At 69.3% G+C, this 56,982-nt stretch carries 47 protein-coding genes (2 of these 47 only partly in view); 25 read left to right on the top strand and 22 right to left on the bottom strand.

The features are described 5' to 3' along the window. The 3 genes in view from ACOYR3_RS06980 to ACOYR3_RS06970 are tightly spaced (at most 5 nt apart) and all read left to right on the top strand, a layout consistent with a single transcriptional unit that may run on beyond the window. Window positions 1-724, top strand: the 3' portion of a protein-coding gene (locus ACOYR3_RS06980) for an ABC transporter permease (protein ID WP_422845738.1). It extends 92 nt beyond the left edge of the window; 724 of the gene's 816 nt are visible here — the last part of the coding sequence; the start codon falls outside the window, past its left edge; the stop codon is at window positions 722-724. Then, entirely contained in the window at window positions 721-1,299 is a 579-nt protein-coding gene (locus ACOYR3_RS06975; protein ID WP_422845737.1) for a nitrous oxide reductase accessory protein NosL, read from the top strand. The genes ACOYR3_RS06980 and ACOYR3_RS06975 overlap by 4 nt, the downstream gene beginning before the upstream one ends. Before the next feature lie 5 nt (window positions 1,300-1,304). Then, window positions 1,305-1,946: a nitrous oxide reductase accessory protein NosL gene (locus ACOYR3_RS06970; RefSeq protein WP_422845736.1), complete on the top strand. Its 642-nt coding sequence runs from the start codon at window positions 1,305-1,307 to the stop codon at window positions 1,944-1,946. A 144-nt stretch (window positions 1,947-2,090) separates the two neighbouring features. Here ACOYR3_RS06970 and ACOYR3_RS06965 read toward each other — a convergent pair whose 3' ends face one another. The 3 genes from ACOYR3_RS06965 to ypfJ all read right to left on the bottom strand — a co-directional run bounded on the left by ACOYR3_RS06965 (window position 2,091) and on the right by ypfJ (window position 6,866). Further along, on the bottom strand, window positions 2,091-3,575 hold the full coding sequence (locus tag ACOYR3_RS06965; RefSeq protein ID WP_422845735.1) for a DEAD/DEAH box helicase: 1,485 nt from the start codon (window positions 3,573-3,575) through the stop codon (window positions 2,091-2,093). A 165-nt stretch (window positions 3,576-3,740) separates the two neighbouring features. Then, window positions 3,741-5,927 carry a SulP family inorganic anion transporter gene (locus tag ACOYR3_RS06960; RefSeq protein WP_422845734.1) on the bottom strand — a complete coding sequence of 729 codons (2,187 nt, stop codon included), beginning with the start codon at window positions 5,925-5,927 and terminating at the stop codon, window positions 3,741-3,743. Between the two features lie 57 nt (window positions 5,928-5,984). Continuing rightward, window positions 5,985-6,866 (bottom strand): KPN_02809 family neutral zinc metallopeptidase, encoded by an 882-nt coding sequence (ypfJ, locus tag ACOYR3_RS06955; protein WP_422845733.1) that lies wholly within the window; start codon window positions 6,864-6,866, stop codon window positions 5,985-5,987. A gap of 140 nt (window positions 6,867-7,006) precedes the next feature. Here ypfJ and pcp point away from each other — a divergent pair, with 140 nt between their 5' ends. Together pcp and ACOYR3_RS06945 are read left to right on the top strand one after the other, a co-directional pair. Next, window positions 7,007-7,687 (top strand): pyroglutamyl-peptidase I, encoded by a 681-nt coding sequence (pcp, locus tag ACOYR3_RS06950; RefSeq protein WP_422845732.1) that lies wholly within the window; start codon window positions 7,007-7,009, stop codon window positions 7,685-7,687. A gap of 108 nt (window positions 7,688-7,795) precedes the next feature. Further along, the gene (locus tag ACOYR3_RS06945; protein WP_422845731.1) at window positions 7,796-9,487 is read left to right on the top strand and encodes a diguanylate cyclase; all 1,692 of its coding nucleotides are present in this window, start codon (window positions 7,796-7,798) and stop codon (window positions 9,485-9,487) included. Between the two features lie 22 nt (window positions 9,488-9,509). On the opposite strand, the gene ACOYR3_RS06940 is transcribed toward ACOYR3_RS06945, so the two are convergent. The 11 genes from ACOYR3_RS06940 to ACOYR3_RS06890 all read right to left on the bottom strand — a co-directional run bounded on the left by ACOYR3_RS06940 (window position 9,510) and on the right by ACOYR3_RS06890 (window position 21,994). After that, the gene (locus ACOYR3_RS06940) at window positions 9,510-9,962 is read right to left on the bottom strand and encodes a hypothetical protein (protein ID WP_422845730.1); all 453 of its coding nucleotides are present in this window, start codon (window positions 9,960-9,962) and stop codon (window positions 9,510-9,512) included. A gap of 161 nt (window positions 9,963-10,123) precedes the next feature. Continuing rightward, a complete protein-coding gene (gene dcd, locus ACOYR3_RS06935) occupies window positions 10,124-10,696 on the bottom strand; it encodes a dCTP deaminase (RefSeq protein ID WP_291485766.1) in 573 nt (190 codons plus the stop codon). Window positions 10,697-10,772: 76 nt separating this feature from the next. Beyond that, entirely contained in the window at window positions 10,773-12,071 is a 1,299-nt protein-coding gene (gene guaD, locus ACOYR3_RS06930) for a guanine deaminase (RefSeq protein WP_422845729.1), read from the bottom strand. Window positions 12,072-12,152: 81 nt separating this feature from the next. Beyond that, on the bottom strand, window positions 12,153-13,745 hold the full coding sequence (locus ACOYR3_RS06925; RefSeq protein ID WP_422845728.1) for a methyl-accepting chemotaxis protein: 1,593 nt from the start codon (window positions 13,743-13,745) through the stop codon (window positions 12,153-12,155). 194 nt (window positions 13,746-13,939) lie between these two features. Next, entirely contained in the window at window positions 13,940-14,992 is a 1,053-nt protein-coding gene (locus tag ACOYR3_RS06920; RefSeq protein ID WP_422845727.1) for an adenosine deaminase, read from the bottom strand. Then, window positions 14,992-15,975, bottom strand: a complete 984-nt coding sequence (locus ACOYR3_RS06915; protein ID WP_422846537.1) for a Rieske 2Fe-2S domain-containing protein — start codon at window positions 15,973-15,975, stop codon at window positions 14,992-14,994. Before ACOYR3_RS06915 ends, ACOYR3_RS06920 begins: the two co-directional genes overlap by 1 nt. Window positions 15,976-16,117: 142 nt before the next feature. Further along, entirely contained in the window at window positions 16,118-17,290 is a 1,173-nt protein-coding gene (locus tag ACOYR3_RS06910; protein WP_422845726.1) for a BMP family ABC transporter substrate-binding protein, read from the bottom strand. Between the two features lie 110 nt (window positions 17,291-17,400). After that, window positions 17,401-18,321: an ABC transporter permease gene (locus tag ACOYR3_RS06905; RefSeq protein WP_422845725.1), complete on the bottom strand. Its 921-nt coding sequence runs from the start codon at window positions 18,319-18,321 to the stop codon at window positions 17,401-17,403. Continuing rightward, complete coding sequence (locus ACOYR3_RS06900; RefSeq protein WP_422845724.1) at window positions 18,321-19,394, bottom strand: ABC transporter permease; 1,074 nt, start codon at window positions 19,392-19,394, stop codon at window positions 18,321-18,323. The genes ACOYR3_RS06905 and ACOYR3_RS06900 overlap by 1 nt, the downstream gene beginning before the upstream one ends. After that, entirely contained in the window at window positions 19,387-20,982 is a 1,596-nt protein-coding gene (locus tag ACOYR3_RS06895) for an ABC transporter ATP-binding protein (protein WP_422845723.1), read from the bottom strand. Before ACOYR3_RS06895 ends, ACOYR3_RS06900 begins: the two co-directional genes overlap by 8 nt. Window positions 20,983-21,061: 79 nt before the next feature. Beyond that, complete coding sequence (locus ACOYR3_RS06890; protein ID WP_422845722.1) at window positions 21,062-21,994, bottom strand: LysR family transcriptional regulator; 933 nt, start codon at window positions 21,992-21,994, stop codon at window positions 21,062-21,064. A gap of 102 nt (window positions 21,995-22,096) precedes the next feature. Here ACOYR3_RS06890 and xdhA point away from each other — a divergent pair, with 102 nt between their 5' ends. Continuing rightward, complete coding sequence (gene xdhA / locus ACOYR3_RS06885) at window positions 22,097-23,644, top strand: xanthine dehydrogenase small subunit (protein ID WP_422845721.1); 1,548 nt, start codon at window positions 22,097-22,099, stop codon at window positions 23,642-23,644. After that, the gene (gene xdhB, locus ACOYR3_RS06880; RefSeq protein WP_422845720.1) at window positions 23,641-26,076 is read left to right on the top strand and encodes a xanthine dehydrogenase molybdopterin binding subunit; all 2,436 of its coding nucleotides are present in this window, start codon (window positions 23,641-23,643) and stop codon (window positions 26,074-26,076) included. Before xdhA ends, xdhB begins: the two co-directional genes overlap by 4 nt. Window positions 26,077-26,120: 44 nt before the next feature. On the opposite strand, the gene ACOYR3_RS06875 is transcribed toward xdhB, so the two are convergent. Continuing rightward, window positions 26,121-28,226 carry a diguanylate cyclase gene (locus ACOYR3_RS06875; protein ID WP_422845719.1) on the bottom strand — a complete coding sequence of 702 codons (2,106 nt, stop codon included), beginning with the start codon at window positions 28,224-28,226 and terminating at the stop codon, window positions 26,121-26,123. 216 nt (window positions 28,227-28,442) lie between these two features. Next, the gene (locus ACOYR3_RS06870) at window positions 28,443-29,066 is read right to left on the bottom strand and encodes a Crp/Fnr family transcriptional regulator (protein WP_291483813.1); all 624 of its coding nucleotides are present in this window, start codon (window positions 29,064-29,066) and stop codon (window positions 28,443-28,445) included. Window positions 29,067-29,321: 255 nt separating this feature from the next. On the opposite strand from ACOYR3_RS06870, the gene ACOYR3_RS06865 reads away from it, so the two are divergent. Together ACOYR3_RS06865 and ACOYR3_RS06860 are read left to right on the top strand one after the other, a co-directional pair. Continuing rightward, window positions 29,322-30,362, top strand: a complete 1,041-nt coding sequence (locus ACOYR3_RS06865) for a porin (protein WP_422845718.1) — start codon at window positions 29,322-29,324, stop codon at window positions 30,360-30,362. Between the two features lie 86 nt (window positions 30,363-30,448). Further along, on the top strand, window positions 30,449-32,323 hold the full coding sequence (locus tag ACOYR3_RS06860) for an EAL domain-containing protein (RefSeq protein WP_422845717.1): 1,875 nt from the start codon (window positions 30,449-30,451) through the stop codon (window positions 32,321-32,323). A 20-nt stretch (window positions 32,324-32,343) separates the two neighbouring features. Here ACOYR3_RS06860 and ACOYR3_RS06855 read toward each other — a convergent pair whose 3' ends face one another. Together ACOYR3_RS06855 and xdhC are read right to left on the bottom strand one after the other, a co-directional pair. Beyond that, on the bottom strand, window positions 32,344-33,570 hold the full coding sequence (locus tag ACOYR3_RS06855; protein WP_422845716.1) for a urate hydroxylase PuuD: 1,227 nt from the start codon (window positions 33,568-33,570) through the stop codon (window positions 32,344-32,346). Window positions 33,571-33,827: 257 nt separating this feature from the next. Beyond that, window positions 33,828-34,652, bottom strand: coding sequence for a xanthine dehydrogenase accessory protein XdhC (xdhC, locus tag ACOYR3_RS06850; protein ID WP_422845715.1), 825 nt, complete (start codon window positions 34,650-34,652; stop codon window positions 33,828-33,830). A 163-nt stretch (window positions 34,653-34,815) separates the two neighbouring features. Here xdhC and ACOYR3_RS06845 point away from each other — a divergent pair, with 163 nt between their 5' ends. Next, window positions 34,816-35,301, top strand: a complete 486-nt coding sequence (locus ACOYR3_RS06845) for a hypothetical protein (protein ID WP_422846536.1) — start codon at window positions 34,816-34,818, stop codon at window positions 35,299-35,301. Window positions 35,302-35,422: 121 nt separating this feature from the next. Here the strand turns inward: ACOYR3_RS06845 and uraH are convergent, their stop codons facing one another. Then, entirely contained in the window at window positions 35,423-35,773 is a 351-nt protein-coding gene (gene uraH, locus ACOYR3_RS06840; RefSeq protein ID WP_422845714.1) for a hydroxyisourate hydrolase, read from the bottom strand. Between the two features lie 107 nt (window positions 35,774-35,880). Between uraH and ACOYR3_RS06835 the strand changes: the two genes are divergently transcribed. From ACOYR3_RS06835 to ACOYR3_RS06820, 4 genes are all read left to right on the top strand, one after another. After that, window positions 35,881-36,552 (top strand): GntR family transcriptional regulator, encoded by a 672-nt coding sequence (locus tag ACOYR3_RS06835; RefSeq protein ID WP_422845713.1) that lies wholly within the window; start codon window positions 35,881-35,883, stop codon window positions 36,550-36,552. An 18-nt stretch (window positions 36,553-36,570) separates the two neighbouring features. Further along, window positions 36,571-37,524: an allantoinase PuuE gene (gene puuE / locus ACOYR3_RS06830; protein WP_422845712.1), complete on the top strand. Its 954-nt coding sequence runs from the start codon at window positions 36,571-36,573 to the stop codon at window positions 37,522-37,524. A gap of 64 nt (window positions 37,525-37,588) precedes the next feature. Next, window positions 37,589-39,367 carry a 2-oxo-4-hydroxy-4-carboxy-5-ureidoimidazoline decarboxylase gene (gene uraD / locus ACOYR3_RS06825; protein WP_422845711.1) on the top strand — a complete coding sequence of 593 codons (1,779 nt, stop codon included), beginning with the start codon at window positions 37,589-37,591 and terminating at the stop codon, window positions 39,365-39,367. Beyond that, window positions 39,364-40,599, top strand: coding sequence for a M20 family metallopeptidase (locus ACOYR3_RS06820; RefSeq protein WP_422845710.1), 1,236 nt, complete (start codon window positions 39,364-39,366; stop codon window positions 40,597-40,599). Before uraD ends, ACOYR3_RS06820 begins: the two co-directional genes overlap by 4 nt. A gap of 86 nt (window positions 40,600-40,685) precedes the next feature. Here the strand turns inward: ACOYR3_RS06820 and ACOYR3_RS06815 are convergent, their stop codons facing one another. Then, on the bottom strand, window positions 40,686-42,017 hold the full coding sequence (locus ACOYR3_RS06815) for a glycerate kinase type-2 family protein (protein WP_422845709.1): 1,332 nt from the start codon (window positions 42,015-42,017) through the stop codon (window positions 40,686-40,688). Window positions 42,018-42,186: 169 nt separating this feature from the next. Here ACOYR3_RS06815 and ACOYR3_RS06810 point away from each other — a divergent pair, with 169 nt between their 5' ends. The 7 genes from ACOYR3_RS06810 to ACOYR3_RS06780 all read left to right on the top strand — a co-directional run bounded on the left by ACOYR3_RS06810 (window position 42,187) and on the right by ACOYR3_RS06780 (window position 51,391). Beyond that, window positions 42,187-43,467 (top strand): C4-dicarboxylate transporter DctA, encoded by a 1,281-nt coding sequence (locus ACOYR3_RS06810; protein WP_422845708.1) that lies wholly within the window; start codon window positions 42,187-42,189, stop codon window positions 43,465-43,467. 41 nt (window positions 43,468-43,508) lie between these two features. Then, on the top strand, window positions 43,509-44,210 hold the full coding sequence (locus tag ACOYR3_RS06805) for a GntR family transcriptional regulator (RefSeq protein WP_422845707.1): 702 nt from the start codon (window positions 43,509-43,511) through the stop codon (window positions 44,208-44,210). Window positions 44,211-44,470: 260 nt separating this feature from the next. After that, complete coding sequence (locus ACOYR3_RS06800) at window positions 44,471-45,958, top strand: nucleobase:cation symporter-2 family protein (protein ID WP_422845706.1); 1,488 nt, start codon at window positions 44,471-44,473, stop codon at window positions 45,956-45,958. Between the two features lie 149 nt (window positions 45,959-46,107). Next, entirely contained in the window at window positions 46,108-48,426 is a 2,319-nt protein-coding gene (locus ACOYR3_RS06795; protein WP_422845705.1) for an NADP-dependent malic enzyme, read from the top strand. A gap of 219 nt (window positions 48,427-48,645) precedes the next feature. Next, on the top strand, window positions 48,646-49,680 hold the full coding sequence (locus tag ACOYR3_RS06790) for an ABC transporter substrate-binding protein (RefSeq protein ID WP_422845704.1): 1,035 nt from the start codon (window positions 48,646-48,648) through the stop codon (window positions 49,678-49,680). Window positions 49,681-49,752: 72 nt separating this feature from the next. Further along, entirely contained in the window at window positions 49,753-50,589 is an 837-nt protein-coding gene (locus tag ACOYR3_RS06785) for an ABC transporter ATP-binding protein (RefSeq protein WP_422845703.1), read from the top strand. Between the two features lie 34 nt (window positions 50,590-50,623). Continuing rightward, window positions 50,624-51,391 (top strand): ABC transporter permease, encoded by a 768-nt coding sequence (locus ACOYR3_RS06780; RefSeq protein WP_422845702.1) that lies wholly within the window; start codon window positions 50,624-50,626, stop codon window positions 51,389-51,391. Between the two features lie 55 nt (window positions 51,392-51,446). Here the strand turns inward: ACOYR3_RS06780 and ACOYR3_RS06775 are convergent, their stop codons facing one another. Beyond that, window positions 51,447-52,430 (bottom strand): sugar kinase, encoded by a 984-nt coding sequence (locus ACOYR3_RS06775; protein ID WP_422845701.1) that lies wholly within the window; start codon window positions 52,428-52,430, stop codon window positions 51,447-51,449. A gap of 157 nt (window positions 52,431-52,587) precedes the next feature. On the opposite strand from ACOYR3_RS06775, the gene otnI reads away from it, so the two are divergent. The 4 genes from otnI to ACOYR3_RS06755 all read left to right on the top strand — a co-directional run bounded on the left by otnI (window position 52,588) and on the right by ACOYR3_RS06755 (window position 56,257). Further along, window positions 52,588-53,385, top strand: coding sequence for a 2-oxo-tetronate isomerase (gene otnI / locus ACOYR3_RS06770; protein WP_422845700.1), 798 nt, complete (start codon window positions 52,588-52,590; stop codon window positions 53,383-53,385). A gap of 370 nt (window positions 53,386-53,755) precedes the next feature. Then, a complete protein-coding gene (locus ACOYR3_RS06765) occupies window positions 53,756-54,784 on the top strand; it encodes an ABC transporter substrate-binding protein (RefSeq protein ID WP_422845699.1) in 1,029 nt (342 codons plus the stop codon). Between the two features lie 13 nt (window positions 54,785-54,797). Next, window positions 54,798-55,799: an isopenicillin N synthase family dioxygenase gene (locus ACOYR3_RS06760; protein WP_422845698.1), complete on the top strand. Its 1,002-nt coding sequence runs from the start codon at window positions 54,798-54,800 to the stop codon at window positions 55,797-55,799. After that, the gene (locus ACOYR3_RS06755; RefSeq protein ID WP_422845697.1) at window positions 55,796-56,257 is read left to right on the top strand and encodes a VOC family protein; all 462 of its coding nucleotides are present in this window, start codon (window positions 55,796-55,798) and stop codon (window positions 56,255-56,257) included. Before ACOYR3_RS06760 ends, ACOYR3_RS06755 begins: the two co-directional genes overlap by 4 nt. Here ACOYR3_RS06755 and ACOYR3_RS06750 read toward each other — a convergent pair. Continuing rightward, a protein-coding gene (locus tag ACOYR3_RS06750) for an isopenicillin N synthase family dioxygenase (RefSeq protein ID WP_422845696.1) crosses the window boundary here: on the bottom strand, window positions 56,244-56,982 show its 3' portion. 263 nt of this gene lie beyond the right edge of the window; the window shows 739 of its 1,002 coding nt (coding positions 264-1,002); its start codon lies off the right edge, out of view; it ends in the stop codon at window positions 56,244-56,246. The genes ACOYR3_RS06755 and ACOYR3_RS06750 overlap by 14 nt on opposite strands.

Raw genomic sequence — 56,982 nt, 5'->3', positions numbered from 1 at the left:
CGTGTTCTCGCTGGCGATTGCCTACTTTGGCGGCGCGCAGCAGGGCACGGTGGGCTTTCGCTCCATCGAGTTCACCATTGCCAGCCTGGTCAGCCTGGTGATCTACCTGATCCCGCTGATCGCCCTGCTGCTGGGCTTTGACGCCATCGTGGGCGAGCGCGAGCGCGGCTCGCTCGACCTGCTGCTGTCGCTGCCCCTCACGCGGCTGGAGCTGCTGCTGGGCAAATACCTGGGCCTGGCCGCGGCGCTCACGCTGTCCACGCTGGCGGGCTTTGGCCTGGTGGCGGTGCTGCTGGTGCGGCAGTTCAGCGCGGCCGCGCTGTTCCACTTTGGCGGCTTCATGCTCAGCTCGGTGCTGCTGGGCCTGGCGTTCCTGAGCCTGGCGGTGCTGCTGTCGGTGCTCACGCACGAGCGCACGCGCGCCTCGGGCCTGGCGATTGCCGCCTGGTTCTTCTTCGTGCTGGTGTTCGACCTGCTGCTGCTGGGCGCCCTGGTGGCCACGGGCGGCAGCGTGGGCGGCGAGGCCATGGCCTATCTGCTGCTGCTCAACCCCGCGGACGTGTTCCGCATCCTCAACGTGTTCTCGCTGGAAGACGTGCGCACCCTGTACGGCCTGACCAGCATCGTGCCCCCCGCCCTGGCCAAGCCATGGCTGATGGGTGCGGTGATGGCGGGCTGGATCGTGGTGCCCCTGGGTCTGGCGGGCTGGAGATTCAAACCATGACGACCCCTCTTTACCAACCCCGGTGCGGCTGCACCACCCGCCGCCAGCTGCTGGGCTGGGCCGCCCTCGCGTCGCTGGGCGCGCTCACGGGCCTGGGAAGCCTGGCCGGCTGCAGCCAGGCGGACCGCGGCGCGCAGTCGCTGCAGCCCGTGGAATTTGACCGCACCACCAGTTGCGAACTGGACGGCATGCTGCTGGCCGACTACCCCGGCCCCAAGGCCCAGGTGCGCTTTGCCGGGCAGGACAAGCCCTCGTTCTTCTGCGACACGGTGGAGCTGTTCGCCACGCTGCTGGCCGGCGAGCAGGTGCGCGCCGTGCAGGCCGTGTACGTGCAGGACATGGGCCAGGCCGACTGGGACGCGCCCCAAGGCCACTGGATCGACGCCAAGGGCGCCCTCTACGTGGTGGGCGGCAAGCGCCACGGCTCCATGGGCCCCACCATCGGCAGCTTTGCCCAAGAGGCCGATGCGAAAAAGTTTGCGGCCGAATACGGCGGCAAGGTGCTGCGCTTTGCCGAGATCACGCCCGCCATGGTGGACCTGAGCGGCGGCGCGCAGCACGACGCGCGCATGTGACCGCCATGCGCGCCTGTGCCCCCGCTGCACCCCCGCGCCGCCCCACCCGGCGGGCGGCTATCGCTGCGCTGCTGCTGGGCGGCAGCGCCGCCGTGGCGGCCTGGCGCTGGCCGCTGCGCGGCGCGGCCGGGGCGCCGGCGCCCATGGAGGACGACGTGTGCGTGGTCGCGCCGCCCACGCCGTACAACCCCGCCTCCGGACTCCCGCCCGAGGCGGCCCGCGAGGTGCCGGCCGACGCCCGCTGCCCGGTGTGCGGCATGTTCCCCGCACGCGCCCGCGCCTGGGCGGCGCAGGTGATCTTCGCGGACGGGGATGCGCATTTCTTCGATTCGCCGCTGAGCCTGATGCTGTACCTGCGCGACGTGGGGCACTACACGCGCGGGCGCACGGCCGAGGCCATCGTGGCGCGCTACGTGACGGACACGGGCACGGGCGCATGGGTGCCGGCCCTGGAGGCAACGTACGTCGCCGGCTCGTCGGCCCTGGGGCCGATGCGCGCAGGCAATCTGCCAGCGTTCGGGCACCCCGCCGAAGCGGCGCGGTTTGCCCAGGCCCGGGGCGGGCGGTTGTTGCGGTGGGATGGGGTGGATGCCGGCCTGCTGCGGGCGCTGGCCCCTGCGCGGCGGCCGGCCCACGCGGCGCACTGAGCCGATGCGGTGCGCACCCGTTGCGCAGACCGCTACCAAAAATATAGCTGCCCGCGCTTGCTGGACGGCCGCTGGGGGCCTTCAAGGCTCCAAAAAGCCCCGCAATTCCCCGAAAGCCACCCCCAGGCCCCGGGGCGTCTCACCTCACTGCGGAGGCGATTCCGGCTGCACGGCCTTGAACAGGGCCGCCACCTTGCGCTTGGGCTTGATGTTGGCCGAGATGCTGCTGCGCGCCGGGGACTTGGCGGCCGCTTCCCAGGCGGGGGCAGCTGCAGCGGTCGGTGCGGGCTCGTAGGGCTTTTCGAAGAAAGGGTCGCGCGAGGCGACGGCCGGGCGGAAGCCCCGGTGGGGTTCGCGGCCTTCACGGGCTTCGCGCCCTTCACGCCCCTCCCGCGGTTCGCGCTCACGTTCGCGGCGCGGCGCACCGGCGCCATCGCGCCACCCGCGGCTGATGCCCTCGCCACCGCGGGCCGCACCCCGGCGGTCGTCGTCGAGCGGCAGGGTTTCCAGGTCGATCTTCTTCTTGATGAGCTTTTCGATGTCGGCCACCAGCCGCGCATCGCTGCCCGACACCAGCGTGACCGCCAGGCCCGATGCCCCGGCGCGGCCCGTGCGGCCGATGCGGTGCACGTAGTCCTCGGCGTTGAACGGCACGTCGAAGTTGAACACGGCGGGCACGTCCTTGATGTCCAGGCCGCGCGCGGCCACATCGGTACACACCAGCAGGTCGACCTCGCCCTGCTTGAAGGCTTCCAGGGCCTTGAGGCGCTCGTCCTGGCTCTTGTCGCCGTGCAGCGCGGCCGTCTTCAGGCCCTCGCGCTCCAGACTGCGGGCCAGGCGCGCACAGCCGAGCTTGCTGTTCACGAACACGAAGGCCTGCTTGACACCCCGGTCGCGCAGCACCTGGTGGATGACCCGGCGCTTGTCGTCGTCCGAGGCGGAATAAAAGCGCTGCTCCACCGTGGAAGCCGTCTCGTTGGGACGGGCCACTTCGATGGTGATGGGGTTCTGCAGGTAGCTGCCGGCCAGGCGCTTGATCTCGGGCGAGAAGGTGGCGCTGAACAGCAGCGTGGTGCGCTGCTTGGGCAGGTAGCTCAGGATGCGCTGCAGGTCCGGCAGGAAGCCGATGTCCAGCATGCGGTCGGCCTCGTCCAGCACCACGTACTCCACCTGGTTGAGCACCGCGTTCTTGGCTTCGATGTGGTCCAGCAGCCGGCCGGGGGTGGCCACCAGCACCTCGACGCCTTTTTTCAGCTCCAGGGTCTGGGGCTTCATGTCCATGCCGCCGAACACGACGGTGCTGCGCAGCTTGGTGTATTTGGCGTACAGCGCAATCTGCTGAGCCACCTGGTCGGCCAGTTCGCGCGTGGGCAGCAGCACCAGGGCGCGCACGGGGTGCCGCGCGGGGGAGGTGGAGCTGTTCTCGTGCTTGAGCAGGCGCTGCAGCAGGGGCAGCGAGAACGCGGCCGTCTTGCCGGTGCCGGTCTGTGCGGCACCCATCACGTCCTGGCCGGTGAGCACCACCGGAATGGCCTGCGCCTGGATGGGCGTCATGGACTGGTAGCCCATCTCGACCACGGCACGCGCCAAGGGCTCTGCCAGCGATAAATTGGAAAAGGAACTTGTCATTTAGCCCGCTATTGTCGCACCGCCGCCTTGCAAGCGTGTTTCCGGCCGCTCGGCGGCGGGGTGGGCGCCCGCACCGCTGCGCCGGCGGAGCGCATGGAATGCTACTATTTTTATAGCTGCTTGCGCTTTATCCATAAGCGCCAGAGCACTTTTTGATCAAGAATCCTACTCCAGCACCGCGCGCAGCTGGCGTGTGGTGGCGCTCAGACGCCTCGCCCCGATCTGGGCGAGGTTATTCATCACCGTGAGCGCCGGGCCGGGGTAGTCGCGGGCCCAGGCGTCAAAGTCCGCCCGCGACAGGCGCACCAGGTGCGCGGGGCCGCGCTCGGCCCCTGCACAGGCGGTGCGGGCGGCGCCGCTCAGAAACGCCATCTCGCCAAACGCCATGCCCGGCCCCACGGTGGCCAGGCGCAGGCCCTTCTCGGGCGGCCATTGCGTCACCAGGGCGATGTGGCCCGACTTCACCACCAGCAGGTCGCGGTCGGTGTCGCCGTCCAGGAACACCAGCCCATGGGGCGGCACGGCCACGGTGCGCAGGCGCGCGATCAGCGCCTCGGCAGCGGCTTTGGGCAGCCCTTCGCCGGTCTCGCCCAGCGGGTCGCGCTCCGCGCGCACAGGGCGCTGCTCCAGGGGGCGCTGCGCCAGGATGCCCACCTCGGCCCACTCCAGGGCCCGGTCCAGGTCGGCAAAGGCCCGCACGTGCTCGCCCCCGATCTCCGCTGCCACCGGGTCCAGCGCCGCAACGGCGGCGGCAACGCCGCGCTGCTCCAGGTCGCGCACCAGCGCCCGCAGCTGCGCCAGGGCCGTGCTGTCCCAGCTGGGCACCCGGCTGGCGTCCAGAATCACCCAGCGGTGGCGCGGCTGCAGCAGCAGGCGCACCTGCTCGGCCAGGTGCGCCGCCACCCCGAAGGACATCACACCCTGCAGCTCGAACACCGCCACCTGGTTCATGCGCGCCGCGATCCAGCCGTCCGAGCCCGCCCGCCGCAGGCGCCGCGAGCGCAGCTCGCCGTCCAGCCGCACATGGCGCAGCACCTTGGAGGCCGACTCGTGCAGCAGCACAAAGGTGGCCACCACCAGCCCGGCCACCAGGGCGCCCACGCCGCCCGCCACCGCAAACACCAGCGCCACCAGCCAGCTCTGCGCCCACGTCACCCGGGAGCGGCGCGCATAGCGCAGCGACCACATGACGCGGGGCACCTGCATCAGCCCCGCCAGCACCAGCCCGCCCGCCAGGCAGGCCATGGGCACCCAGTGCAGCCACCAGGCGCCCGTGAGCGCCACCCCCAGCATCACACCGGCGTGCCAGCGCGGGGCCTCGCGCGAGGCTCCGGCCTGCGCCAGCACGATGCGCGAGCGCGACGCGCTGGTGGATGCGGGAATCAGCCCCGCCAGCCCGCACAGCGCGCCCACCAGGCTTTCGCGGCGCAGCGCGTGGTTGGCATCGCAGCGCAAGCCATGGTCCAGCTCCAGCTCCTGGTGGAAGACAAGGATTTCCAGGCTGTTGACCAGCGCCATGAGCAGGGCCAGCAGCACCAGGTCCGCGCCGTGCCGCTGCACGAGCACCATCCACGGGATGCCGGTCCAGTCCGGCCACAGCGGCCCGGCAAAGGTGCTGGGCGGCACGGCCGGCGTCAGCACGGCGCCTGCCGCGCTGCTCCAGGTCCCCACCAGCGCTGCGCCGGCCGCAACCACGGCCACGGCCGACAGCAGCCCCGGCATGCGCGGCCAGCGCCGCCGCAGCCCCCAGGCCAGCGCCACCACGGCCAGGGCGGCCAGCGCGTGCCAGCCGGTGCGCGCGTCCCACACGGCAGCGGCGCCGGCTCCGAACCCGTTGCGCGCCTGGCCCAGCACCATGGACAACCCGACCCCGGCGGCGAAGCCGTGGGTCACCGACACCGGCAGGAACCGGGCCATCGACGCCAGCCGCAGCACCCCCAGGAACCACTGGAACACAAAGGCCAGCGCCACCGTCGCGCCCGCCACGGCCAGCACCTGGCGGGCTGTCAGCCCCAGCGCCCCGGCGGCACCGTGCGCCGTGGCCAGCACGGCGGCAAACAGCAGCGCCACCACGGTGGTGGGCGCATACACCACCCCGGCGCGCGGAACCACCGCGGTGAGCACCAGCCCCGGCAAGGCTGCCGACCACAGCGCCAGCGCCGCCAGCGAGTGCTCGCCCGCCAGCGGTGCAAACGCCAGCAGGCCCAGGCCCACCGCGTGCGGCACGGTGACGGCCACGGCCGACCACGCGGCGGTGGCGGCCGAAGCGGGCGGCGCCGACGGCTGCGCCCCGCCGCGGGTCTGGGCCTCAGCCGGCGGCGCGGAAAGCGTGGAGACGGGTTGCCTGGACAAGGGCCTGAATCAAAGGACGGAGCGCCCCGCGCCGCAAGGCCCGGGAGGCGGCGCGTGCTACAGGCCGCGGGCCCCGAAGGTGTCGCAGGCCTTCACGCTGCCGTTCTCCAGGCCGTTGTGGAACCAGCGCTGGCGCTGCGCGCTGGTGCCATGGGTGAAGCTCTCGGGCACCACGGCACCGCCGTTGGCGCGCTGCAGCGCATCGTCGCCGATCTTGGCGGCAGCGTTCATGGCTTCCTCCACGTCGCCCTGCTCCAGAATCTGCCGCGCGTTCTGCGCATGGTGGGCCCACACGCCGGCAAAGCAGTCGGCCTGCAGCTCCAGGCGCACCGACAGCTGGTTGTATTCCGCCTGGCTGACCCGGCCGCGCATCTGGTCGACCTTGCGGCTGATGCCCAGCTGGTTCTGCACATGGTGGCCCACCTCGTGGGCAATCACGTAGGCCTGCGCGAAGTCGCCCGGGGCGCCCAGGCGGCTCTTCAATGTTTCATAGAAGCCCAGGTCGATGTACACCTTCTGGTCTGCCGGGCAGTAGAACGGCCCCATGGCCGCCTGCCCCGTCCCGCAGGCCGTGGGCGTGGCCCCCCGAAACAGCACCAGCCGCGGGTCCTGGTAGCTGCCGCCGCCCTGGCGGAACACGCCTTGCCACACGTCCTCCGTGTCGGCCAGCACGGTGGAGACAAAGCGCGCCATGTTGTCGTCCGCAGGCGGGCGGTGGGCCGGCCCTTGCGTTTGCACCTGGGGCGGCTGGCCGCCGCCGCTGAGCAGCCCGAGCAAGGTGAGCGGGTTGACGCCCAGCACCCAGCCCCCGATCAGCGCAATGACGATGGTGCCGATGCCGATGCTGCGCCCGCCGAAGACCGGCATGCCGCCCCCGCCGCCGCCTTCGTCCCGCCGGTCTTCCACATTGTCCGATTCGCGATTGCCTTCCCATTTCATGCTGCATCTCCAGTGCCGGCCCCGAGCGAGCGGCGTGGGCGCGATATTACGCGTCCCGCGCGCACCCCCGGGGCGGTTCACGATCTCTCACAATGGACGCCTTGGCACCGTCCGCCCCGCCCGCTCCGGCAACCCACCCCATGCCCCACGACCCTCCTTTTTCCACGCACCTGCCGGCCGAGCCGGTGATCCTGCTCACCGGCTTCGACCCCTTTGGCGGCGAGCAGCACAACCCCAGCCTGCTCATTGCGCAGGCCCTGGACGGGCAGCGCATCGCCGGCCACCGCGTGGTCGCGGCCCGGCTGCCCACGGTCTTTGGCGCATCGCTGCAGCAGCTGCAGGCGCTGCTCGCCGCCCACCGCCCGGCGCTGACCGTGTGCCTGGGCCAGGCCGGCGGGCGCGCAGCGCTGTCCCTGGAGCGCATTGGCATCAACCTCAACGACGCGCGCATCCCCGACAACCGGGGCCAGCAACCCATCGACACGGCGGTGGTGCCGGGCGGACCGGCGGCCTATTTCACCAACCTTCCCGTCAAGGCCATGTGGCGCGCGGTGCAGCGCGCGGGCGTGCCGTGCGAGGTGTCGCAGACGGCGGGCACCTTTGTCTGCAACCACGTCCTGTACGGCCTGATGCACCTGCTGAGTGCGCCCGGCAGCGGCCTTGAAGGCGCCCGCGGCGGCTTTGTCCACGTGCCCTGGCTGCCCGAGCAGGGCACGCCCCACCTGCCCTTGCGCAACATGGTCCGCGGCATCCACGCGGCCCTGTGGGCGGCCGTGCTGACTCCGGCGGACATCACCTTGGGGGCCGGCGCCACGCATTGAAGATTTCACGGCCGGGCAACAGGGACTTGCCCGGCCTCGCCGCACGGCATTGCAGGGTAGAGTTGACATTTTTTTGCAATCCCACCCCTTTCAGCCGCCCTCCGGACCATGAACTGGCCCCGCTTTTCGGACTACAGCCTGCGCACGCAGATGGCGCTGGTGTTTGCCGGCCTGGTGGTGGGTGTTTCCGTGGTGCTTTCCCTGGTCTTCGGCGAACTGCTCAAGCGCCGCATCGAGCAGGATGTCGGTGCAGCGCTGAAGGTGGTGGCCGAAAACGCCGCCCAGCTGCTGGCCACCGGACTGCTGGAGCGCAGCCGCGAGGCCGAAGTGCTGGCCGCCGCGGAGGTGGTGTGGAAACAGGGCCTGGACAGCCCTGAAGCGCACCACATGCTGGTGCGCAGCCAGGCCATGCAGCCCCACAGCGCCTGGATCGGCGTGGCGGATGCCCAAGGCGTGGTGCGGACCGCCACGGGCGGCCTGCTGGAGGGGAGCAACGTCGCCTCGCGCCCCTGGTTCCGCGAAGGGCTGCAAGGAACCTACGTTGGAGACGTGCACCCCGCCGTGCTGCTGGAGAGGCTGCTGGCGCCGCTGCCGTCCGGCGAGGGCCACCGCTTTGTCGATTTTGCGGCCCCGGTGCGCCTGGGGCCCACCACCGTCGGGGTGGTTGCCATCCATGGCAGCTGGGAATGGACGCGCGAAGTCATGGAAAGCATGACCCCCCCGCGCACCGACAGCCGCGCGGTGGAACTGTTCGTGTTCGACCGCCAGGGCCAGCTCATCTACGCACCCGGCGGCCGCACCCGGGCGCTGCAGGAAGCGGGGCAGCGCCTTCCGGTGGAGGCCCGCCCTCCGGCGGAAGCGGGGGCGCCCCGCCCCAGCGTTGCGCAGTGGCAGGACGGGCGCCAGTACCTCACCGCCACGGCGGCGCTCAAGCCGCGCAGCCGCGCGAGCGACCTGGGGTGGCGCGTCGTGGCACGCGAGCCGGTGGAGCTGGCTTTTGCCGAGGCGCGGCACACGGTGCGCAAGGCGCTGGCCCTGGGGCTGGCGGCGGCCTTGCTGGCCTCGGGGCTCGCGTGGGTGGTCGCGCGCCGGCTCAGCGAGGATCTGTACGCGCTCGCCGACGCCGCCAGTGCCATTGAAAGCGGCAAGCCCGGCGGGCACATTCCGCAGGCGCGCAGCAGCCGCGAAGTCCGCACCCTGGCCACCGCGCTGGACCGCATGACCAACCGGCTGCTGGCAGCTCGGGAGGCCATGGAAGAAAAAGTGCGCCTGCGCACGCTGGAGCTGGAGAGCGCCAACCGCGCCCTGGACCTGCAGGCCCGCACCGACGCCCTCACCGGCCTGCTCAACCGCCGGGGCTTTGAACCGCAAATGGCGTTTGCCCTGGCGTTGGCCCGCCGCACCCGGCGCCCGCTGAGCGTGGTGGCGGTGGACGTGGACCACTTCAAGCGCGTGAACGACACCTACGGGCACGAGGCCGGCGACGAAGTGCTGCGCCAGCTGGCACGGGCCCTGGAGTTGCGGCTGCGCCATTCGGACGTGGTCGCACGGCTGGGCGGCGAGGAGTTCGTGCTGTTGCTGCCCGACACCGGGCTGGACGGCGCACGGACCATTGCGCAGGCCGTGCTCACAGCCATGGCCGAGCGCGAAGACCCGGTGGTGGGCCGCATTACCGTGAGCGCCGGGGTCGCCACGATGCACGGCGCGGACGACACGGGCATGGACATGCTGCGGCGCAGCGACGCCGCCCTTTACGAGGCCAAGCGGCAGGGCCGCAACCGGGTCTGCACGGAAGCGTGAACCGTGCGCAACGCGACCGTCCTCACGACAGCCGGGTGCCCGCAGGAGCCGCCGCCTGCGCAGCGGCCGCCGCGGGCGGCGCATCAAAGTACGCCTGCAGCTGCGCGGCCAATGCGTTCAAGGCCGGGTCGGGCACCAGCTGCGCCTTGGCGAGCTGCATCTGCGCATAGGGCCGGTGGCCCAGCATCATTGCGGCATTCACGCAGTGGCCGTGGGCGGCCATTTGCAGGATAAAGGCGTCCAGGCGCTCGCAGGGCCAGTAGTGGCACGGCGGCGTGCCCGCAGGTTCAGCGGCATCCCAACGCGGCCCGCCCGGAGCGGCGACGCCTTCCGCCCCCGGGGCGACGCCCGGCGTCTGCTGCCCCGCGCCTGCGGGCTCCGCAGCAGGAGACCAGCGCGCCACCAGCGGACCGGCCAGCGCGCCCATCCAGGCGATAAGCGACGGGTTTCCTGAGGGAGGGGCAAAGGTCAGCATGGCAGGTCCTTCCGAACAATCATTGCCCGAGCATGTTGCCCGAGCGTGACACGGATGCTAAAAAACTTACCTGCGCTTGCACTTCAGCCAAGCGGCCATGGCGGTGTAGGACGCCGGCGCAGCGGGCCGCAGCCCGCACCGAAGCGCTTGCGAAGAGGCTTTCAAGCCTTGGGCAGCGTGACGCCGATCTGGCCCTGGTACTTGCCGCCGCGGTCGCGGTAGCTGACCTCGCAGACGTCGTCCTTGTCGCTCTCGAAGAACAGCACCTGCGCGCAGCCCTCGCCCGCGTAGATGCGCGCGGGCAGCGGCGTGGTGTTGCTGAATTCCAGCGTCACGTAGCCCTCCCATTCGGGCTCGAAGGGGGTCACGTTGACGATGATGCCGCAGCGGGCGTAGGTGCTCTTGCCCAGGCAGATGGTGAGCACGTTGCGCGGGATGCGGAAATACTCCACCGTGCGCGCCAGCGCAAAGCTGTTGGGCGGGATGATGCAGCTGTCGCCTTCAAAATCGACGAAGCTCTTTTCGTCGAAGTGCTTGGGGTCCACCACGGTGCTATGGATATTGGTGAAGACCTTGAATTCCGGAGCGCACCGGATGTCGTAGCCGTAGCTGCTGGTGCCGTAGCTGATGATCTTGCGACCCTCGACCTCGCGCACCTGGCCGGGCTCGAAGGGCTCGATCATGCCGTGCTCGGCCGCCATGCGGCGGATCCATTTGTCGCTCTTGATGCTCATCGGTGCACTCCTGCGCTGCCACCTGCGTCATTGCAGGCATGATGCTATTAAATACGTAGCTATTCGCGCTTGACCATCAAGCGCGGGAGCCGTATTTTGCTTGAGAAATCACCGTTTGTTCCACCACGCGGTCGTCGCCCAGTACGATCAGCGCAAACAACAGCTCCGCCAGGTTGCTTGCCTGGCTTGTCTTGCGCGCCAGCAGCGGCGTGGCCGCCGGGTTGAGCACGAGGAAGTCGGCCTCGCAGCCGGGCTGCAGGTTCCCCACCACCCCGCCCAGCCCCAGGGCCTGGGCGGCACCGGCCGTGTGCAGCCACCACAGGCGCTCGGGCGACAGGCTCAGCCCCTGCTTGGTCTGCCCTTCCCGGCCCACGTAGTAGGCGGCCAGCATGGTGTGGAAGGGGCTGAAGCTCGTGCCGCCGCCCACGTCGCTGGCCAGGCCGTGGCCGAAACCCACGCGGTCGGCGCCAGCGTAGTCGAAGAAGCCGCTGCCCAGGAAGAGATTGCTGGTCGGGCTGACGGCCGCCACCGCGCCGGTGGCGCGCATGAGGGCGCGGTCCTCATCGTCGAAATGGATGCAGTGCGCATACACGGCGCGTTCGCGCATCAGGCCGAAATCGTCGTACACGCCCAGGTAGCTGCGCGACCCGGGAAACAGCTCGCGGGCCCAGCGGATCTCGTCGCGGTTCTCGGCCACGTGGGACTGGATCCACACGTCCGGGTAGCGCGCGGCCAGTTCGCCGGCACCCCGCAGCTGCTCCGGCGTGCTGGTGGGTGCAAAGCGCGGCGTGATCGCATAGCCCAGGCGGTCCACGCCGTGCCAGCGCCGGATCAGGGCCTCCGTGTCGACCAGGCTTTCCTCGGTGCGGTCGCGCACGCCGTCGGGCGAATGGCGGTCCTGCAGTACCTTTCCGGTCACCAGCCGCAGCTGGCGTTGCTGCGCCGCGCCCATCAGCGCGTCCACCGACACCGGGTGCGAGGTGGCGAAGGCCAGGGCGGTCGTCACGCCATTGCGCAGCAGCTCGTCGATGAACACCTGGGCCACCTGCTGCGCGTACGCGGCGTCGGTGAAGCGGGCCTCGTGCGGAAAGGTGTAGTTCTCCAGCCAGGGCAGCAGGCCCTCGGCGGGCGAGCCGATCACATCGGTCTGCGGGAAGTGGACATGCATGTCCACGAAGCCGGGCGCCAGGATGCGGCCGGGCAGGTGCTGCACCGGCACCCCGGCGTACTGCGGCGCCAGCGCCCGCCACGCGCCCGCCGCCAGCACCCGCTGCCGGCCCGCGGCGTCGGGGCCTACGGCCAGCAGGCCGTCTTCGTCATACAGGGCCGTGCCGTCGTCGGCAAAGCGCAAAAGGGCGGAACGGTAGACATGCATGGGCGCTAGCTTAGCGGGCCGCCGCACCGGTGCGCATACCGCGCGGCCAATAGTGGCTATGCCCGCACGGCGCCCGGCCGGTTACCGCAGGCGCGGCACGGCGTGCGCAGCCGTGGCCGGCGCCGAGCCGCCCAGGCGGAACGCGCCCACCACCTCGGACAGGCGCACGGCCTGCTCCTTGAGGCTCTCTGCGGCCGCCGTGGACTCCTCCACCAGCGCGGCGTTCTGCTGCGTCATCTGGTCAAGCTGGCTCACCGCCACGTTCACCTGGCCGATGCCCTGGCTTTGCTCCGAGGCCGCGGCGCTGATCTCGCCGATGATGTCCGTCACGCGGCGCACGGAGCCCACGATCTCGGTCATGGTGGTGCCGGCGTTCTGCACCAGGGCTGCGCCCGTCTCCACCTTCTCCACCGACACGCCGATCAGCGTCTTGATCTCCTTGGCGGCCTCGGCGCTGCGCTGCGCCAGGCCGCGCACTTCGCTGGCCACCACGGCAAAGCCGCGGCCCTGCTCGCCCGCACGGGCGGCCTCCACGGCCGCGTTCAGCGCCAGGATGTTGGTCTGGAAGGCAATGCCGTCGATGGTGCCGATGATGTCGGCAATCTTCTTGCTGCTGGCGTTGATCTCGTCCATGGTGCTCACCACCTGCGCCACCACCTCGCCGCCGCGCTCGGCCACGGCGGCGGCCGACGCGGCCAGCTGGTTGGCCTGCACGGCGGAATCGGCGCTTTGGCGCACGGTGCTGGTCAGCTCCTCCATGGAGCTGGCGGTTTCCTCCAGGCTGCTGGCGGTCTGCTCGGTGCGGGCGCTCAGGTCCTGGTTGCCGGTTGCGATCTGCGTGCTGGCGGTGGAGATGCTGTCCACCACGCCCCGCACCTGCTGCAGCGAGCCCTGCAGCGCGCCGCGCATCAGGTCCAGCGCCCGCAGCAGGCGGCCGGTTTCATCGTTGGCGTAGCTGCTCTGCGGCTGGCCGGTCAGGTCCATGTCGGCAATGGCCTCCGCAATGGCTTCGGCATGGCGCAGCGGCCGGGTGATGCTGGTGGCCAGCAGCCAGGCCAGCAGCGCGCCCAGCAGCAGCGAGATGCCGGTGCACACCTCCAGCAGCAGCGTGGTCTGCGCACGCAGGTTCTCGCTGCGCTTGCCGGCCTCGTCCAGCTGTGCGCGCTGCATGTCCACCAGTTGCTGCACGCCCGCCAGGTAGTCGCGCGAGGTGGGCTCGAACCGCTCGTTGAACACCTTGTTGGCGCTTTCGGCGTCGCCCGCCTGCTTGTGCTTGCTCACTTCTTCGCGCGCGGCCAGGTAGTCCTTGCGCAGCTGGCCCACCTTGTCGAACAGCGCCTTTTCCTCGGGGGTGTCCATCTTGGACTCGATGAGCTTCTGCAGTTCGTTGGTCTGGCTGATGGCCGCCGCCGTCGCGGGCGCGAAGTAGGGAATCAGGCTCGCGTCCGTGCTCTTGGCGATGGCGGCAGCGCGCTGCACGCCGGACGTGGTGTGGCGCAGCCAGTCAGCCCCTGCGCGCTCCGCCCGGATGTTGTCGGCCACCATGGTGTCGATTTCGCGCCCCAGCTGGCCCAGCTTGAACACAGCCGCGACGCTGCTGGCGAAGAACAGGGCGAGAATCACGCCCAGCACCAGGGCCAGGCGTTTGCCGATGGACATTTGATTGAGAAACATGGGTGGAGCGCTCCGTGGTGGCGCAACAAGGCGCCGTGCCGGCCGACAAGCGGCGGCAAGGGTTGGAAATCCGGGGTGGAATGGGCCGGCCGGCCCCGTCGCCCTGCGTGGGGACGCGCCGTGCTTGCCAACAAAAGTTTACATTCTAGGGTTTCCCCGGATTTCGTGCTACCGACGGGTAGCCCCCCCCACGCTCAGTCGTCGTGCTCGACGCAGCGCTCGAAGGCTTCCTTGAGCTTGTGCTCCCACACACGCTTGTCGGCGTTGCTGGCAAAGCTGGCCTCGAAGCTGTTGAACGCCAGCTGGTAGGCGTGCCGGGCGGTGAGGCCGGTGGCCGCAAACACCTGCGTGAAGTTCTCGTTGATGTACCCGCCGAAGTAGGCCGGGTCGTCCGAGTTGACCGTGGCGGCCAGGCCCGCGTCCAGCAGTTGGCCCAGGTTGTGGTCCGCCAGGTTGGGGAAGACGCACAGCTTCTGGTTGGACAACGGGCACACCGTGAGCGCAATGCGCTCCTGCGCTAGGCGCTGCATCAGTGCCGCGTCGTGCACGGCCCGCACGCCGTGGTCGATGCGCTCGACCTTGAGCACATCAAGCGCACTCCAGATGTAGGCCGGCGGCCCCTCCTCGCCTGCATGGGCCACCAGGTGCAGGCCCAGCTCGCGGCAGCGGGCGAACACACGCGCGAACTTCTCGGGCGGGTGGCCGACCTCGCTCGAATCCAGGCCCACGCCCACGATCTTGTCCAGGAGGGGCTGCGCCTGCTCCAGCGTCTCGAAGGCGGACTCCTCGCTCAGGTGGCGCAGGAAGCACAGGATCAGCGTGGCGCTGACGCCCAGCTCGGTGCGTGCATCCGCGCAGGCACGGTGCAGGCCGTTGATCACGGTCTCGATGGGCGCGCCGCGCGCGGTGTGCGTCTGCGGGTCAAAAAAGATCTCGGCGTGCAGCACGTTGTCCTGCGCCGCGCGGCGCAGGTAGGCCTGGGCCATGTCGTAGAAGTCCTGCTCGTGCAGCAGCACGCTGGCGCCGGCGTAGTAGATGTCCAGAAAACTCTGCAGGTTGGTGAAGGCATAGGCGCTGCGCAGCGCTTCCACGCTGGCATAAGGCAGGCTCAGGCCGTTGCGCTGCGCCAGGGCAAAGATCAGCTCGGGCTCCAGCGAGCCTTCGATGTGGATGTGCAGCTCGGCCTTGGGCATGGCGCGCAGCAGCTGCGGCAGGCGCGCGGAGGAAATCGGTGGGACTTTGAACATCAGCAAACTCCAAAGGTGACGCCACGCTGGCGCAGGAAGCGGCGGTACGCCGATGATGCCTTGTCCGCCGCGGTATGCAACTCTGCCCGCAGGTCCAGCGGCAGGCGCTGGGGCGTTTGGGACTCCAGCACCGGTTGGTCCTGCGTGAAGATGGTGTGCTGGAAGGCCTGCAGCTTCTCGTCGGGCGACGTGAAATCGGCCACCGCCAGCCGGAACCACACCCGGCTCTGCACGGGTGTCACGGGGCAGATGTACAGCGCGATCGATTCGCGCCAGCCGTCCACGGCCGTGGTGCCAGCCTCGGGCACCTTGGTGAGCACGGCGGCATACGGCGCAGTGACCTCGTAGGTGTACTCGACCTGCGCAGGGGCGGTGGAATGCAGGTTGGATTGCGGCTGCCAGGCCTTGCAGCCCGTGGCCAGCAAGCCCGTGGGCGTGGGCTCGACACGGTAGTCGTCCACGCCGGGCGCTTCCCGGGTGCCCAGCCAGCCCTCGTGTACGTAGGCAAAGTGGGCCATGTCCAGAAAATTCTCCACAATGCGCGGCGCACTGGCCGCCACGTCGTAGGGCCCGCAAAGCAGCTTGCGCAGGCGCGGGTCGTCCTCGGCCGCAAAGCGCGGCAGGTCGGCCTCGCCCGGGGCCAGGCGCACCCACACCAGCCCGTAGGCCTCGCAGGCTGCGTGGCGGCGGGCACAGTGCGTGGCCGGCGGCGTGAACGCCGGCAGGGCCGGCACGTGCGTGCAGTGGCCGCTTTCCCCCTCGAACTGCCAGCCGTGGTAGGGGCACTCGAGCTGGCCGCCCGCCGTGACCCGCCCCAGTGACAGCTGCGCGCCGCGGTGCGGGCACTGGTCCGTCAGAGCCCGCGGATGCCCGGCGGCGTCGCGCCAGAGCACCAGGGGCTGTTCCAGCAGTTGCACCGGCAGGGGCACGCTGCCGACCTCGCCCGCCCGGGCCACCGGGTGCCAGTGGGTCCATTCCATGATCGTTGCCAGCGTCGACATGACTGCATGCTCCTTTCGCTCGCGGCGGCTCGGGCTGCCCGGCCGCCGCGGGCCATAAAAAAAGGGCCACCGCAGCAGCCCTTGGATTGTGGTGATCCGGCGGCGCCGCGCGCCGCCCGAAGGATCACTTCTTGTCGCCGCCGGGGATCTTGCCTTCCACGCCCTTGACGTAGAAGTTGATGCCGCCCAGGAATTTATCGTCGGCCACGGCGTCCTTCTCCAGCACGGGCTTGCCGTCCTGGCCCAGGATGGGGCCCTTCCAGATCACGAAGCTGCCGTCGGCCAGCCCCTTCTTCACGGCCTCGACCTTGGCCTTGGTTTCAGCCGGCACGTCTTCGGCGATGGAGACGAGGTCGATCGCGCCTTCCTTCACACCCCACCAGCTCTGGCCCGTGCTCCAGGTGCCTTCCAGGGCGTCCTTGGTGGCCTTGATGTAGTACGGCCCCCAGTTGATCACAGCCGAGGCCAGGTGGGCCTTGGGACCGTAGGCGGTCATGTCCGAATCCCAGCCGAAGGCGCGCTTGCCCTTCTCTTGCGCCGTCTTCAGCACGGCGGGGGAGTCGGTGTTCTGGAACAGCACGTCGGCACCTCCGTTGATCAGGCTGGTGGCGGCTTCGGTTTCCTTGGGCGGGCTGAACCATTCGTTCACCCAGACCACCTTGGTCTTGATCTTGGGATTGACCGACTGGGCACCCAGCGTGAAGCTGTTGATGTTGCGGATCACTTCAGGGATCGGCACCGAGCCCACCACGCCCAGAGTGTTGGACTTGGTCATGGCGCCCGCAATCACGCCGGCCATGTAGGCGCCTTCGTAGGTGCGGCTGTCGTAGGTGCGCAGGTTCTCGGCGGTCTTGTAGCCGGTGGCGTGCTCGAACTTCACGCCCTTGTTGTCCTCGGCCACCTTGAGCATGGATTCCATGTAGCCAAAGGTCGTGCCGAAGATCAGCTTGTTGCCCTGGCCGGCCAGGTCGCGCAGCACGCGCTCGGCATCGGCAGACTCGGGCACGCTTTCGACGAAGCTCGTCACGACCTTGTCGCCAAATTCCTTCTCAATGGCCTTGCGGCCGTTGTCGTGGGCAAACGACCAGCCGCCGTCGCCCACGGGGCCCACGTAGGCAAATGCGATCTTCAGCGGCTCGGGCTTGGGTGCGGGGGCCGACGCCACGGGCTCCGGAGCGGGCGCAGCAGGCGCGGCGGGCGCGGCTTCCTCCTTCTTGCCGCAACCCACCAGGGCGGCAGCTGCCACGGCGGAGAGCGCTGCCACCTTGAGCAGGGAGCGTTTCTGCAGATCGGTCATGTCAGTTTCCTTGTCGAAAAGTAAGACTTGCAAAGGTTGAGGGAACGAAAACAGCAATTATGGGGCGATTGACCAACTGGTAAACACCGGATTGGGGCGAACGGGCCGCCTCACGACCCGGGGTAGAACGGCTTGCCCAGCGACGCCGGCATGTTGATGCGGATCCACGCCGGGTTGCGCGAGATCAGCGCCAGCACCACGATGGTCGCCACATACGGCAACATGCTCAGCAACTGACTGGCCACCTGAACGCCGGTGGCCTGCAGGTGGAACTGCAGCATCGTCACGCCGCCGAACAGATAAGCCCCAAGCAACACCCGTGCCGGGCGCCAGGTGGCAAACGTGGTCAGGGCCAGCGCGATCCAGCCGCGCCCGGCCACCATGCCCTCCACCCACAACGGCGTGTACACGGTGGAGATGTAGGCGCCCGCCAGCCCGCACAGCGCGCCGCCCACCACCACCGCGGCCAGCCGGATGCGGCGCACGGGGTAGCCCAGGGCGTGGGCCGACTCGGGCGACTCGCCCACCGAGCGCAGCACCAGGCCCGCCCGCGAGCGGTAGAGAAACCAGATCAGCACGGCCGCCAGGGCCATGGTGAGGTACACCAAGGGGTGCTGGCGGAACAGCGCCGGCCCCACCAGCGGCAGGTCGGCCAGGCCGGGAATGGCGTACTTCGGGGTTTCGGGCAGCTTGGCCTGCACGTAGCTGATGCCTGCAAAGGCGGAGAACCCCACCCCGAACAGCGACAGCGCCAGCCCGGTGGCGTACTGGTTGGTGTTGAGCCAGATCACCAGCACGCCGAAAAGGGCGGCCAGCACGGCGCCCGCGGCCATGCCCGCGGCAAAGCCCAGCCAGGTGTTGCCCGTGTGCACCACGGTGGCAAAGCCCGCAATGGCGGCGCAGAGCATCATGCCCTCCGCCCCCAGGTTGACGATGCCCGCCTTCTCGTTGATGAGCAGGCCCAGGGCCGCAATGGCCAGCACGGTGCCCGCGCTCAACGTGGCGCCAATAAGAAGTGCGTACGATTCCATCACGCCAGTCCTTTGCGCGAGGCCACCCAGCGGATGCGGTAGGCGATCAGGGTGTCGCAGGCCAGCAGCGTGAACAGCAGCAGGCCCTGGAACACGCCGGTGAGCGACTTGGGCAAGCCCAGGCGCGATTGCGCCAGCTCGCCGCCGATGTAGAACATGCTCATCAGCAGGGCCGACAGGATCATGCCCACGGGGTGCAGTCGCCCCACGAAGGCCACGATGATGGCCGCAAAGCCGTAGCCCGCCGGCACGTAGGGCGTGAGCTGGCCGATGGGCCCGGCCACTTCCAGCGCCCCCGCCAGGCCCGCCGCGCCGCCCGAGATCAGCAGCGCCGTCCACAGCGCCCGCCGGGATGAAAAGCCCGCGTAGCGCGCCGCGGCGGGCGCAAGCCCGCCCACCTGCTGGGCAAAGCCCGCGCGGGTGCGGAACAGGAACACCCACAGCGCCCCCGCCCCGGCCAGCGCCAGCAGCAGGCCGATGGACACGCGCGAGCCCTGCATCAGGCGCGGGATCTGCGTGACCTTCTCGAACATCTTGGTTTGCGGGAAGTTGTAGCCCATGGGGTCCTTCCACGGGCCGTACACCAGGTAGCCCAGCACCAGCGTGGCCACGTAGACCAGCATCAGGCTCACCAGGATCTCGTTGGCGTTGAACTTGTCGCGCAGCAGGGCCGTGAGCCCCGCCCACACCATGCCGCCCAGCACGCCGGCCAGCAAAATGGCCGGCACGATCCAGGGGCCGGTGGTCTTGTCGGCCAGCAGCGCCACGCCGCCGGCCGCCACGGCGCCAAGGACGAACTGCCCTTCTGCGCCGATGTTCCACACATTGGAGCGGAAGCACACGGCCAGCCCCAGCGCGATCAGCAGGAGCGGCGTGGCCTTGACCATGAGTTCGCCAATGGCGTACTGCGACTTCACCGGCTCCCAGAAGAACACCTGCAGCCCGCGCACCGGGTCCTTGCCCAGGGCCGCAAACAGGGCAATGCCGATGAGCACCGTGACGGTCAACGCCAGCAGGGGCGATCCATAGGTCCAGAGCCTGGACGCCTGGGGACGGGGTTCGAGCTTAAGCATGCTGCGCCTCCCCGGCCGGTGTTGGTTGTTGCTGCTGGGCCAGGTGGGCTTGCACATCGGCATGCCACAGGCCGCTCATCCATTCGCCAATGCGTTCCACCGTGGCGTCGGCACGCGGCACGGAGGGCGACAGGTGGCCCTTGGCCACCACATGCAGCCGGTCGCAGATTTCAAACAATTCGTCCAGCTCCTCACTCACCACCAGCACGGCGCAGCCCGCATCGCGCAGCGCCAGGATCTCGCCGCGGATCTGCGCGGCGGCGCCCACGTCCACGCCCCAGGTGGGCTGGGAGACGATAAGCAGCTTCGGCGCGGCGTCAATCTCGCGCCCCACGATGAACTTCTGCAGGTTGCCGCCCGACAGCGACTTGGCCGCCGCGTTGGGGCCGCCAGCCTTCACATTGAAGCGGCGGATGATGTCCTCGGCATGCTTTTGCAGTGCGCCCACCTTGATCCACCCGCCGCCGCCCAGCGCGTTGGTGCGCGTGAGCAGCAGGTTGTGCGCCAGGCCCATGGTGGGCACGGCGCCCCGGCCCAGGCGCTCCTCGGGCACAAAGTGAAGGCCCAGCGCGCGCCGCTGGCCCGGCCCCATGCGGCCGGCGTTCTGCCCGGCCACCTGGATACAGGCCGCGTCGGCCCGCGGGTCCTCGCCCGACAGGGCGTACAGCAGCTCCTTTTGCCCGTTGCCCGAGACGCCGGCGATGCCGACCACCTCGCCGGCCCGGACCTCGAACTCCACGTCGATCAGGTCCACCCCGAACTGGTCGGCGCGCGGCAGCGACAGGCCCTGCACCCGCAGCACGGTGGCGCCGGTCTGCACGGCACGGTGTTCCAGCGCCGGCGGCTCGGCGCCGATCATCAGGCGCGAGAGCGAGGCATTGGATTCCTCGCGCGGGTCGCACACGCCGGTGACCTTGCCGCCGCGCATCACCGTGCAAGCGGTGCACAGCGCGCGGATCTCGTGCAGCTTGTGGCTGATGTAGAGGATGCTGCAGCCTTCGCTGGCCAGCTGGCGCAGCACCACGAAGAGCTTTTCCACCGCCTGGGGCGTGAGCACCGAGGTGGGCTCGTCCAGGATCAGCAGCTTGGGATTGGTCAGCAGCGCACGGATGATCTCCACCCGCTGCATCTCGCCCACCGAGAGGGTGTGCACCGGGCGCAGCGGGTCGATGTCCAGGCCATATTCGGCCGCCTTGGCGGTGATGCGCTGGGTGACCTCGGCCAGCTGAAGGCTCTTGTCCAGGCCCAGCCACACGTTCTCGGCCACCGTCAGGGTGTCGAACAGGCTGAAATGCTGGAACACCATGGCAATGCCCAGGGCCCGCGCCTCCTGCGGGTTGCGCACCTGCACGGGCTGGCCGTTGAAGTGCACGCTGCCCTCGTCAGGCTTGACCGAGCCGTAGATGATCTTCATCAGCGTGGACTTGCCCGCGCCGTTTTCGCCCAGCACGGCATGGATCTCGCCCGGCTGCACCGTGAGCGACACGCAGCTGTTGGCCACCACGGCCGGGTAGCGCTTGGTGATGCCCGCCAGCTGCAGCCGGGGAGGAGCCGCGCCCGGAACGGGAGGGGTTGGAGGTGAACTCATGCGGTGATTGTCTCTCAGTTTGCGCGCTTGTTATATGAATGAAAACACCTGTCTGCGCTTGTTCTATGGTCGTTGGTAGCTATTCTTTTCGTAGCGATGCAGCCACGGATTTCACCCCGTCGCGCAGCCAGGCGCCCGCCGCCGAATGGTGTGTGCGCGCATGCCACAGCTGGTAGTACATCAGCCGCGGAAACGGCACGGGGCACGGCAGGATCGCCACCGGCAGCTGCGCCAGGTAGCGTTCGCAGTACTGGCGGCCCGTGGTCAGCACAAGCAAGCTCGATGCCACGATACTGGGGATGAGGCTGAAATGCGCGCACCGCGCCGTGATGTGGCGCTGCATGCCCAGGCTGTCCAGGTGCGCGTCGATCACGCCCCGTGCGCCGGGGTGCGTGGGGGTGGGGGCGATGTGCTCCGCCGCCAGCCAGCTCTCCACGTCCCAGCCGCGGCGCACGGCCGGGTGGTCCTTGCCGACCAGGCACACCACCTCGTCGCCGAACAGGCGGCCCATGTGCAGGTCGTCGGGCGGCTGCGGCCAGTTGCCGATGACCACGTCCACCTCGCCCTGCGCCAGATGGGCGTGGTAGTGCGCATCGGCCGACAGCGGCAGGATCTCGATGGAGCACAGCGGCGCCTGCGCCTTGATGCGCGCGACCAGCTGGGGCAGAAAGAGCGGGTCCAGGTAATCGCTGGCCGCGACCCGGAAGGTGCGCGTGGCCGTGCGCGGGTCGAAGCCGCGCGCATCCGAGAACAGCGCTTCGGCCGCGCGCAGGATGTCGGCCGCGGGCTCCACCATGCGCAGGGCCGCGTCGGTGGGCATCATCGCCGCGCCCGAGCGCACCAGCAGCGGGTCGCCCGCCAGGTCGCGCAGCCGTTTCAGCGCGGCAGAGACGGCCGGCTGGTGCATGCCCAGCCGGACGGCGGCCCTCGATACGCTGCGTTCTGTGAGCACGGTGTGCAAGACCCTGATGAGATGGAGGTCTATCTTGTCGAAAAGCGCGTGGTCTCTCATAGCGGTGGGGGCATGGGTGCCATAAGCTTGCGGTTATGCCGGCTGCGCTGTGGCGCTCTACCCTCTGGCGAAACGACCTGACAAACGACGAGTGGCCCAGTCATGACAACCCGACCCTTGCAATTCCTGCGCCGAGGCCAGCCCGTGGCGCTGGGCAATGTACCACCCGACCGCACGCTGCTCTCGGTGCTGCGCGAAGACCTGGGCTGCACCGGCACCAAGGAAGGCTGCGGCGAAGGCGACTGCGGCGCCTGCACCGTGGTGCTGGGCGAAGCACGCGACGGCCAGCTGCACTACAGCGCCGTGAACAGCTGCATCCGCCTGGCGCATTCCATCGACGGCATGGCGCTGTGGACGGTGGAAGACTTGGCGGAAGACCCGCTGATCCAGCCGGTGGGCGATGCCCCCCCCGTTCTCGCGGCAGGTTTGCACCCCGCGCAAGAGGCGATGGTGCAGTGCCATGGCTCCCAGTGCGGCTTTTGCACGCCCGGCTTTGTGATGAGCCTGTTCGGCATGTACCAAAAGCACGTGGTGCCCGCACTGCCCAAGGCCGACGGCTTGCTGCCCACCGAAGGGGTGCTGGCGCCCATCACCCGCGAACTGGCGCAGGAAGAACTCTCGGGCAACCTGTGCCGCTGCACCGGCTACCGCCCCATCCTGGACGCCGCGCAGCAGATGGCCCAACTGCCGCCCCAGGCTGTCAACGAGGCCGAAGTGCTACAAAAACTAGAGCTGCTTGCGCAATCCAGGCAAGCGCTAGAGGCCAATTCTTCTTATATTGCCCCCATCACCCTGCCCGCCCTGCTGGCCGCGCGCGCCGCGCACCCCGAGGCGCAGGTGGTGGCCGGCTGCACCGATGTGGGTCTGTGGGTGACCAAGCAGCACAAGCAGTACGCCCGCATCCTGGACGTGACGCGCGCGGCCGAGCTGCGCGAGGTGCGGCAGGACGCGCAGCACATCGCCCTGGGCGCCGCCGTCTCGCTGACCGACGCCTTTGCCGCGCTGGTGGCCCAGTGGCCCCAGCTGCGCAGCTTTGCCAGCCGCTTTGCCGGGCTGCCGGTGCGCAACGCGGGCACGCTGGGCGGCAACGTGGCCAACGGCTCGCCCATTGGCGACTCGATGCCGCTGCTCATCGCCCTGCGCGCCCAGGTGGTGCTGGCCAGCAGCGCGCGCGGCGAGCGCACGCTGGCACTGGAAGACCTGTACACCGGCTACCGCCAGAACGTGATGGCGCCCGACGAGCTGCTGGTGCGCATCCTGGTGCCACGCCCGGGGGTGACCGAAGCGTTGCGCGCATACAAGATTTCCAAGCGGTTCGACGACGACATCTCCGCCGTCTGCCTGGCCGTCAACCTCGACATTGAAGGCGGCACCGTGCGCCGCGCCAGCATCGGCGCGGGCGGCGTAGCCGCCACCCCGGCCCGCGCGCGCCAGGCCGAGGCCGCGCTCACCGGCCAGCCCTGGACGGCCGACACCGTGGCCCGCGCCGCAGCGGCGCTGCAGGCCGAATTCAGCCCCATCTCCGACATGCGCGCCAGCGGCGCCTACCGCCGCGCCGTGCTGGCCAGCCTGCTGCAGCGCTTCTGGCTGGAAAGCCAGGGCGAAGCCGCCGTGAGCGTGGAGAACTTCCGCCTGGAGGCCCTGGCATGAACCAACATGACCCCTCCCTGCCCCTGAGCCGCGACGCGGTGGACGACCCCGTAGCCGTCGCGGCCGATGCCCACGCCGCCGATCCCGCCAGTCCTGCGGGCCCCGCCCATCCCAGCGCCCCCGCGGCCCTGCGCGCCATGGGCCAGTCGCACTTCCACGAAAGCGCCCGCGCCCAGGTGGCCGGTGCCGCCCACTACATCGACGACCTGCCCGAGGTGAAGGGCACGCTGTACGCGGCGCCCATCCTCTCCACCGTGGCCCACGGCACGCTGAACGGCGTGGATGCATCGGCCGCCCTGGCCCTGCCGGGCGTGCGCGGCGTGGTGCTGGCGCAGGACGTGCCCGGCGACAAGCTGCTGGCCGCCTTCGCGCACGACGAGCCCGTGTTTGCCACCGGCACCGTGCAGCACGTGGGCCAGGTCATCGGCCTGGTGGTGGCCGACTCGGTGATGCAGGCGCGCCGCGCCGCGCGCGCCGTGCAGCTCGACATCACCCCCCTGCCCGCCATCCTGAGCGTCCACGATGCGCTGAAGGCCCAGAGCTTTGTGCTGCCCCCCGTGTTCGTGCGCCGGGGCGACGCCGCCACCGGCCTCGCGCAATCGGCCCACCGCCTGCAGGGCGCGTTCGAGGTGGGCGGGCAGGAGCACTTCTACCTGGAAGGCCAGATCGCCTACGCGCTGCCGCTGGAGCAAAAGCAGTGGTGGATCTACTCCAGCACCCAGCACCCCGGCGAGGTGCAGCACTGGGTGGCGCACGCCTTGGGCATCGACAACCACGCGGTCAAGGTGGAATGCCGGCGCATGGGCGGCGGCTTTGGCGGCAAGGAGACGCAGGCCGGCCACCTGGCCGTGTGGGCCGCCGTGGCGGCGAACAAGCTGGGCCGCCCCGTCAAGCTGCGGCTGGACCGCGACGACGACTTCATGGTCACCGGCAAGCGCCACCCGTTTGCGTACGAATACGACGTGGGCTTTGACGGCACGGGCCGCATCACGGGCCTGAAGCTGCAGATGGCCGCCAACTGCGGCTTCTCTGCCGATCTGTCGGGCCCCGTGGCAGACCGCGCCGTGTTCCACGCCGACAACGCGTACTACCTGAGCGATGTGGAAATCGCCTCGTACCGCTGCAAGACCAACACCCAGAGCCACACGGCGTTCCGCGGCTTTGGCGGCCCGCAGGGCGTGATCGTGATCGAGGCCATCCTGGGCGACATTGCCCGCGCGCTGGGCCGGGACGCGCAGGACGTGCGCCTGGCCAACCTGTACGGCAAGGACGCCGCCGACGGCCGCAACGTGACGCACTACCAGATGACGGTGGAGGACAACATCCTGCACGCGCTGCTGCCCCAGCTGGAGCGCAATGCCGACTACCGCCGACGCCAGGCCGACATCGCCGCCTGGAACGCGCAGCAGCCCGTGCTCAAGCGCGGCCTGGCCATCACGCCGGTCAAGTTCGGCATCAGCTTCACGGCCACGCTGTTCAACCAGGCGGGCGCGCTGGTGCACGTGTACACCGACGGCAGCGTGCAGGTGAACCACGGCGGCACCGAGATGGGCCAGGGCCTCAACACCAAGGTGGCGCAGATCGTGGCCGACGAACTGGGCGTGCCGCTGCACCGCGTGCTGGTCACCGCCAGCGACACGAGCAAGGTGCCCAACGCCAGCGCCACCGCCGCCAGCAGCGGCACGGACCTGAACGGCCGCGCAGCCCAGTTTGCGGCGCGCAACGTGCGCGACAACCTGGCCTCGTTCGTGTGCGGGCTGGACGGCTGCGGCGCCGGCGCCATCCGCTTTGAAGGCGGTCAGGTGATCTCGCCCAAAACCGTGCGCCCCTTCGACGATGTGGTGAAAGAGGCGTACGCCAACCGCATCCAGCTGTGGAGCGACGGCTTCTACCGCACGCCCAAGATCCACTACGACAAGACCACGCTCACCGGCCGGCCGTTCTACTACTTCGCCTACGGCGCGGCCTGCTCCGAAGTGGTCATCGACACACTGACCGGCGAGAGCCGCGTGCTGCGCGTGGACATCCTGCACGACGTGGGCCACAGCATCAACCCGGCCATCGACATCGGCCAGATCGAGGGCGGCTTCGTGCAGGGCATGGGCTGGCTGACCACCGAGCAGCTGGTGTGGAACGACAAGGGCGGGCTCGCCACCCACGCGCCCAGCACTTACAAGATCCCGGCCACGGGCGACATCCCCGCCCACTTCCAGGTGGCGCTGTGGCCCGAGGCCAACCGCGAGGACAACGTGGGCGGCAGCAAGGCCGTGGGCGAGCCGCCGTTCATGCTGGCCATCAGCGTGTACGAGGCGCTGCGCAATGCCGTGGCGGCCGGGCGGCACCCCGGCGCACCGGGGGCAGCCACCGAACCCGTGGTGCTGACCGCGCCGGCCACGGCGGAGAACGTGCTGCGGGCGCTGGGCCGGCTGTAGTCCCGTTCGCGCCGGCCCGTTCGCACCGGCCCGGGCCGCGGCGCCTACGCCGGCCCGAGCGCCATCCGCCCGGACACCACGGCCTGGCTCGCGTACCGCGTTTCCACCCGGTTGCGCCCGGCCCGCTTGGCGTCGTAGCACGCCATGTCCGCGGCATACAGCACCGAGGGCACATCGTGCAGGCTGGTGTCCAGCACCACCAGGCCGATGCTCACGCCCAGCGTGAAGCTGCGCCCCTGGTACGAAGGCTCCCAGGCCTGCACCGATGCACGCAGCTGCTCCGCCACCGCCAGCCCGCGCGCCAGTGCGCAGCCGGGCAGCACCACCGCGAATTCATCGCCGCCCAGGCGCGCCGCCCAGCCGATCTGGCGCACCTGCGACTCCAGCAGGCGGGCCACGTGGCGCAGCACGTCGTCGCCCGCGTCGTGGCCGGCAATGTCATTGACCACGGTGAAATGGTCCAGATCCAGAAACAGCACCACCCCATCTCCCGGCACCTCGCCGCCTTCAACCTCCGGGGCGCGCGGCCGGGCGGAGCGCTCGGCCAGCAGCAGGCCCAGCCGCTGGTCAAAGGCGGTGCGGTTGTGCAGGTGGGTCAGCGCATCGTGGGTGCGCTCCCATTCCCGCTCCAGTTGCGCCTCGCGGGCCGCGGTGATGTCTTCCAGAATCCACACCGTCCCGCCCCCCGCTTCGTGGGGCCGCACGCTGCGCCCCTGCACGCGGGCCCAGACCGGCGAGCCGTCCTTGCGCGTGAAGCAGACGTCTCCGTCAAACGCGCCATGCGCCGCGAACTCGGCCTGCACCCGCTCGCCCATGCGCACATGCTCGGCGTCGTTGGCGTAGAGGATGCGCGCGGGGCGGCTGTACAACTCGCCTTCGGTGTAGCCCAGCATCTGGCAGGCCTGGCGGTTCACGGCCTCCAGCACGCCGCCGCGCGAGATCACGATGCCCACGGAGGCATGGTCCATCACGGCCCGGAACTGCCCGTCGAGCGTGGCCTGGTGCTGCTCCTGCACGCTGCCCTGCCGCGCCAGGCCCTGGAACGCCTGGACCAGTTCGCCCACCTCGCCGCCCGCGCGCGGCCACTCGACCGCCTGCGCGGGAGCGGTGCGCGGACCGCGGCGCAGCATCTGGCGGGCGCTGTGGGTGAGGTGCGCCAGCGGCTGCGCCAGCCAGGCCATGAGCCCCGCCGCCAGCAGCATGCACAGCGCCATGCCGCCGGCCGCCAGCCACCAAGCGTCGCGCTGGGCCCCGCGCAGCGGCGCCAGCAGGGCCTGCGACGGCGTGACCCGGGCCACGATCCACTGTGGCAGCGGCATGCCCGCCATGCTGACGATGTGCTGAGCCTCCACCTGCGTCGTCCCCCGCCCCACCACGGGCTGGCCCTGCGCCAGCCACCGGGCGTAGACGGGCCCCAGGCCCACTTCGTCGGCCACCTTGCCCAGAATGCGCGCCGGGTCGGAGTGCGAGAGGATGGTGCCGTCCCGCGTGAAGACGATCAGCCGGGAATCATCGCGCACCGGCAGCACCATAGACTGCGGCAGCAGCCCCTGGGACTGCAGCCGCAGCGCGCCCGCCACGGCCCCCTGCACCGAGCCGTCCTCGCGGTGCAGCGGCATCGTGAACATCACCCGCGCCTCGCTGGTGCGCCCCGCGATCAGTTCCGACACCAGGGGCTTGCCGTCGATCAGCGTGCGGCGCAGGGCGTCGCGCTCGGCCGGGTCCAGGTTGGAGGCCTTGTCCGGGCGGCCGGCGCGCAGGTTCAGCCGCAGCTCGCCATCGCCCCGGGCCACCTGCATCGCGTCGAAGAACTGCACCGCCGGCTGGCCCTGCTGCAATTGGCGCTCCAGCGCCGACGGAGTCTCCAGCAGCTCGGGCGTGATGCCTGCCGCCACGGTGCGCAGCACCTTCTGGCTTTGCTCGATCTTGCTGGCCAGCAGGCGGGCCACCACTTCCACCTCGTCGGTCTGCTGGCTCACCACGCGCCGCAGGGCTTCCTGCCCGGACGCACGCGTCACCAGCCATGCCGAGATGCCCCCCGACAGGCCCACCGCCAGCACGGCCACCAGCACCAGGCGCCCGACCAGCGCGCCGGGCGCAAACCAGGCTGGCGCGTCGTGCTGCGACTCGGGGAGAGCCGACGGCTTCATGGGCACTCCGCTGGCGGAGCGCCACGGCAACAGCAGGGCGTGGCGTGGTACATCGGAACGGGCTCACCAGACAGTCCCGATCAATATACGCAGCCACCCACCCCCGGCGCCTGGGTGGAACCCTCAGTAAACCACAAGGAAAAACCCTGAGCCGTGCCGCAGGCGGCCCTGCGCGGACGGGATCAGGGCGGTGCGGCGGAGGACAGAGTGGGAGCGTCAGCAGCCCGCCATGGACTGCAGTGCACGCGGTTGGGGCAGGTTCAGCACGTTCCCGGTGCCATGGATCAGCCCCAGCTCCCGCAGATGGCGCAAAACCCGCGAGAAGGTTTCGGGCGCGATGCCCAGCTGGGCCGCGATCAGGCGCTTGCGCTGGTGCAGGGTCACCTGCATGGTTCCGCTGTGGTCCGGCTCGGCGTGCTTGAGCAGCCACTGCGCGCAGCGCGACTCGGCGTCCTGGGCCAGGCGGCTCACCGCCAATTCCGACTGCTGGCGGTACCCCTGGGCCATGTCCAGCAGCAACCCCCGCGCACCCGCCGGCATTTCCGCCAGACTGCGCCGGAAGTCCTCGATGGGGATGCGCCGCACCTGCAGCCGGGTATCGGCCACCATGTCCACCGGCAGGGGCAGGCCCATCAGGGCGGACGCGGCGTCCAGCCAGAACGGCCCTTCCACCGCCCCCAGCTGGTGGCGCAGGTAGCCATCGTCCAGCACGCCGCGCAGCACGCGGCCGCTTTCCAGGTGCAGCACGGACGTCAGCACCTCGTTGCGCCTGCGCAGCACTTCACCGGCGGCGATGACCTCGGTTTCGGCGGGCAGAGAGAAATAGGTAGAGGGCAGCATGGATGGGACTTTGCCCGGCGGCGGCGACTCCGGCATTGAGCAAGATCAAACCTCAACCATGCGCCAGGCCGCGCCACGCCTCGCTTTGCGCGAAAACAGACGCCACAGCCCCCGGCCGGGCCACCACGGCTGGAGGCCCCGCTGTAAGCAACTGTTGCACGAAGGCATGGAAATTGCGGAGCGGCTGGACTGGTGCCGTAGCACCGGGCCGCCGGACCACCGGCGCATTCCTTTCCCCGAAAACCTGGAGTACCCATGAAGAAAAACCTGATGGCCCTTTCCCTCTCGCTGGGTGGTGCGCTGCTGTGCGCCACCACGGCACATGCCCAGAGCTCCGTCCAACTGATGGGCTTGACCGACGTGTACGTCGGCTCCCTGAAGAACGCTGGCGATGCCGGCCGCAGCACGGTGGTCGGCAGCGGGGGCATGACGACGTCGTGGTTCGGCTTCAAGGGCACGGAAGACCTGGGCGGCGGGCTGCGGGCCAATTTCGCGCTCACGTCCTTCATCAAGGTGGACAGCGGTGTCCAGGGCCGGTTTCCCAACGACACCTTTTTCTCGCGCGATGCGAATGTCGGCCTGTCGGGCAGCTTCGGCAGCGTGACGCTCGGACGGGGCATGGCGCCCAACTTCCTGCCCTCCATCGTGTCCAACCCTCTGGGCGACTCGTTCACCTTTGCCCCGCTGATCCTGCACATGAACGTGCCGCTGTTCAACGCCTCCAGCTGGGGTTCCACGACGCCGTCGGATACCGGCTGGTCCAATCAGATCACCTACAGCACGCCCAACATGGGCGGCCTGACGGCCAACCTGCACTACCAGTTCGGGGAGATCGCGGGCGACAGCGGCAAGAAGAACGTGGGCGTGAACGCCCTGTACTTCAGTGGCCCGGTCACCCTCACGGCCTTCTACGAGCGGGACCAGATGAGCAACCCCGCCGTGCCGAGCACCTACCTGGGCACCACCAAAACGGACTGGATGGTGGGCGGCGCCTACGACTTCGCCGTGGTGAAGGCTTTTGCCAGCTATGGCCAGGCCAAGGCGGACAACAGCCCCAACAAGGCCAAGACCACCCAGCTCGGCGTTTCCGTGCCGGCCGGCGCCACCGGCAAGGTCCTGGCGTCGTGGGCACAGACCAAGATGAGCGCCACGGACGTCTCGCGCAAGACGTTCACGGTCGGCTACGACTACTTCCTGTCCAAGCGGACCGATCTGTACGTGATGGCCATGAACGACCGCATCACGCACCAGACCACCGGCACCAGCTTCGGTGTCGGCGTGCGCCACCGCTTCTGACACCGCTGCCAGCCCGCCCGGTGTAACCGGGCTGTCACAGCGGCCGGGTATGGTCGGCGTCTCACCCAGGGGACCGAAGAGACGCCATGCACACCACCCGACGCAGCCGCCTGGAGGCGATGGCAGCCCTGCTGTCGCCCGCTGCGCGGGAGGGCTCGGGCCCGGTGGCGCGCCTGGTGCGCGGCGGCGGGCTGCATTGCGTCTTTCAGCCGCTGGCGGATCTGCGCGAGGGCTGCGTCTATGCCCACGAAGCCCTCATCCGCGGGCCGCAGGGCAGCGCGCTGCACGCGCCCGACGCGCTGCTGCAGCAGGCGCAGGAAGAGCACATCCTGCAGGACTTCGAACTGGCCTGCGTGCTCACCGCACTGGAGCAATGGGGCCGCCAGGATGCGCCCGGACGGCTGTTCGTGAACATCAGCGCCGACGCGCTGGTGCATGGCGTGGCGCTGGCGGGCGCCCAGCGGCTGGGCGAGATGGTGCGCGGCTTCGGCCTGAGCGCGCGCATGCTGGTGCTGGAGATCACCGAGCACGAGCGGGTCACGGACATGCCGCAGCTGCGCGAGGCCATCAAGTCCGTGCATGCCTGCGGCGCGCGCCTGGCGCTCGACGACTTTGGCGACGGCCGCTCCAGCCTGCGGCTGTGGTCGGAGGTCAAGCCCGACTTCGTCAAGATCGACAAGTACTTCATCCGCGACATCAGCGAACACCCCGAGAACCTGCAGATGGTGCAGGCCATCAAGGGCATTGCCGACGTGTTCGGCACCACGCTCATTGCCGAAGGCATCGAAACCCGGGACGACCTGCGGGCGCTGCGCGACCTGGGCATCCCCTACGGCCAGGGCTGGCTGCTGGGCCGCCCCGCCGCCCAGGCGTGCGAGGCCGTCGAAAGCGCGGCACGCGATGTGCTGCAGGACAGCCGCGTGGCCGTGCTGCCCCACCTGGGCCAGACCGCGCGCCCCGGCATCCTGCGCAGCCTGCTGGTGGTGCAGGCCCCCACGGCGGCGCCGGGCACCAGCAACGACGCGGTTGCGGCGATGTTCCACGAGCGGACCGACCTGCACGCGCTGGCGGTGGTGGACGGCACGCGCCCGGTGGCGCTCATCAACCGCCAGCAGTTCATGAACCACTACGCGACGCTGTATTTCCGGGAGGTGCACGGGCGCAAGCCCTGCATCGCCTTCGCAAACACGGCCCCGCGCGTGGTCGACCTGGACTGCGACGTGGACCAGCTCGTGGGCATCCTCACCTCGCAGGACCAGCGCTACCTGAACGACGGCTACATCGTGACCGACAACGGCCGCTACCTGGGCCTGGGCACGGGCGACCAGCTGGTGCGGGCGGTGACGGAAACGCGCATCGAGGCCGCCCGCCACGCCAACCCGCTGACCTTCCTGCCCGGCAACATCCCCATCAGCCTGCACATGCAGCGCCTGCTGGACCATGGCACCGAGTTCGTGGCCTGCTATGCGGATCTGAACAACTTCAAGCCCTTCAACGACCACTACGGCTACTGGCGGGGCGACCAGATGATCCGCCTGGTGGCCCGGCTGGCCACCGCGCACTGCGACACGCGGCGCGACTTCGTGGGGCATGTGGGGGGCGACGACTTCATGCTGCTGTTCCAGAGCGGCAACTGGCTGCAGCGCTGCAAGAACATCGTGGAAGCCTTCGCCCGCGAGGCGCTGGCCCTGTTCGACGACGCGGCGCGTCTGGCGGGCGGCATCTGCGCCGAAGACCGACACGGCGTGCAGCGGTTCTTTCCATGCACCACGCTGGCCATCGGCGCGGTGCGCATCGCACCGGGGCGCTTCCGCAACGCGGACGAGGTGGCCAACCTGGCCGCCGCCGCCAAGCGCGAGGCCAAGCAGGCCGCCTCGGGCGTGGTGCTGTACGGCGAACTGGCCGAGCCGGCCGGCCCCGACGTGCAGCCGCCGGCCCTGCGGCGCGTGCTGGCCGCCTGACGTGGCCCGCCCCCGCCCGGTCAGGGCGTGGGCGCGCCTGCCTCGAACCAGCGCCCGATGAGCGCCCGTTCGGCGTCCGTGATGCCGGTGGCGTTGTTCATGGGCATCAGCTTCTGCACCACGGCCTGCTGGTAGATGGCTTGGGCCATCTGCTTCACCTGCGCCGCAGAATCCAGCCGCAGGTTCTTCATCTGCACCTGCTCACCGTGGCACATGTAGCAACGCTGGGCCAGAACGGCCTGCAGCGATGCATAGTCAACTGGGCCCGCAGCACTTGCTGCACCTGCGCCAGCAGCTCCTGAAACAGGAGCAACCACCGGCGCCGGGCGCAGCCAGGCAATGACCCCCACGATCACGGCCACACCCACCAGTGCATAAGGCAGCGGGTTGCCATTGCGGCCCAGCTTGTACCCGTGCCGCATGACGAAGAACTGGCGGATGGCGGCGCCCGCGAACATCATGAGGATGAGCACCAGCCAGTTCTGCGGGTGGCTCCAGGTAAAGCTGTAGTGGTTGCTCAGCATGGCGAACAGCACGGGCAGCGTGAAGTAGGTGTTGTGCACGCTGCGCTGCTTGCCGCGCTTGCCATGGATGGGGTCCACGGGCTGGCCGGCCTTGATCTGGCCGATAACGGTGCGCTGGCCGGGGATGATCCAGAAGAACACGTTGGCGCTCATGGTGGTGGCGATCATCGCGCCCACCAGCAAGAAGGCGGCGCGCCCCGCGAACCAGTGGCAGGCCAGCCACGAGGCCACGCACACCAGCCCCAGCACCAGCGCGCCCACGATGGCGTCGCCGTTCTTGCGCTGGCCGAAGATGCGGCAGATGGCGTCGTACAGCAGCCAGAACACCACGAAGAACCCGAGCGCCACCGCAATGGCCGTGGCGGGCGCCCAGTCCATGCGGGACTTGTCGATGAGGTAGGTGCTGGCGCTGTACAGGTACGACACCGTGAACAGCGCAAAGCCGCTGAGCCAGGTGCTGTAGCTTTCCCAGAAGAACCAGTGCAGGTGGCCCGGCAGCTTGGGCGGCGAGACGGCGAACTTGACCGGGTGGTAGAACCCCCCGCCGTGCACGGCCCAGAGCTCGCCCGAGACACCCTGCTTCTTCAGGTCCTCGTCCTCGGGCGGCGTGAGGCTGCTGTCCAGGAAGACGAAGTAGAACGACGAGCCGATCCAGGCGATGGCGGTGATGACGTGGAGCCAGCGCAGCAGCAGGTTGGCCCAGTCGAGAACGTAGCTTTCCATATCTCAACCTTGGCGGCGTGCGGACGCCGCAAACCTGCTCACCACTGCGGGCGCTCTGAGCAGAAGAAAAGGGTCGCGCACCTTGGCAGGGCATCGCTGCTGCTGCCGGGGCACCGCTGCGACCGATGACAGCGAAAAGTGTATGCAGGAATTGTTCCCAACTCCACGCCCTCGCAGCGGGAAATCCCCGGGATTACCCTGAGGGGCCGTTCACAGCCCGATAGGCCCTGGTCCGCCGCGGCCCTGAACGGGTCCGCTCAGGCGCCCGCCCCCAGCGACTGCAGCAGCTGCGCCGCCACGGCTACCGCGATCACCTCGGGCTCCTTGCCCCGGATGCCGGGCACGCCGATAGGGCAGGTGATCCGCGCCAGTTCGTCCGGGGCGAAGCCGCGCTCCCGCAGGCGGTGCGAGAACGTGGCCCATTTGGTCTTGCTGCCGATGAGCCCGATGAACGGCAGGTCCCCCCGCTCGCGCTGGCGCCGCAGGCAGGCGGCCACCACGTCCAGGTCTTCCGCGTGGCTGAAGCTCATGACCAGCACGCGCGTGCCCGGCGCCAGGTCGGGCACGGCGTCCTGCACCGGGTCGGAATGCTCGCACTGCACGCCCTCGGGCACGCTGCTGGGGAAGATGCCGTCGCGGCTGTCCACCCAGGTGAGGGCGAACGGCAGCGGCGCCAGCACCCGAGCCAGCGCATGCCCCACATGCCCGCCGCCAAAAAGCGCCACCGGATGCCGCGGCGGCGCCAGCCGCGCGCGCAGCGCGCTGCCCACCGCCAGGTCGGTGCCGCCGACCACCTGAAAGCCCAGGAACACCACGCCGCCGCAGCACTGCCCCAGGCTGGGGCCCAGCGCATAGCGGCGCTGGGGCGGCCCGCCCGCCCCGCGCAGACGCTGCCGCGCCTCGTCAATGGCCTGCAGCTCCAGGTGCCCGCCGCCGATGGTGCCCACGGTCCGGTCGGCAAACACGGCCATCCACGCCCCGGGTTCCCGTGGCGCGGAGCCTTGGGTAGACTCCACGGTGACCAGGCACGCGGGCGCGGCCTCCAGGCCCTCCAGCAGCAGACGCAAGGGGGTCACGGCCATTCCTTCGCCACACCGGGTGTTTGGTGGTTCATTCAGCGCGTCTTTCGTTCGTTGATCATCTTTTGTCGCCTTCATTTTCTGCCGCCGGAGCCCTTGCCGCATGACGTCCCTGCCGCCCCCCCGCGCCACCGAAAAGCGCAGCCACTGGCTGCTGGCTGGCATCATGGCCATCGGCACTGCCCTGGTCTCGGCCTGCAAATCGCCCCCGGAGCCCGGGCTGGCATCGCCGCCCGACAGCGTGCCCTCCGCCGCCCCGGGCATCGATGGAGTCCGGGGCCCCGTGCCCGCCTCGGCCGGCTCGGCCCGCCCCTCGGCGGCCCCCACGGCCCTGGCGTACCGCAAGGATGCGGCCACGCACCTGTACGGACTGAACCGTGAACGCATCTTCCCGGGCAAGCTGCCGCCGCAGCTGTACGCCATCGGCGTCCTGCAGCTGGACATCGACCGCGGCGGCAAGATCACCCGGCTGCACTGGATGCGCGCCCCCAAGCATGCGCCCGAGGTGGTGGCCGAGATCGAACGCACCGTGCGCTCGGCAGCCCCGTTCCCGGCACCGTCCCGGATGGGGCGCGTCACCTACACCGAGACCTGGCTGTGGGACAAGAGCGGGCGCTTTCAACTGGATACCCTCACCGAAGGGCAGCTTTGAGCGCATCCCCCTTCTCTTGAAGTCGCTGCGCGACTTCGGAGGAGGATGATGCCCTCGCTGCAGGACAGTCCTTGCCTGGCGTCACTGGCCTGGGCCGCCCCCTCTTCGTCGGATGCGCCCCTCACGACCCGCGATAGGTCGAATAGCTCCAGGGGCTGACCAGCAGCGGCACGTGGTAGTGCTGGTCGGCATGGGCGATGCCGAAGTCCAGGCTCACCTGGTTCAAAAAATTGGGCTCGGGCAGCTGCACGCCCCGGGCCTTGAAGTAGCCTGCCACGTCAAAGCGCAGCCGGTAGGTGCCGGCGCGCAGGCTGGCGTTGTCGAACAACGGCGCGTCCGTGCGGCCGTCGTGGTTGAGCACCAGCCGCTTGATGAGCGTGGCGGTCTCGCCCTCGGTGGCATACAGGGCCACCTCCATGCCCGCAGCGGGGCAGCCGTGCATGGTGTCCAGAACATGGGTGCTGAGGCCCATAGGGAATCTCCTGAAGTGGGTAGGCGGGCTTTCGGCGAGGATGGCCGGGTCGCAACGTGTAGACCAAAAGTGTATACACTTTCCCCGTTCTCCAGTACCCTCCCGCCATGGAATCCTCGTCCACCAGCGCCATCGTCGAAGCGCTGACCCGCGCCATCGTAGAACACCGCCTGCAGCCCGGCACCAAGCTGGCCGAGCAGAAGCTGGCGGACCACTTTGGCGTGTCGCGCACGCTGGTGCGCCAGGCGCTGTTCCAGCTGGCGCAAAACCGCCTGGTGACGCTGGAGCCGGCGCGCGGTGCCTTTGTGGCCACCCCCTCGGCCCAGGAGGCCCGCCAGGTGTTTGCCGTGCGCCGCATGCTGGAGACCGAGATGACCCGCGCCTTCGTGCGCCAGGTGACGCCCGCCAAGATCCGGGCGCTGCGCGCCCACGTGGCCGCCGAGAAGGCCGCCGTGGGCAGTGACGACGCCAGCAGCCGCACCGAGCTGCTGGGCGACTTCCACGTGCGCATGGCCGAGCTGATGGGCAACGAGGTGCTGGCGCAGTTGCTGGGCGATCTGATCTCGCGCTGCGCCCTCATCACGCTGATGTACCAGTCGGCCAGCGCTGCCGAACACTCGCACGAAGAGCACGCCGGCATCGTGGCGGCCCTGGCCGCGCGCGACGAGGACCACGCCGTGCAACTGATGCAAAGCCACCTGGAACATGTGGAGGTCAGCCTGGCCTTCGACCGCAAGCGCCCGGCCAGCGACCTGGCCGCCGCGCTGCTCGCTTCCTGAAATCTCCCCCATTTCACCATGACGCTCTACGACGCCACCGCCCCCTACCCCCGCGACCTGATCGGCTACGGCCGCAATCCCCCGCATGCCCAGTGGCCCGGCGGCGCCCGCATTGCGGTGCAGTTCGTGCTGAACTACGAGGAAGGCGGCGAGAACGCCGTGCTGCACGGCGATGCGGGCAGCGAACAGTTCCTCTCGGAAATGTTCAACCCCGCCAGCTACCCCGAGCGGCACATGAGCATGGAGGGCATCTACGAGTACGGCTCGCGTGCGGGCGTGTGGCGCATCCTGCGCGAGTTTGAAAAGCGCGGGCTGCCGCTGACGGTGTTTGGCGTGTCCACCGCGCTGCAACGCCACCCCGAGCTCACGGCCGCCTTCGTGGAGCTGGGCCACGAGATCGCGTGCCATGGCCTCAAGTGGATCCACTACCAGAACGTGCCCGAAGACGTGGAGCGCGCCCACATGCGGGAGGCCATGGACATCCTCCAGCGCATGACGGGCCAAAGAGCCCTGGGCTGGTACACCGGCCGCGACAGCCCCAACACGCACCGGCTGGTGGCCGACTACGGCGGCTTTGAATACGACAGCGACTACTACGGCGACGACCTGCCCTTCTGGATGAAGGTGAAGAAGACCGACGGCAGCGTGGCGCCGCAGCTCATCGTGCCCTACACGCTGGACTGCAACGACATGCGCTTTGCGCTGCCCCAGGGCTACTCGCACGCCGACCCGTTCTTCCAGTACCTGAAGGACACGTTCGACGCGCTGTACGCCGAAGGCGACCCCGACGGCGACAACGCGCCCAAGATGATGAGCATCGGCATGCACTGCCGCCTGCTGGGCCGCCCGGGGCGTATCACGGCGCTGCAGCGCTTTCTGGACCACATCGCGCAACACGACAAGGTGTGGGTGGCCCGGCGCATCGACATTGCGCGCCACTGGGCGCAAGTGCACCCCGCACCGGCTTTATGAACCAAATCGGCCTCCAGCGCTTACCCAGAAAGCGCTGGCAGCTCACTTTTTTGAAGCACCCACCATGCCCCTGACCCTGGAACAACTCAACGCCGCCAGCCCCGGCGATGCACTGGCGCTGCTGGACGGGCTGTACGAGCACTCGCCCTGGATTGCCGAGCAGGCGCTGGCACAGCGGCCCTTCCGCTCGCTGGCGCACCTCAAGCACGCCTTGGCGCTGGCGGTGCGCACGGCCGGCCCCGAGGCGCAGCTCGGCCTGATCCGCGCCCACCCCGAGCTGGCCGGCAAGGCCATGGTGGCGAAAAGCCTCACCGCCGAATCCACCCACGAGCAGAACAAGGCGGGCCTGACCCATTGCACGCCAGAGGAATTCGAGCGCATCCAGCAGCTCAACGCCGCGTACAACGAGCGCTTTGGCTTCCCGTTCATCCTGGCGGTGCGCGGGCCGCGCGGCACGGGCCTGTCCAAGCGCGAGATCATCGACACCTTTGCCCGGCGGCTGGACAACCACCCCGAATTCGAGCGGGCCGAGGCGCTGCGCAACATCCACCGCATTGCCGAGATTCGGCTGGCCGACAAGTTTGCGGCCGAGCCCGCGCTGGGCAACGGCGTGTGGGATTGGCACGAGAAGCTGGCCGAGCACTCCGACCCCGGTTTTGCCGAGAAGGGCCAGCTCACCGTCACCTACCTCACCGACGCGCACCGCGCCTGCGCGCAGCGCATCAGCCACTGGATGCGCGACTGCGGCTTTGACAGCGTGGAGATCGACGCCGTGGGCAATGTGGTCGGCCGCTACCACCCTGCTGCCGAAGGCGCCCGCTACCTCCTCACCGGCTCCCACTACGACACCGTGCGCAACGGCGGCAAGTACGACGGGCGCCTGGGCATCTTCGTGCCCATGGCCTGCGTGCGCGAGCTGCACCGCGCCGGCCAGCGCCTGCCCTTCGGCATCGAGGTGGTGGCGTTTGCCGAAGAAGAGGGCCAGCGCTACAAGGCCACCTTCCTGGGGTCGGGCGCGCTCATCGGCCACTTCAACCCCGCATGGCTCGACCAGAAGGATGCCGACGGCGTGACCCTGCGCGCGGCCATGCAGCACGCGGGCCTGTGCATTGACGACATCGCCAAGCTGCAGCGCGACCCGGCGCAGTACCTGGGCTTCATCGAGGTGCACATCGAACAGGGCCCCGTGCTCAACGAGCTGGACCTGCCACTGGGCGTGGTCACCTCCATCAACGGCGGCGTGCGCTACGTCTGCGAGATGATCGGCACCGCCAGCCACGCGGGCACCACCCCCATGGACCGCCGCCGCGACGCCGCCGTGGCCGTGGCCGAGCTCGCGCTTTTCATTGAACAGCGCGCGGCGCAGGATGGCGACTCGGTGGGCACCATCGGCCTGCTCAACGTGCCCGGCGGCTCCATCAACGTGGTGCCCGGGCGCTGCCAGTTCAGCCTGGACCTGCGCGCCCCCACCGACCCCCAGCGCGACGCCCTGGTGCGCGACGTGCTCGATGCGCTGGACCGCATCGCCCAGCGCCGCGGCCTGCGCTACACGGTGGAGGAATCCATGCGCGCCGCCGCCGCGCCCAGCGCGCCCGCGCTGCAGCACCACTGGGAGCGCGCCGTGGACGCCCTGGGCGTGCCCGTGTTCCGCATGCCCAGCGGCGCCGGGCACGACGCCATGAAGCTGCACGAAATCATGCCCCAGGCCATGCTCTTCGTGCGGGGCCAGAACTCCGGCATCAGCCACAACCCGCTCGAATCCACCACCAACGACGACATGCAGCTGGCCATTGACGCCTTCACCCAGGTGCTGCACCAGCTTGCCGAGGAACAACAACCATGACCACCCACGACCACTACGCCGCGCTCGACGCCTGGATCGACCAGCACTTTGACGAGGAAGTGCGCTTTCTGCAGGCCCTGGTGCGCGTGCCCACCGACACGCCGCCGGGCAACAACGCGCCCCATGCCGAGCGCACGGCCGAGCTGCTGAAGGACTTTGGCTACACGGCCGAGAAGCATGCCGTGCCCGCCGCTCAAGTACAGGCCTACGGCATGGAGTCCATCACCAACCTCATCGTGCGCCGGCCGTATGGAAGCGGCGGCAAGACGATTGCGCTCAACGCCCATGGCGACGTGGTGCCGCCCGGCGAAGGCTGGACGCACGACCCCTACGGCGCCGAGATCGCAGACGGCAAGATGTACGGCCGCGCCACCGCCGTGAGCAAGAGCGACTTTGCATCGTTCACCTTTGCCGTGCGCGCGCTCGAAGCCGTGGCCCGGCCCGCGCAGGGCGCGGTGGAGCTGCACTTCACCTACGACGAAGAGTTTGGCGGCGAGCTCGGCCCCGGCTGGCTGCTGAAAAACGGCCTGACGAAGCCCGACCTCATGATGGCCGCCGGCTTCAGCTACGAGGTGGTCACCGCCCACAACGGCTGCCTGCAGATGGAAGTGACCGTGCACGGCAAGATGGCCCACGCGGCGGTGCCGCACACCGGCGTGGATGCCCTGCAGGGCGCGGTGCACATCCTGAACGCGCTGTACGCGCAGAATGCTGAATACCAGAAGGTCACGTCCAACGTTGCGGGCATCAAGCACCCCTACCTGAACGTGGGCCGCATCGAAGGCGGCACCAACACCAACGTGGTGCCCGGCAAGGTGGTGTTCAAGCTGGACCGCCGCATGATCCCCGAGGAGAACCCGGCCGAGGTGGAAGCCACCATCCGCCGCGTCATCGAGCAGGCGGCAGGCGAGCGCGCCAGCATCACGGTCGACATCAAGCGCCTGCTGCTGGCCAACGCCATGACGCCGCTGCCAGGCAACCGCCCTCTGGTGGAGGCCCTGCAAAAGCACGGCCGCGCCGTGATGGGCGAAGAGCTGCCCGCCGTGGGCACGCCGCTGTACACCGACGTGCGCCTGTACGTGGAGCGCGGTATCCCCGGCGTGATCTACGGCGCAGGGCCGCGCACCGTGCTCGAATCGCATGCCAAACGCGCCGACGAGCGCCTGGAGCTGGAAGACCTGCGCCGCGCCACCAAGGTGATCGCGCGCACGCTCAGCGACCTGCTGTCATAACCACGGCCGGGCCTGGCGGCCCGGACGGCGCCCGCAGAAATCCGGGCCAAAAAGAGCTCTAGCGCTTACTGGATAAGCGCCACCAGCTACAAAATTAGTAGCGCCCGAAAATCATTCACGTTGGTGTGGGTCGGGCCGGTCACCACCAAGTCGCCCAGGGCGGAAAAGAAGCCGTAGGCATCGTTGCGGTCCAGCGCGTCGGTGATGCGCAGCCCTGCCGCGCGGGCGCGCGCCAGGGTATCGGGCGCCACCACGGCGCCGGCGTTGTCTTCCACGCCGTCGATGCCGTCGGTATCCGCCGCCAGCGCCCACACGCCGGGCTGCCCTTGCAGGGCCTGCGCCAGGCCCAGGCAGAACTCCCCGGCACGGCCGCCGCGCCCGCGGGGGCCGTCCGCCGGTGGCCGGCGCACCGTCACCGTCGTCTCTCCGCCCGAGAGGATCACGCACGGCCGCGCAAACGGCTGGCCGTGGCGTGCCACCGCACGGGCCAGCGCCGCGTGCACCTTGCCGACCTCCCGCGATTCGCCCTCCATCTCGTCCGACAGGATATGGGCCTGCACACCCGCGGCGTGCGCCGCCTCGGCCGCGGCCTGCAGCGACTGCCGGGGCGCAGCCACCAAGTGCACGGCATGGCCGTGGAACGCCGCGTCGCCCGGCTTGGGCGTTTCCAGCGCACCGGCCTGGAGCGCGGCGCGCACGCCCTCGGGGACGGCGATGCGGTAGCGGTCCAGGATGCGCAGCGCGTCGGCGCAGGTGGTGGCATCGGGCACGGTGGGGCCGCTGGCGATCACCGACGGATCGTCGCCCGGCACATCGCTGATGGCCAGGGTCACCACCCGCGCCGGCCCGCAGGCGGCCGCCAGGCGCCCCCCCTTGATGCGCGAAAGGTGCTTGCGCACGCAGTTCATCTCATCGATGGCGGCGCCGCTGTCCAGCAGTTCCTGGCTGATGCGCTGCTTGCCGGCCAGCGTGAGCCCCTCGGCCGGCAGCGTCAGCAACGCCGAGCCGCCGCCCGACACCAGGCACAGCACCAGGTCGTTCGCGGTCAGCCCCTGGGTCAGGGCCAGCATGCGGCGTGCGGCTTCCAGGCCCGCCGCGTCGGGCACCGGGTGGGCCGCTTCCACCACCTCGATGCGCTGGGCCAGGCCCGCCGGCCGCGGCGGCGTGTGCCGGTAGCGCGTGACCACCAGCCCGGAAAGCGGCGCGTCCGCCGGCCACAGGGCCTCCACCGCCTGGGCCATTGCACCGGCGGCCTTGCCGGCGCCCAGCACCAGCGTGCGCCCCCCGCTCTCGCGGCGAGGCGGCGGCAGGAACGCCGCAGTGTTGTGCAGGGGCAGCGCACGGTGCACGGCGGCGTGGTACAGGGTTTCCAGGAACTCGCGCGGCTGGCGCTGGGGGTCGGGTGCTGGGGAAGTCATGGCGTGGCAGGGATGTGCCGGGATTGTGCGGCAACCCCCTGTCCGGCGCTGCACCGGAGCGGGCGGGCCGCTGGGGCGGGATAACCCGGTGTTCTGGTGCGCAGGCTTTGTCTACATTTCTTGTATGCAAGTTTGCCAACCCGGCTTCCGTCACACCTGAGGGCTTTCCATGCTTCGCTTTCTCAACTCCTTGTTCGGCCGGGTGCTCCTGGCCCTGGTGGCCGGCGTGGCCGTCGGGCTGCTGTGGCCCGACACGGCCGTGCAGCTCAAGCCGCTGGGCGATGGCTTCATCAAGCTCATCAAGATGCTCATCCCGCTCATCGTGTTCTGCGTGGTGGTGCACGGCATTGCGGGCACGGGCGACCTCCAGCGCGTGGGCCGGGTGGGCATCAAGTCGCTGGTGTACTTTGAAGTGGTCACTTCCATCGCCCTGGTGCTGGGCCTGGTGCTGGCCTTCTGGTTCCAGCCCGGCGTGGGCATGAACGTGGACCCCAGCGCACTGGACCCCAAGGCCATGGGCGCCTATGTAGAAAGCGCCAGCAAGCTCACGGGCGGAGGCCTAAGCGACTTTCTGCTCAAGCTGATCCCCACCACGGCGGTGAGTGCCTTTGCCAGCGGCGACGTGCTGCAGGTGCTGCTGTTCTCCATCGTGTTCGGCTGCGCGCTGGCCCTCATGGGCGAGCGCGGCGCGCGCGTCACCCTGCTCATCGACGACCTGTCGCAGGTGCTGTTCAAGACCATGGGCCTGATCATCAAGCTGGCGCCGCTGGGCGTGCTGGGCGCGATCGCCTTCACGGTGGGCAGATACGGCATCGGCTCGCTCAAACAGCTGGGCCTGCTGGTGGCCCTGTTCTACGCGGCCGTGGCGTTGTTCGTGGTGGTGGTGCTGGGCCTCATCCTGCGCGTGTCGGGCTTCAGCCTGTTCAAGCTGCTGCGCTACTTGCGCGAAGAGCTGGCCGTGGTGTTCGCCACCACGTCGTCGGACAGCGTGCTGCCGCAGATCATGGCCAAGCTCAAGCACCTGGGCATCCGCGAATCGACCGTCGGCCTGGTCATCCCCACGGGCTACTCCTTCAACCTGGACGCGTTCTCCATCTACATCACGCTGGCGGCCGTGTTCATCGCCCAGGCCACCAACACGCCCATCAGCATGGCCGACCTGCTGACCATCCTGGCGATCTCGCTGGTCACCTCCAAGGGGGCGCACGGCGTGCCGGGCTCGGCCATCGTGGTGCTGGCGGCCACGCTGCACGCCATCCCGGCCATTCCGGCCATCGGCCTGGTGCTGGTGCTGTCGGTGGACTGGTTCATGGGCATCGCCCGCGCCCTGGGCAACCTCATCGGCAACTGCGTGGCCACCGTGGTGATTGCCGCCTGGGAAGGCGACATCGACCGCGAACGCGCCCACGCCGTGCTGGACGGCCGCGAGCCGCCAGCGCAGCGCAGCTGACCGGCGCCCCGCCCCGCGGCACGCAGCGACAATCCCCCTCCATGCACAGCACCAACCCGACCCAGATCGCCCAGCAGGTGGTCGAATCCGTCCTGGCACAGAAGCTGGCGCCGGGCGAGCGCCTGGGCGAGCAGGAGCTGGCCGACCTGTTCGGCGTGAGCCGCACCCTGGTGCGCGAGGCGCTGATGCAGCTGCAGGCCCGCGGCTTCGTGGAAGTGCGCCCGCGCCGGGGCTGGTATGTGGTGGAGCCATCGGTGGAAGACGCGCGGGACGCGTTCTCGGCCCGCCGCATCATCGAGTCGGGCATCCTGGCGGACGCCGGCACGCCGCTGCAGGCCGTCACGCGCCGCCTGCGCACCCACATCGCGGACGAGCAGCAGGCCATCGAGGGCGCGGACGCCGCCACGCGGGCGTTCCTGCTGGCCGACTTCCACGTGTGCCTGGCGGAAGCCATGGGCCACCGCAGCCTGAGCGACATCCTGCGCGACCTCACCGCCCGCACCACGCTGGCGGCATCGCTCTACCAGTCGCAGCACGCGGCCAGCCAGTCCTGCGCCGAGCATGCCGCCATCGTCGAAGCCCTGGAGTCTGGCGACACCGCCCTGGCGCGCGAACGGATGCTGGCCCACATCGGCAATGTGGAAGGCGCGCTGAACCCCGCCCCGCCGCCCCTGCGCGACCGGCTGCGCGAATCCCTGGCGCCGCTGGCCGGCAGCCGCCACGCGGCCCCGGCGCAGGACTGATCCCGCAGGCGCCCCGCCCGCCACGCTGCACCGCGGCGGTGCAGCCGCACCACCAGGGCGCAAGCGACCGCGGTGGGCGCAGTCCCCGGAGCGACTCCGGCACGCACCCGGAGGGGCCTCATCGCCGGACCCTAGGGTTTACCGCCATCAACTGGCGCCGCGTTTTGTATACGATTTTTGTATGGATTCCTGTGCACGGAATGTGCATGCGCGTCCGCACACACCTTCGTAGACCCAACAACGCCCAGAGGAATCCTGCCATGCGCCCGCCCGTACACCCTGTCGATGAACACCTGCCGCTGGCCCGGCTCACGGCCCTGGGCCTGCAGCATGTGCTGGTGATGTATGCCGGCGCCGTGGCCGTGCCGCTCATCGTCGGCCGCGCGCTCAACCTCACGCCCGAGCAGGTGGCCAAGCTGATTTCGGCCGACCTGTTCGTCTGCGGCCTGGTCACGCTGATCCAGGCGCTGGGCGCCACGCAGTGGTTCGGCATCCGCCTGCCGGTGATGATGGGCGTGACGTTCGCCTCGGTGGCGCCCATGGTGTCCATGGCGCAGAGCACGGGCGGCACGGCCGGCGCCGGGCTGATCTTCGGCGCGGTGATCGGCGCGGGCGTGATCTCCATCGCCATCGCCCCGCTGGTCAGCCGCATGCTGCGCTTCTTCCCGCCCGTGGTCACCGGCACGATCATCGCGGTCATCGGCATCAGCCTGATGCGCGTGGGCATCAACTGGATCTTCGGCAACCCCGTGGGCCCCACCGCCCCGAACGTGGTGAACCCCGAGCACCTGAAGTGGCTCACCGAGATGCAGGCCGCCGCCGGCGCGCCGGGCTCGTCCCTGCCGCCGGTGCCCAAGGGTTTTGCGGTGGTGCCCACGGTGCCCAACCCCAAGTACGCCGACCTCACGGGCGTGGGCATCTCGGGGCTGGTGCTGCTGTCCATCCTGCTCATCGCCAAATTTGCGAAGGGCTTTGTGGCCAACATCTCCGTGCTGCTGGGCATCGTGATCGGCGCCGTCGCGGCGGTGGCCATGGGCCTCATGAACTTCGACAAGGTGGCCAAGGCCCAGTGGTTCGACCTGGTGCTGCCCTTCGAGATCGCCGCGCCCGTGTTCGACCCCATCCTGGTGCTGACCATGACGCTGGTGATGATCGTCGTGATGATCGAGTCCACGGGCATGTTCCTCGCGCTGGGCGAGATGACCGACCGCAAGGTGGACCAGGCGGCGCTGACCCGCGGGCTGCGCACCGACGGGCTGGGCACCCTGCTGGGCGGTCTCTTCAACACCTTTCCGTACACCAGCTTCTCGCAAAACGTGGGGCTGGTGGCCGTCACCGGCGTCAAGAGCCGCTTTGTCTGCGTGGCCGGCGGCGCCATCCTCATCGTGCTGGGCGTGCTGCCCAAGCTGGCGGCGCTGGTCGAGTCGCTGCCCACCGTGGTGCTGGGCGGCGCGGGGCTGGTGATGTTCGGCATGGTGGCGGCCACCGGCATCCGCATCCTGGGCGGTGTGGATTTCAAGACCAACCGCTTCAACGCGATGATCGTGGCCGTCTCCATCGGCGTGGGCATGATCCCGCTGATCGCCCCCAACTTCCGCCAATGGATGCCGCACGCCATCCACCCGCTCATCGAATCCGGTATCCTGCTGGCCTCGATCACGGCCGTGGCCCTGAACGTTTTCTTCAATGGCGCCAGCCGCGACACCTCCGCCGCTGTGAACGCCGCACGCCAGGCCGACGCCCACTAGCGTCGCGCCCGCGCTGCCGAAGAGCCCCAGCCCCACGACTGCGGGGTTTGCGCCCCATGCCGCATTCGCATAAACCGCCAGGCGCGCCCGCCTCACCATCGGGTACGCTTGTTGTTGGCTTTTTGCCAAGGATTTCCAGGATTCCCGTAATGACCCAGAAACTTTCCGCCGCCGAAGAATCGCTGCGCGACGCCGCACGCGAGTACCACCGCAACCCCAGCCGGGGCAAGATCGCGGTCACCGCGACCAAGCCCCTGTCCAACCAGCGCGACCTGTCGCTGGCCTACTCGCCGGGCGTGGCCTACCCTTGCCTGGACATCCAGGCCGACCCGTCCAAGGCGTTCGACTACACCTCGCGCGGCAACCTGGTGGGCGTGATCACCAACGGCACCGCGGTGCTGGGCCTGGGCGACATCGGCCCGCTGGCCGGCAAGCCGGTGATGGAAGGCAAGGGCTGCCTGTTCAAGAAGTTTGCGGGCGTGGACGTGTTCGACATCGAACTGGACGCGCGCGACCCCGACAAGATCATCGAGATCGTCGCGGCGCTGGAGCCCACGCTGGGCGGCATCAACCTCGAGGACATCAAGGCCCCCGAGTGCTTCTACATCGAGCGCGAACTCAGCAAGCGCATGAACATCCCCGTGTTCCATGACGACCAGCACGGCACGGCCATCATCAGCAGCGCCGCGCTGCTCAACGGCCTGGAGCTGGTGGGCAAGAAGATCAGCGACGTGAAGGTGGCGGTCTCGGGCGCGGGCGCCGCCGCCATTGCCTGCCTGAACGTGATGGTGGGCCTGGGGGTGAAGCGCGAGAACGTCTTCGTGTGCGACTCCAAGGGCGTCATCTACGAAGGCCGCCCCGGCGGCTTCGACGAGTCCAAGGCGCAGTACGCGCAGAAGACCGAGGCCCGCACCCTGGCCGACGCGGTGAACGGCGCCGACGTGTTCCTGGGCTGCTCGGCCCCCGGCGTGCTCACGGCCGAGATGGTCAAGACCATGGCGGCCAAGCCCATCATCCTGGCCCTGGCCAACCCCGAGCCCGAGATCCGCCCCGAGCTGGCCAAGGCCGTGCGGCCGGACTGCATCATCGCCACGGGCCGCTCGGACTACCCCAACCAGGTGAACAACGTCCTGTGCTTCCCGTACATCTTCCGCGGCGCACTGGACTGCGGCGCCACCAAGATCACCGAGGCCATGAAGCTGGCCTGCGTGCGCCAGATCGCCGACCTGGCCAAGGCCGACATCAGCGAGGAAGTTGCCAGCGCCTACGCGGGCAAGGAACTCACCTTCGGGCCCGACTACCTGATCCCCACGCCGTTTGACTCGCGCCTGATCCTCAAGATCGCGCCCGCCGTGGCCAAGGCCGCTGCCGAGTCGGGCGTGGCCACGCGCCCCATCGAGGACATGGAGGCCTACAAGGAATCCCTGTCGCGCTTTGTCTACCAGACCGGCATGCTGATGCGCCCCGTCATCAACGCTGCCAAGGCCCTGCCCGAAGCGCAAAAGCGCGTGGCCTATGCCGACGGCGAGGACGAACGCGCGCTGCGCGCGGCGCAGATGGCCATCGACGACAAGATCGCCCAGCCCATCCTGATCGGCCGCCCCGCGGTGATCGCCGCCCGCATCCAGAAAGCCGGCCTGCGCATGCAGCTGGGCAAGGACGTGGAAGTGTGCAACCCCGAGGACGATCCGCGCTTCCGCCAGTACTGGGAGCACTACCACCAGCTCATGAAGCGCAACGGCGCCACGCCCGAGGTGGCCAAGGCCGCCGTGCGCCGCTCCAACACCATCATCGCCTCGCTGATGGTCAAGCTGGGGGATGCCGACGCCATGATCTGCGGCCTGGTGGGCACCTACGAGACGCACCTGGAGCGCATCCACAACATCCTGGGCCACGCCCCCGGCGCCACCCATTACGCGGCGCTCAACGCGCTGATGACGGACCGCAACGGCACCCTGTTCATCGCGGACACCTACGTGAACGAGGACCCCACGGCGCAGCAGCTGGCCGACATCGCCTGGATGTCGGTGCAAGAGGTGCAGCGCTTCGGGCTGCCGGCCAAGGTGGCGTTCCTGTCGCACTCCAGCTACGGCTCGTCCAAGCGCGCATCGGCCCGCAAGATGCGCGAGGCGCGCGATCTGTTCGTGGCCGCCCACCCGGAGATCGAGTGCGATGGCGAACTGCACGGCGACGCCGCGCTGGAGCCGAACATCCGCAACGCCTACATGGCGGACTCCACGCTGTCCGACTCGGCCAACCTGCTGATCTGCCCGAACATCGACGCGGCCAACATCCTCTACAACGTGCTCAAGACCACGACCAGCGGCGGCGTGACCGTGGGCCCCATCCTGATGGGCGCTGCCGCCACGGCCTACATCCTGACCCCCGCCGCCACCGTGCGCCGGGTGCTCAACATGACGGCGCTGGCCGTCGCCAGCGCAGCGGCACGCCCCAAACAGGGGAACTGACCGCCCCACCGCCCGGGAACGCCCCCCCGGGCGGTGCAAAACCGGCAGGGTGCGCCCCCTTTCGGGAAACTCTGCATCCCCACGCGCACCACTTCAGGGAACAATGGCCCCGTGCCTGGTTCCGTTGCGGCGAAAGCAGGCACCGAATTTGCTGAGTCATGGCCATGTGGCCGTGCAGACGGCATCTCTCCCTTCAGCCTTTCCCCGACAGGAGCCCCCATGAAGAAACGATCGTTCCTGCGATCCACCGCCGTGCTGGCTGCTGCCAGCGCGTTTTCGCTGGCGCAGGCACAGACGCTCACCCCCATCAAGTTCCAGCTGGACTGGCGTTTTGAGGGGCCCTCGGCCCTGTTCCTGCAGCCGGTCGCCAAGGGCACGTTCAAGGCCGCGGGCCTGGACGTGGCCGTGGACGCGGGCAACGGCTCGGGCGGTGCGGTGCAGCGGGTGGCCTCCGGCACGTATGACATGGGCTTTGCCGACCTGGCCGCGGTGATGGAATTCCACGCCAACAACCCCGACGCGCAGAACAAGCCCGTGGCGGTGATGATGGTCTACAACAACACGCCCGCCTCGGTCATGGCGCTCAAGAAGAGCGGCATCACCAAGCCCGCGGACCTGGCGGGCAAGAAGATGGGCGCCCCGGTGTTCGACGCCGGCCGCCGCGCGTTCCCCATCTTCCAGAAGGCCAATGGCATCGGCACCGTGCAGTGGACCGCCATGGACCCGCCGCTGCGCGAGACCATGCTGGTGCGGGGCGATGTGGACGCCATCACGGGCTTCACCTTCACCTCGCTGCTGAACCTGGAGGCCCGCGGCGCCAAGGCCGCCGACGTGGTGGTGCTGCCCTACGCGGACTTCGGCGTGAAGCTCTATGGCAACGTGATCATCGCCAGCCCCAAGCTCATCAAGGAGAACCCGGCGGCCATCAAGGCCTTCCTGTCGGCCTTCGCCAAGGGCGCCAAGGAAGTCATGGCCAACCCCGCCGCGGCCATCGACCATGTGAAGGCCCGCGACGGCATCGTGAACGTGCCGCTGGAAACCCGCCGCCTGCAACTGGCCATCGACACCGTCATCAACAGCCCCGATGCGCGCGCCGAAGGCTTCGGCCAGGCCAAGCCGGGGCGCCTGGCGCTGATGGCCTCGCAGGTGTCCGACGCGTTCAACACCAAGACCCGCGTCAACGCCGACGACGTGTGGAACGGCAGCTTCCTGCCGCCCGCCGCCGAGCTGAACGCGGTGCTGCCCAAGAAATAATTGCTACGTTATTGATAGCTGCTTGCGCTTGTCCATCAAGCGCTGCAGGCCTTTTTTACCCAAAATCTTCCCATGCAGGCTGCCGGCAACTATTTTGTGGATTTCCGCGACGTCTGGCTCGCCTACAACGACGAGCTGCGCGCCAAGAACCAGTTTGCGGTGGAAGCCATCGACCTGAAGGTACACCAGGGCGCCTTCATCGCCATCGTGGGCCCTTCGGGTTGCGGCAAGTCCACCTTCATGAAGCTGGCCACGGGCCTGAAGATGCCGTCGATGGGCAAGATCCTCATCGACGGCCAGCCGGTCACCGGGCCGCTGAAGGTCTCGGGCATGGCCTTCCAGGCCCCGTCGCTGCTGCCCTGGCGCACCACCGTGGACAACGTGCTGCTGCCGCTGGAGATCGTGGAGCCCCACCGCAGCCAGTTCAAGGCCAAGCGCAAGGAGTACGAGGCCCGCGCACGCGCCCTGCTGCAGAAGGTGGGCCTGGCCGGCTACGAGGACAAGTTTCCCTGGCAGCTGTCGGGAGGCATGCAGCAGCGCGCCAGCATCTGCCGCGCCCTGATCCACGAGCCCAAGATGCTGCTGCTGGACGAACCCTTCGGCGCGCTGGACGCCTTCACGCGCGAAGAGCTGTGGTGCATCCTGCGCGACCTGCAGGCCGAGCAGAAATTCAACGTCATCCTCGTCACGCACGACCTGCGCGAGAGCGTGTTCCTGGCCGACACGGTGTACGTGATGAGCAAGAGCCCCGGCCGCTTTGTGGTGCAGCGCCAGATCGACCTGCCCCGCCCGCGCGACCTGGAGATCACCTACACCCGCGAATTCACCGACATCGTGCACGAACTGCGCGGCCACATCGGCGCGCTGCGCCAGGGCGCAGGCCAGGCCGGCGCCCCCCTTCCGCAATAAAACCATCAGCAAACGCCCGCCGGAGTCCTCACCCATGCACAAGAAAACCGTGGAGCGCTGGTCGCCCTGGATCCTGCTGGTGGCCATCGTGCTGCTGTGGCAGATCATTTGCTCGGCGTTCAACGTGTCCGAGTTCATCTTCCCCAGCCCTGCGGCCATCGGCCGGCAGCTGGTCGAATTCGGCGGCGTCATCGCCGGCCACGCCTGGCGCACCTTCTGGGTCACCATGGCGGGCTTTGGCATCGCCATCGCCGTGGGCGTGCTGCTGGGGTTCGTGATCGGCAGCTCGCGCGTGGCCTATGCAGCGGTCTACCCGCTGATGACCGCCTTCAACGCCCTGCCCAAGGCCGCCTTCGTGCCCATCCTGGTGGTGTGGTTCGGCATTGGCGTGGGGCCGGCCATTCTCACGGCGTTTCTCATCAGCTTCTTCCCCATCATGGTCAACATTGCCACGGGCCTGGCGACGCTGGAGCCCGAGCTGGAAGACGTGCTGCGCGTGCTGGGCGCCAAGCGCTGGGACGTGCTGACCAAGGTGGGCCTGCCGCGCTCCATGCCGTACTTCTATGGCTCGCTCAAGGTGGCCATCACGCTGGCCTTCGTGGGCACCACGGTGTCGGAGATGACCGCCGCGAACGAAGGCATCGGCTACCTGCTGATCAGCGCCGGCTCCTCCATGCAGATGGGCCTGGCCTTCGCCGGCCTGATGGTGGTGGGCGCCATGGCCATGGTGATGTACGAGCTGTTCAGCTGGATAGAAAAGCGCACGACCGGGTGGGCGCACCGGGGTTCGCAAGGGGAGTGAGCGCAGCCTGCTGCGGACTGGCCACCGCCCCGCCGCACGGCGCGATCGGCGCCGGTCACGCACTGCAGGACCGCAGTTCCGCCCGCGTAGGCAACCCCTCCGCATCCCCCGGAAACTGCACCACACGCGCCCCGATGGCATTGCCGCGCGCAGCCGCCTGGGCCAATGCCAGACCTTCGAGCAGGCCGCTGACGACGCCCACGGCGAAGCCATCGCCCGCGCCCACGGTGTCCACCACGCGGTCCACACGCAGGCCCGGCGCAATGCCGCAGGTGCCGCCCTGCCGGGCGTAGTACGCACCTTCGGGCCCGAGCTTGACGACCACCTGCTGTGCGCCGCGCTCCAGGTAGAAGGCGGCGATGTCTTCGGCCGAATGCCGCCCCGTGAGCTGGCGGCCCTCGGCCAGACCGGGCAGCACGGTGTCGCTCAGCGCAGCCAGGGCGTTGATGCATTCGGCCATGGCTTCGGGCGAAGGCCACAGGCGCGGGCGCAGGTTGGGGTCGAACGAGACGGAGGCACCGGCCGCGCGCGCCTGCCGGGCCAGGTGGAACACCAGCTCGCGGGCGCTGGGCGACAGCGCGGGGGTAATGCCGGTCAAATGCAGGTGGCGTGCCGGGAACGCGCCCTCAGGTGCATCGGCCAGGCCCAGGTGGCTGGCGGCCGATCCCTGGCGGAAGTATTCGATCTGGGGGTCGCTGCCGTCGTCGGAGCGGGTCTTGAGCATGAAGCCCGTGGGGCGGGCGGCGTCGGCCTGCACGTAGCGCGCATCGATGCCTTCGTGCGCAAGCACGCCCCGCAAGAAGCGGCCAAACGAGTCATTGCCCAGCCGCGTGATGTAGCCGGTGCGCAGGCCCAGGCGGGCCAGGCCCGTGGCCACATTGAGTTCCGCACCGGCGGGCACGCGCCGGAAATCCGCCACCGCGTGCAGTTCTCCCGGCCCAAGCGCCATGAACAGGGCCATGGGCTCCCCCACGGTAAGGACGTCCAAGACGTCCAGGGGCGAAACCGGCGGGGTGGTGGGTGCAAGGGGGGTGTGCATGGCTTTTCTTGAAAGGGGCGCCCGCCGCGGCCGGGCGGCCGCGGCAGCTCTGGCGCCCCGCGCATTGTGCGTGCCCGCGGGGCCGGCTGCACGCACCGCGTGCGATACAGTCGCCGGTACCCGCGGGACGGCCTGCCCTGCGGACCGAAAGCCCGCCATGCCCCGCTTTGCCGCCAACCTGTCCCTGCTCTACAACGACCTGGACTTTCTCGACCGCTTTGCCGCTGCCGCCCGTGACGGTTTCCAGGCGGTGGAGTACCTTTTTCCCTACGCGTACCCGGCCGCCGAACTGGCCGCGCGCCTGCAAGCCAGCGGCCTGCAGCAGGTGCTGTTCAACGCCCCGCCCGGCGACTGGGACGCGGGCGAGCGCGGCCTGGCTTGCCTGCCCGGGCGCGAGGCCGAATTCCGTGACGGCATGGCCAAGGCCATCGGGTACGCCAAGGCGCTGCAATGCCCCCGCATCCACGTGATGGCCGGGCTGGTGCCCCAGGGGGCAGATGCCGCCAGCGTGCGCGCCACCTACCTCGCCAACGTGCGCCACGCCGCCGGGCAGGCGGCGCCGCACGGCATCCAGATCCTGCTGGAGCCCATCAACGGCCGCGACATGCCCGGCTTCTTCTTGAACCGGCAGGACCAGGCCCATGCGCTGGTCGCCGAGATCGGCGCGGCCAACGTGAAGGTGCAGATGGACCTGTACCACTGCCAGATCGTCGAAGGCGACCTGGCCATGAAGATCCGCCAGTACCTGCCCACCGGCCGTGTCGGGCACCTCCAGATCGCGGGCGTGCCGGAGCGGCACGAACCCGATGTGGGCGAGGTGAACTACCCCTACCTCTTCCAGCTGCTGGATGCGCTGGGCTACGACGGCTGGATTGGCTGCGAGTACCGCCCGGCCCGCGGCGCCGCAGCGCACGCCACATCCGACGGGCTGGGCTGGCTCAAACCCTGGCTGTGAGCCCGGCGCGCCGGGAGATGCACCAAGGTCGACAGGACGCTCCTGCCCCTGGTGCGGCACGCACCAGCACACGGCGCACGGCGCGCAGCCGTGCGCTCGCAGCCCCCCTGAGGCGGCCACCCGGCGTGGCACAGATCCTGCACAGAACCGGGCACCAAGAGTAGAAGCGTTCAGCGGCCACCGCCCGGAAATTGCTCTTGAAGCATGCAATGGACACACGCTCATGAGAGCGCGGATTCGCGTGTCTTCACGGTGCCGGCTTTTCGCCGCGCCCGCCTGAGCGCTCGGCCCGCCTGTACGTTGCATGCCCGTTCGGCCGGGCTCGCAGCAACCTGGCCGTGGTTGACCCCATTGCCCAGGAGTGCCCACCATGCAACGCCGTTCCCTTCTCCGCGCCACTGGCGCTGCCGCCCTGCTGTCCGCCACGCCCTTTGTGCGCGCGCAAGGCAATCTGCAGAAATTCAAGTTCAACCTGGGCTGGAAAGTCGAGGCATCGGGTGCAGGCTTTTTGCTGGCCCAGCAGCGCGGCTATTACAAGGATGCAGGGCTCGACGTAGCCATCGACACCGGCAACGGCTCCGCCTCGGCCATCAGCCTGGTGGCGGGCGGCGCTTACGACGTGGCCTCGGCCGACCTGTCGAGCATGATCGAATTCAACACCGCCAACCCGCAGGCCAAGCTCGCCGCCGTCGCCATCCAGTACGACCTGAACCCCAACTCCGTCATGGTGCGCAAGGACGGGGCCATCAAGAAGCCCGCGGATCTGGCGGGCAAGACCATTCTGGGCCAGCCCTTCAACGCATCCCGCAAGCTGTTTCCGGCCTTCGCCAAGGCGCAGGGTTTTGATGGCAGTACGGTGAAATGGGAGAACGTGGCCCCCGACATTGGCGACACGCGATTCGTCAAAGGCGACTTTGACGCGGCGGCGTATTTCTTCTTCACCGGCCTGCTCAACCTGAAGGCGCGGGGCCTGGGGCCTGATCAGATCACCGTGTTCCGTTTCTCGGACTACGGACTCAAGTCGTACGGCAACGGCCTGATCGCCAACGCCAAGAGCATGCACGACAACCCCGAGGCCATGAAGGCGTTCGTAAAAGCCACGACCCGCGGCTGGATCGACGCGATGGCCGACCCCCGCGCCGGGGCCGCCGCCATCAAGGCGCGCGAGCCGCTCGCCAACGAAGAGATCGAATTCGAGCGCCTGCAGCTCATCGTGGACGGCACCATGAGGACCGCGGAGACCCGTGCCAACGGCTGGGGTGCCGCCACCCCCGCGCGGCTGCAAGCAACGATCGATGAAACGGTGTCGGCCTTCGGCCTCAAGTCCAGCCTGGCGGTGGCCGACATCTGGACCGACCGCTTCCTGCCTCCGGCGGCCGAGCGCAAGCTCAAGGCCTGAGGAGGGGGACGCCATGGGCATTCCCCTCATCGACCTTTCCGGGGTCTTGCACGCCAGCTCGCCACGCACCCCACGCGTGGCCGCGGTGGTCTCCCAACTGCGGCAGGCCTGCACGGAGACGGGATTCTTCTACGTGCTGAACCACGGTGTGCCGCAGGAGCTCATCGCGCGGCAATTCACCCTGGCACAGCAGTTCTTCGACCTGCCGCTGGCGGACAAGGAAGCCATCTCGCTGCACCGCTCGCCTTCGATGCGCGGGTACGAGCGCCTGGGCGGGCAGACGCTGGACGCCAACGCCCGCCCCGACCTCAAGGAGAGCTTCTACTGCGGGCTGGACTATGCGGCCGACCATCCGTATGTGCTGCGCGGCTACCACTCGTACGGCAGCAACCAGTGGCCCGCGGGGTTGCCCGAGCTGGCGGCGTACAGCCGCCTGTACATCGCCGCCATGCAACAGCTCGCCCTGCGGCTGATGCAGTTGCTGGCGTTGTCGCTGCAGCTGCGCGAGGACTACTTCGACTCCATGCATGCCAATCCCATGCTCACCCTGCGGATGCTGCGCTACCCGCCGCACCCGGAGGGCGCCGACGCGTCAACCTTCGGCGCGGGCGAGCACACGGACTGGGGCGCCATCACCCTGCTGGCGCAGGATCGCCATGGCGGGCTGGAAGTCAAGCTGCCGGGCGGTGCCTGGGTGGACGCCACGCCTGTGGAGGGTGCGCTGGTCGTGAACCTGGGCGACATGGTTCCGCGCTGGACGAACGGCCTGTACCGCTCCAACCCCCACCGCGTGCGCAACGTGCACAGCGGCGGCGCGCCACGCCACTCGCTGCCGTTCTTCTACACGCCCGACTACGAAGCCCAGGTGGCGCCGGTAGCGACCTGTGTGCCCGCGGGGGAGTCCCCGCGCTTTGAACCCTGCACCGTGGGCGAGCACTTGCAGGCGATGTACCGCAAGACCTATGGCTTGGCTCCTCGTGCGGCCGCGTCCACCACGGCGGCGGTGATGGCATGAGGCTCTGGTTCAACCTGCTGTGCCAGGACATCGATGCCCAGCTGCAGTTCTACCAGGCCCTGCTGGGGTTGCCGGAGGCGCCGGGCACGCGCTCACCCCTGTACCGCGCGGTGGAGACGGAGCACTTCCAGCTCGGCTTCAATGCACCCGGCGCCTATGCCCTGCTGGGCCTGGCAGACCGGCGGCCCGCATCGGCCCGGCAAGGGCCGCGCGACGTCACGGCCTACGCCACCTTCATGCTGGACACGCCCGCCGCCGTGGAGGCGGCCAGCCTGCAAGCGCCCCACCTGGGCGGCAAGATCGTCAAGCCGCCCTATGCCACCTACTACGGGCAATGGCAGGCCGTGCTGGCCGACCCGGAAGACAACGTGTTCCGGGTCAGCGCCCTGGGGCTGCCGGGCCTGACAGCCCCGGCGCCCGGCCCTCATGGCCCACCGGCGCGCGTCAATACGCCTTGAAGTTTGCCGCCACCCGCTGGTTCAGGTAGTCGCCGGCGGCAATCGCCGGGTACTTCCTGCCGGGCCCCTCGATGAGGGCGTCGCGGTTGGCCTGCGCGAAAAAGGCGATGCTGTAGCGCGGCCCCATGTACTCGCCCGGCGCCGGGTTCTTCACGCGGTGGAAGTTGCTGGGGAGCTGGTCGTCGCTCCAGCGCATCAGCATGTCGCCGATGTTGCAGGTGATGGCCTGCTCGTCAGGCTCCACCGGCGTCCAGGCCTGGCTATCCATCTCCTTGCCGGGGCACACCTGCAGCCCGCCCTGGCCGGGCCGCTGAAAGAGCAGCGTGAGGCAGTCAAAGTCGGTATGGGCGCCGGCGCGCCACAGGCCCAGCCCGGCCTGTTGCTCGGGCGGGATGGCGAAGTAGTGCAGCAGGCGCAGGGTGCTCTGGTAGCTGGGCTGTGCAGGGTCGTGCGCGCGGGCAAAAAAACCGTCGTCAAAACCCAGCTTCCAGGCAAAGCACGACAGCACCTGCATGGCCACCTGCCAGCACTGCTGCTCAAAGGCGAGCAGCGTGGACTGAAAGCCCGCCAGCTCGGCCTCGGTGGGCCACAACCCCTGCATGTGGGGACGGGTGATCTGGTAGGACTCTTTCTGGTCGGGCGTGCCGGTGGAGGGCCGCACCTGCGCGCGGCTTTCCCACCCCACGTTGAGCGCCTTCTTGAGCGGGTACTGGGCCTTCACTGCG

This window comes from Acidovorax sp. M2(2025) (assembly GCF_049330835.1).
Taxonomy (GTDB): domain Bacteria; phylum Pseudomonadota; class Gammaproteobacteria; order Burkholderiales; family Burkholderiaceae_C; genus Acidovorax.
Note: the sequence above shows the minus strand (reverse complement) of the source record. Positions and strands in the feature narration are given on the sequence as shown.

Bases quoted from the DNA above. Each gene is read 5' to 3' on its own strand.
- ACOYR3_RS06975 (WP_422845737.1), top strand. From the start codon at position 721: ATGACGACCCCTCTTTACCAACCCCGGTGCGGCTGCACCACCCGCCGC.
- ACOYR3_RS06970 (WP_422845736.1), top strand. From the start codon at position 1,305: ATGCGCGCCTGTGCCCCCGCTGCACCCCCGCGCCGCCCCACCCGGCGG.
- ACOYR3_RS06965 (WP_422845735.1), bottom strand. From the start codon at position 3,575: ATGACAAGTTCCTTTTCCAATTTATCGCTGGCAGAGCCCTTGGCGCGT.
- ypfJ (WP_422845733.1), bottom strand. From the start codon at position 6,866: ATGAAATGGGAAGGCAATCGCGAATCGGACAATGTGGAAGACCGGCGG.
- pcp (WP_422845732.1), top strand. From the start codon at position 7,007: ATGCCCCACGACCCTCCTTTTTCCACGCACCTGCCGGCCGAGCCGGTG.
- ACOYR3_RS06945 (WP_422845731.1), top strand. From the start codon at position 7,796: ATGAACTGGCCCCGCTTTTCGGACTACAGCCTGCGCACGCAGATGGCG.
- ACOYR3_RS06940 (WP_422845730.1), bottom strand. From the start codon at position 9,962: ATGCTGACCTTTGCCCCTCCCTCAGGAAACCCGTCGCTTATCGCCTGG.
- dcd (WP_291485766.1), bottom strand. From the start codon at position 10,696: ATGAGCATCAAGAGCGACAAATGGATCCGCCGCATGGCGGCCGAGCAC.
- guaD (WP_422845729.1), bottom strand. From the start codon at position 12,071: ATGCATGTCTACCGTTCCGCCCTTTTGCGCTTTGCCGACGACGGCACG.
- ACOYR3_RS06925 (WP_422845728.1), bottom strand. From the start codon at position 13,745: ATGTTTCTCAATCAAATGTCCATCGGCAAACGCCTGGCCCTGGTGCTG.
- ACOYR3_RS06920 (WP_422845727.1), bottom strand. From the start codon at position 14,992: ATGTTCAAAGTCCCACCGATTTCCTCCGCGCGCCTGCCGCAGCTGCTG.
- ACOYR3_RS06910 (WP_422845726.1), bottom strand. From the start codon at position 17,290: ATGACCGATCTGCAGAAACGCTCCCTGCTCAAGGTGGCAGCGCTCTCC.
- ACOYR3_RS06905 (WP_422845725.1), bottom strand. From the start codon at position 18,321: ATGGAATCGTACGCACTTCTTATTGGCGCCACGTTGAGCGCGGGCACC.
- ACOYR3_RS06900 (WP_422845724.1), bottom strand. From the start codon at position 19,394: ATGCTTAAGCTCGAACCCCGTCCCCAGGCGTCCAGGCTCTGGACCTAT.
- ACOYR3_RS06895 (WP_422845723.1), bottom strand. From the start codon at position 20,982: ATGAGTTCACCTCCAACCCCTCCCGTTCCGGGCGCGGCTCCTCCCCGG.
- ACOYR3_RS06890 (WP_422845722.1), bottom strand. From the start codon at position 21,994: ATGAGAGACCACGCGCTTTTCGACAAGATAGACCTCCATCTCATCAGG.
- xdhA (WP_422845721.1), top strand. From the start codon at position 22,097: ATGACAACCCGACCCTTGCAATTCCTGCGCCGAGGCCAGCCCGTGGCG.
- xdhB (WP_422845720.1), top strand. From the start codon at position 23,641: ATGAACCAACATGACCCCTCCCTGCCCCTGAGCCGCGACGCGGTGGAC.
- ACOYR3_RS06875 (WP_422845719.1), bottom strand. From the start codon at position 28,226: ATGAAGCCGTCGGCTCTCCCCGAGTCGCAGCACGACGCGCCAGCCTGG.
- ACOYR3_RS06870 (WP_291483813.1), bottom strand. From the start codon at position 29,066: ATGCTGCCCTCTACCTATTTCTCTCTGCCCGCCGAAACCGAGGTCATC.
- ACOYR3_RS06865 (WP_422845718.1), top strand. From the start codon at position 29,322: ATGAAGAAAAACCTGATGGCCCTTTCCCTCTCGCTGGGTGGTGCGCTG.
- ACOYR3_RS06860 (WP_422845717.1), top strand. From the start codon at position 30,449: ATGCACACCACCCGACGCAGCCGCCTGGAGGCGATGGCAGCCCTGCTG.
- ACOYR3_RS06855 (WP_422845716.1), bottom strand. From the start codon at position 33,570: ATGGAAAGCTACGTTCTCGACTGGGCCAACCTGCTGCTGCGCTGGCTC.
- xdhC (WP_422845715.1), bottom strand. From the start codon at position 34,652: ATGGCCGTGACCCCCTTGCGTCTGCTGCTGGAGGGCCTGGAGGCCGCG.
- ACOYR3_RS06845 (WP_422846536.1), top strand. From the start codon at position 34,816: ATGGCCATCGGCACTGCCCTGGTCTCGGCCTGCAAATCGCCCCCGGAG.
- uraH (WP_422845714.1), bottom strand. From the start codon at position 35,773: ATGGGCCTCAGCACCCATGTTCTGGACACCATGCACGGCTGCCCCGCT.
- ACOYR3_RS06835 (WP_422845713.1), top strand. From the start codon at position 35,881: ATGGAATCCTCGTCCACCAGCGCCATCGTCGAAGCGCTGACCCGCGCC.
- puuE (WP_422845712.1), top strand. From the start codon at position 36,571: ATGACGCTCTACGACGCCACCGCCCCCTACCCCCGCGACCTGATCGGC.
- uraD (WP_422845711.1), top strand. From the start codon at position 37,589: ATGCCCCTGACCCTGGAACAACTCAACGCCGCCAGCCCCGGCGATGCA.
- ACOYR3_RS06820 (WP_422845710.1), top strand. From the start codon at position 39,364: ATGACCACCCACGACCACTACGCCGCGCTCGACGCCTGGATCGACCAG.
- ACOYR3_RS06815 (WP_422845709.1), bottom strand. From the start codon at position 42,017: ATGACTTCCCCAGCACCCGACCCCCAGCGCCAGCCGCGCGAGTTCCTG.
- ACOYR3_RS06810 (WP_422845708.1), top strand. From the start codon at position 42,187: ATGCTTCGCTTTCTCAACTCCTTGTTCGGCCGGGTGCTCCTGGCCCTG.
- ACOYR3_RS06805 (WP_422845707.1), top strand. From the start codon at position 43,509: ATGCACAGCACCAACCCGACCCAGATCGCCCAGCAGGTGGTCGAATCC.
- ACOYR3_RS06800 (WP_422845706.1), top strand. From the start codon at position 44,471: ATGCGCCCGCCCGTACACCCTGTCGATGAACACCTGCCGCTGGCCCGG.
- ACOYR3_RS06795 (WP_422845705.1), top strand. From the start codon at position 46,108: ATGACCCAGAAACTTTCCGCCGCCGAAGAATCGCTGCGCGACGCCGCA.
- ACOYR3_RS06790 (WP_422845704.1), top strand. From the start codon at position 48,646: ATGAAGAAACGATCGTTCCTGCGATCCACCGCCGTGCTGGCTGCTGCC.
- ACOYR3_RS06785 (WP_422845703.1), top strand. From the start codon at position 49,753: ATGCAGGCTGCCGGCAACTATTTTGTGGATTTCCGCGACGTCTGGCTC.
- ACOYR3_RS06780 (WP_422845702.1), top strand. From the start codon at position 50,624: ATGCACAAGAAAACCGTGGAGCGCTGGTCGCCCTGGATCCTGCTGGTG.
- ACOYR3_RS06775 (WP_422845701.1), bottom strand. From the start codon at position 52,430: ATGCACACCCCCCTTGCACCCACCACCCCGCCGGTTTCGCCCCTGGAC.
- otnI (WP_422845700.1), top strand. From the start codon at position 52,588: ATGCCCCGCTTTGCCGCCAACCTGTCCCTGCTCTACAACGACCTGGAC.
- ACOYR3_RS06765 (WP_422845699.1), top strand. From the start codon at position 53,756: ATGCAACGCCGTTCCCTTCTCCGCGCCACTGGCGCTGCCGCCCTGCTG.
- ACOYR3_RS06760 (WP_422845698.1), top strand. From the start codon at position 54,798: ATGGGCATTCCCCTCATCGACCTTTCCGGGGTCTTGCACGCCAGCTCG.
- ACOYR3_RS06755 (WP_422845697.1), top strand. From the start codon at position 55,796: ATGAGGCTCTGGTTCAACCTGCTGTGCCAGGACATCGATGCCCAGCTG.